The sequence below is a fragment of the Stomatobaculum sp. genome (assembly GCF_057248925.1).
On record NZ_DBHIHF010000014.1, the window covers coordinates 1 to 57034 of the forward strand.

Annotated in this window: 55 protein-coding genes and 4 pseudogenes (1 of these 59 cut by a window edge); 6 read left to right on the top strand and 53 right to left on the bottom strand. The window is 54.9% G+C overall.

The genetic code is table 11. From position 1 onward, the window contains the following. The 14 genes and pseudogenes from ACO4XG_RS06325 to ACO4XG_RS06390 form a co-directional block, all read right to left on the bottom strand. Positions 1-1045: pseudogene (locus ACO4XG_RS06325) on the bottom strand (InlB B-repeat-containing protein); the annotation flags it as partial. A gap of 237 nt (positions 1046-1282) precedes the next feature. Then, the gene (alaS, locus tag ACO4XG_RS06330; RefSeq protein ID WP_308508751.1) at positions 1283-3952 is read right to left on the bottom strand and encodes an alanine--tRNA ligase; all 2670 of its coding nucleotides are present in this window, start codon (positions 3950-3952) and stop codon (positions 1283-1285) included. Positions 3953-4043: 91 nt separating this feature from the next. Beyond that, positions 4044-4550 (bottom strand): lysozyme inhibitor LprI family protein, encoded by a 507-nt coding sequence (locus ACO4XG_RS06335; protein WP_308508752.1) that lies wholly within the window; start codon positions 4548-4550, stop codon positions 4044-4046. After that, positions 4537-5022: a ribonuclease HI gene (rnhA, locus tag ACO4XG_RS06340; RefSeq protein ID WP_308508753.1), complete on the bottom strand. Its 486-nt coding sequence runs from the start codon at positions 5020-5022 to the stop codon at positions 4537-4539. Before rnhA ends, ACO4XG_RS06335 begins: the two co-directional genes overlap by 14 nt. Before the next feature lie 20 nt (positions 5023-5042). Then, on the bottom strand, positions 5043-5756 hold the full coding sequence (locus ACO4XG_RS06345) for an ABC transporter ATP-binding protein (protein ID WP_308508754.1): 714 nt from the start codon (positions 5754-5756) through the stop codon (positions 5043-5045). A 9-nt stretch (positions 5757-5765) separates the two neighbouring features. Further along, on the bottom strand, positions 5766-6524 hold the full coding sequence (locus ACO4XG_RS06350) for an ABC transporter ATP-binding protein (RefSeq protein ID WP_308508755.1): 759 nt from the start codon (positions 6522-6524) through the stop codon (positions 5766-5768). Between the two features lie 12 nt (positions 6525-6536). Next, positions 6537-7595: a branched-chain amino acid ABC transporter permease gene (locus ACO4XG_RS06355; RefSeq protein ID WP_308508756.1), complete on the bottom strand. Its 1059-nt coding sequence runs from the start codon at positions 7593-7595 to the stop codon at positions 6537-6539. A gap of 1 nt (position 7596) precedes the next feature. Continuing rightward, positions 7597-8478 (bottom strand): branched-chain amino acid ABC transporter permease, encoded by an 882-nt coding sequence (locus tag ACO4XG_RS06360; protein WP_308508757.1) that lies wholly within the window; start codon positions 8476-8478, stop codon positions 7597-7599. 72 nt (positions 8479-8550) lie between these two features. After that, on the bottom strand, positions 8551-9771 hold the full coding sequence (locus ACO4XG_RS06365) for an ABC transporter substrate-binding protein (protein ID WP_308508758.1): 1221 nt from the start codon (positions 9769-9771) through the stop codon (positions 8551-8553). A 98-nt stretch (positions 9772-9869) separates the two neighbouring features. Continuing rightward, positions 9870-10073, bottom strand: a complete 204-nt coding sequence (locus ACO4XG_RS06370) for a hypothetical protein (RefSeq protein WP_330670139.1) — start codon at positions 10071-10073, stop codon at positions 9870-9872. 129 nt (positions 10074-10202) lie between these two features. Next, positions 10203-11201, bottom strand: a complete 999-nt coding sequence (locus tag ACO4XG_RS06375; protein WP_308508759.1) for an NAD(P)H-dependent glycerol-3-phosphate dehydrogenase — start codon at positions 11199-11201, stop codon at positions 10203-10205. Then, positions 11201-11854, bottom strand: a complete 654-nt coding sequence (gene plsY / locus ACO4XG_RS06380) for a glycerol-3-phosphate 1-O-acyltransferase PlsY (protein ID WP_308508760.1) — start codon at positions 11852-11854, stop codon at positions 11201-11203. The genes ACO4XG_RS06375 and plsY overlap by 1 nt, the downstream gene beginning before the upstream one ends. 3 nt (positions 11855-11857) lie before the next feature. Then, entirely contained in the window at positions 11858-13192 is a 1335-nt protein-coding gene (gene der, locus ACO4XG_RS06385; RefSeq protein WP_308508761.1) for a ribosome biogenesis GTPase Der, read from the bottom strand. Positions 13193-13223: 31 nt separating this feature from the next. Continuing rightward, positions 13224-14600 (bottom strand): DUF512 domain-containing protein, encoded by a 1377-nt coding sequence (locus tag ACO4XG_RS06390; RefSeq protein WP_308508762.1) that lies wholly within the window; start codon positions 14598-14600, stop codon positions 13224-13226. Positions 14601-14749: 149 nt separating this feature from the next. On the opposite strand from ACO4XG_RS06390, the gene ACO4XG_RS06395 reads away from it, so the two are divergent. Next, positions 14750-15961 (top strand): ribose-phosphate pyrophosphokinase, encoded by a 1212-nt coding sequence (locus ACO4XG_RS06395; RefSeq protein ID WP_308508763.1) that lies wholly within the window; start codon positions 14750-14752, stop codon positions 15959-15961. Positions 15962-16035: 74 nt separating this feature from the next. On the opposite strand, the gene ggt is transcribed toward ACO4XG_RS06395, so the two are convergent. Together ggt and ACO4XG_RS06405 are read right to left on the bottom strand one after the other, a co-directional pair. Then, positions 16036-17760, bottom strand: coding sequence for a gamma-glutamyltransferase (gene ggt, locus ACO4XG_RS06400; protein ID WP_308508764.1), 1725 nt, complete (start codon positions 17758-17760; stop codon positions 16036-16038). 2 nt (positions 17761-17762) lie between these two features. Beyond that, on the bottom strand, positions 17763-19151 hold the full coding sequence (locus ACO4XG_RS06405; RefSeq protein WP_308508765.1) for a sodium:solute symporter family protein: 1389 nt from the start codon (positions 19149-19151) through the stop codon (positions 17763-17765). Positions 19152-19640: 489 nt separating this feature from the next. Between ACO4XG_RS06405 and ACO4XG_RS06410 the strand changes: the two genes are divergently transcribed. Next, a complete protein-coding gene (locus ACO4XG_RS06410) occupies positions 19641-20339 on the top strand; it encodes a GntR family transcriptional regulator (RefSeq protein ID WP_308508766.1) in 699 nt (232 codons plus the stop codon). A 205-nt stretch (positions 20340-20544) separates the two neighbouring features. On the opposite strand, the pseudogene ACO4XG_RS06415 reads toward ACO4XG_RS06410, so the two are convergent. From ACO4XG_RS06415 to ACO4XG_RS06445, 7 genes and pseudogenes are all read right to left on the bottom strand, one after another. Continuing rightward, a pseudogene (locus ACO4XG_RS06415) lies at positions 20545-20769 on the bottom strand (IS256 family transposase); the annotation flags it as partial. Between the two features lie 517 nt (positions 20770-21286). Further along, positions 21287-21889 carry an MptD family putative ECF transporter S component gene (locus ACO4XG_RS06420; protein ID WP_308508767.1) on the bottom strand — a complete coding sequence of 201 codons (603 nt, stop codon included), beginning with the start codon at positions 21887-21889 and terminating at the stop codon, positions 21287-21289. A gap of 13 nt (positions 21890-21902) precedes the next feature. Further along, positions 21903-22616 (bottom strand): energy-coupling factor transporter transmembrane component T, encoded by a 714-nt coding sequence (locus ACO4XG_RS06425; RefSeq protein WP_308508768.1) that lies wholly within the window; start codon positions 22614-22616, stop codon positions 21903-21905. Then, positions 22594-24123, bottom strand: a complete 1530-nt coding sequence (locus ACO4XG_RS06430) for an ABC transporter ATP-binding protein (protein ID WP_308508769.1) — start codon at positions 24121-24123, stop codon at positions 22594-22596. The genes ACO4XG_RS06425 and ACO4XG_RS06430 overlap by 23 nt, the downstream gene beginning before the upstream one ends. After that, positions 24104-25840, bottom strand: a complete 1737-nt coding sequence (locus ACO4XG_RS06435) for an ABC transporter ATP-binding protein (RefSeq protein WP_308508770.1) — start codon at positions 25838-25840, stop codon at positions 24104-24106. Before ACO4XG_RS06435 ends, ACO4XG_RS06430 begins: the two co-directional genes overlap by 20 nt. Next, positions 25837-27573 carry an ABC transporter ATP-binding protein gene (locus ACO4XG_RS06440; protein ID WP_308508771.1) on the bottom strand — a complete coding sequence of 579 codons (1737 nt, stop codon included), beginning with the start codon at positions 27571-27573 and terminating at the stop codon, positions 25837-25839. Before ACO4XG_RS06440 ends, ACO4XG_RS06435 begins: the two co-directional genes overlap by 4 nt. 129 nt (positions 27574-27702) lie before the next feature. Then, on the bottom strand, positions 27703-28272 hold the full coding sequence (locus tag ACO4XG_RS06445; protein ID WP_308508772.1) for a TetR/AcrR family transcriptional regulator: 570 nt from the start codon (positions 28270-28272) through the stop codon (positions 27703-27705). A 188-nt stretch (positions 28273-28460) separates the two neighbouring features. Between ACO4XG_RS06445 and ACO4XG_RS06450 the strand changes: the two are divergent. Continuing rightward, positions 28461-28790 (top strand): annotated as a pseudogene (locus ACO4XG_RS06450) (transposase). Positions 28791-28881: 91 nt separating this feature from the next. After that, positions 28882-29490: an IS256 family transposase gene (locus ACO4XG_RS06455; protein WP_485129671.1), complete on the top strand. Its 609-nt coding sequence runs from the start codon at positions 28882-28884 to the stop codon at positions 29488-29490. A 5-nt stretch (positions 29491-29495) separates the two neighbouring features. On the opposite strand, the pseudogene ACO4XG_RS06460 reads toward ACO4XG_RS06455, so the two are convergent. The 26 genes and pseudogenes from ACO4XG_RS06460 to ACO4XG_RS06585 all read right to left on the bottom strand — a co-directional run. Beyond that, positions 29496-29561: pseudogene (locus ACO4XG_RS06460) on the bottom strand (RNase III inhibitor); the annotation flags it as partial. Between the two features lie 87 nt (positions 29562-29648). After that, complete coding sequence (locus ACO4XG_RS06465; protein WP_308508539.1) at positions 29649-30407, bottom strand: hypothetical protein; 759 nt, start codon at positions 30405-30407, stop codon at positions 29649-29651. Next, the gene (locus ACO4XG_RS06470) at positions 30391-31242 is read right to left on the bottom strand and encodes a MarR family transcriptional regulator (RefSeq protein WP_308508540.1); all 852 of its coding nucleotides are present in this window, start codon (positions 31240-31242) and stop codon (positions 30391-30393) included. Before ACO4XG_RS06470 ends, ACO4XG_RS06465 begins: the two co-directional genes overlap by 17 nt. Positions 31243-31909: 667 nt before the next feature. Continuing rightward, complete coding sequence (locus ACO4XG_RS06475; RefSeq protein WP_308508541.1) at positions 31910-32533, bottom strand: HD domain-containing protein; 624 nt, start codon at positions 32531-32533, stop codon at positions 31910-31912. Then, positions 32530-33432: a peptidoglycan editing factor PgeF gene (gene pgeF / locus ACO4XG_RS06480; protein ID WP_308508542.1), complete on the bottom strand. Its 903-nt coding sequence runs from the start codon at positions 33430-33432 to the stop codon at positions 32530-32532. The genes ACO4XG_RS06475 and pgeF overlap by 4 nt, the downstream gene beginning before the upstream one ends. A gap of 63 nt (positions 33433-33495) precedes the next feature. Further along, on the bottom strand, positions 33496-33861 hold the full coding sequence (locus ACO4XG_RS06485) for a YraN family protein (protein WP_308508543.1): 366 nt from the start codon (positions 33859-33861) through the stop codon (positions 33496-33498). Then, a complete protein-coding gene (locus ACO4XG_RS06490; protein WP_308508544.1) occupies positions 33858-34526 on the bottom strand; it encodes a ribonuclease HII in 669 nt (222 codons plus the stop codon). The genes ACO4XG_RS06485 and ACO4XG_RS06490 overlap by 4 nt, the downstream gene beginning before the upstream one ends. Beyond that, complete coding sequence (gene ylqF, locus ACO4XG_RS06495; RefSeq protein WP_308508545.1) at positions 34501-35382, bottom strand: ribosome biogenesis GTPase YlqF; 882 nt, start codon at positions 35380-35382, stop codon at positions 34501-34503. The genes ACO4XG_RS06490 and ylqF overlap by 26 nt, the downstream gene beginning before the upstream one ends. Before the next feature lie 14 nt (positions 35383-35396). Beyond that, complete coding sequence (lepB, locus tag ACO4XG_RS06500; RefSeq protein WP_308508546.1) at positions 35397-35948, bottom strand: signal peptidase I; 552 nt, start codon at positions 35946-35948, stop codon at positions 35397-35399. A gap of 212 nt (positions 35949-36160) precedes the next feature. Next, complete coding sequence (gene rplS / locus ACO4XG_RS06505) at positions 36161-36508, bottom strand: 50S ribosomal protein L19 (protein ID WP_009531932.1); 348 nt, start codon at positions 36506-36508, stop codon at positions 36161-36163. 119 nt (positions 36509-36627) lie between these two features. Continuing rightward, positions 36628-37374, bottom strand: a complete 747-nt coding sequence (gene trmD, locus ACO4XG_RS06510) for a tRNA (guanosine(37)-N1)-methyltransferase TrmD (RefSeq protein WP_308508547.1) — start codon at positions 37372-37374, stop codon at positions 36628-36630. Next, positions 37374-37931, bottom strand: coding sequence for a ribosome maturation factor RimM (gene rimM, locus ACO4XG_RS06515; RefSeq protein ID WP_308508548.1), 558 nt, complete (start codon positions 37929-37931; stop codon positions 37374-37376). Before rimM ends, trmD begins: the two co-directional genes overlap by 1 nt. A gap of 22 nt (positions 37932-37953) precedes the next feature. Beyond that, positions 37954-38181: a KH domain-containing protein gene (locus tag ACO4XG_RS06520; RefSeq protein WP_009531929.1), complete on the bottom strand. Its 228-nt coding sequence runs from the start codon at positions 38179-38181 to the stop codon at positions 37954-37956. 4 nt (positions 38182-38185) lie between these two features. Continuing rightward, a complete protein-coding gene (gene rpsP / locus ACO4XG_RS06525) occupies positions 38186-38431 on the bottom strand; it encodes a 30S ribosomal protein S16 (RefSeq protein WP_009531928.1) in 246 nt (81 codons plus the stop codon). Positions 38432-38495: 64 nt separating this feature from the next. Further along, complete coding sequence (gene ffh / locus ACO4XG_RS06530; protein WP_308508549.1) at positions 38496-39839, bottom strand: signal recognition particle protein; 1344 nt, start codon at positions 39837-39839, stop codon at positions 38496-38498. Positions 39840-39850: 11 nt separating this feature from the next. Next, complete coding sequence (gene ylxM, locus ACO4XG_RS06535) at positions 39851-40207, bottom strand: YlxM family DNA-binding protein (RefSeq protein WP_308508550.1); 357 nt, start codon at positions 40205-40207, stop codon at positions 39851-39853. 65 nt (positions 40208-40272) lie between these two features. Continuing rightward, on the bottom strand, positions 40273-41571 hold the full coding sequence (locus tag ACO4XG_RS06540; protein WP_308508551.1) for a chloride channel protein: 1299 nt from the start codon (positions 41569-41571) through the stop codon (positions 40273-40275). Next, on the bottom strand, positions 41564-42793 hold the full coding sequence (gene ilvA / locus ACO4XG_RS06545; RefSeq protein WP_308508552.1) for a threonine ammonia-lyase: 1230 nt from the start codon (positions 42791-42793) through the stop codon (positions 41564-41566). The genes ACO4XG_RS06540 and ilvA overlap by 8 nt, the downstream gene beginning before the upstream one ends. Next, the gene (ftsY, locus tag ACO4XG_RS06550) at positions 42765-43757 is read right to left on the bottom strand and encodes a signal recognition particle-docking protein FtsY (protein ID WP_308508553.1); all 993 of its coding nucleotides are present in this window, start codon (positions 43755-43757) and stop codon (positions 42765-42767) included. Before ftsY ends, ilvA begins: the two co-directional genes overlap by 29 nt. An 8-nt stretch (positions 43758-43765) precedes the next feature. Then, the gene (gene smc, locus ACO4XG_RS06555; RefSeq protein WP_308508554.1) at positions 43766-47323 is read right to left on the bottom strand and encodes a chromosome segregation protein SMC; all 3558 of its coding nucleotides are present in this window, start codon (positions 47321-47323) and stop codon (positions 43766-43768) included. Further along, on the bottom strand, positions 47314-48021 hold the full coding sequence (gene rnc / locus ACO4XG_RS06560; protein ID WP_308508555.1) for a ribonuclease III: 708 nt from the start codon (positions 48019-48021) through the stop codon (positions 47314-47316). The genes smc and rnc overlap by 10 nt, the downstream gene beginning before the upstream one ends. Before the next feature lie 12 nt (positions 48022-48033). Beyond that, complete coding sequence (locus ACO4XG_RS06565; RefSeq protein WP_009531920.1) at positions 48034-48273, bottom strand: acyl carrier protein; 240 nt, start codon at positions 48271-48273, stop codon at positions 48034-48036. Then, complete coding sequence (gene plsX / locus ACO4XG_RS06570) at positions 48257-49264, bottom strand: phosphate acyltransferase PlsX (protein WP_308508556.1); 1008 nt, start codon at positions 49262-49264, stop codon at positions 48257-48259. Before plsX ends, ACO4XG_RS06565 begins: the two co-directional genes overlap by 17 nt. Before the next feature lie 120 nt (positions 49265-49384). After that, a complete protein-coding gene (rpmF, locus tag ACO4XG_RS06575; RefSeq protein ID WP_009531918.1) occupies positions 49385-49567 on the bottom strand; it encodes a 50S ribosomal protein L32 in 183 nt (60 codons plus the stop codon). 116 nt (positions 49568-49683) lie between these two features. Further along, a complete protein-coding gene (gene pta / locus ACO4XG_RS06580) occupies positions 49684-50667 on the bottom strand; it encodes a phosphate acetyltransferase (RefSeq protein WP_308508557.1) in 984 nt (327 codons plus the stop codon). A gap of 59 nt (positions 50668-50726) precedes the next feature. After that, a complete protein-coding gene (locus ACO4XG_RS06585) occupies positions 50727-51923 on the bottom strand; it encodes an acetate/propionate family kinase (RefSeq protein WP_308508558.1) in 1197 nt (398 codons plus the stop codon). Between the two features lie 111 nt (positions 51924-52034). Between ACO4XG_RS06585 and ACO4XG_RS06590 the strand changes: the two genes are divergently transcribed. Then, the gene (locus ACO4XG_RS06590) at positions 52035-53360 is read left to right on the top strand and encodes a tRNA(Met) cytidine acetate ligase (RefSeq protein ID WP_308508559.1); all 1326 of its coding nucleotides are present in this window, start codon (positions 52035-52037) and stop codon (positions 53358-53360) included. Positions 53361-53465: 105 nt separating this feature from the next. Beyond that, positions 53466-53975: a CarD family transcriptional regulator gene (locus tag ACO4XG_RS06595; protein WP_308508560.1), complete on the top strand. Its 510-nt coding sequence runs from the start codon at positions 53466-53468 to the stop codon at positions 53973-53975. 37 nt (positions 53976-54012) lie between these two features. Here ACO4XG_RS06595 and tenA read toward each other — a convergent pair whose 3' ends face one another. From tenA to ACO4XG_RS06615, 4 genes are all read right to left on the bottom strand, one after another. Beyond that, on the bottom strand, positions 54013-54675 hold the full coding sequence (gene tenA, locus ACO4XG_RS06600) for a thiaminase II (RefSeq protein ID WP_308508561.1): 663 nt from the start codon (positions 54673-54675) through the stop codon (positions 54013-54015). Beyond that, positions 54672-55307: a spermine/spermidine synthase domain-containing protein gene (locus ACO4XG_RS06605; RefSeq protein WP_308508562.1), complete on the bottom strand. Its 636-nt coding sequence runs from the start codon at positions 55305-55307 to the stop codon at positions 54672-54674. The genes tenA and ACO4XG_RS06605 overlap by 4 nt, the downstream gene beginning before the upstream one ends. An 83-nt stretch (positions 55308-55390) precedes the next feature. Further along, positions 55391-56755 carry a PFL family protein gene (locus tag ACO4XG_RS06610; protein ID WP_308508563.1) on the bottom strand — a complete coding sequence of 455 codons (1365 nt, stop codon included), beginning with the start codon at positions 56753-56755 and terminating at the stop codon, positions 55391-55393. 11 nt (positions 56756-56766) lie between these two features. Next, a protein-coding gene (locus ACO4XG_RS06615) for an ACT domain-containing protein (protein WP_308508564.1) crosses the window boundary here: on the bottom strand, positions 56767-57034 show its 3' portion. Its footprint extends 5 nt past the window's final position; 268 of the gene's 273 nt are visible here — the last part of the coding sequence; its start codon lies off the right edge, out of view — the gene reads right to left on this strand; the stop codon is at positions 56767-56769.

The window sequence follows — 57034 nt, forward strand, 5'->3', positions numbered from 1 at the left end:
GCAGATGGAACTTGATATTGTTCTCGATAAAGGTCTGCGCGTCCGCCGCGGACAGCGCCGTCGGGAAAATAATCTGGTAGAACTTGTGCGCGGTGAGAATGTCCGTAAAGGTCTGAACACCCGTCGGTGTGCCGAGGAGTTCAATGCTGCCCACATCGACCTGGAAGTTCATCGAGGTGATGCCGGTTCCCGGTGTGTCGGTGACCGTCACATCCTTTAACTTGTACGCCAAGCGGTTGTCATCGTCATAGTCGAGACGCTTAAATGCGACCGAGAGCAGCAACGGGGTCGCGGAGGTCGGCGTGTAGTTCACGACCGCGAACGGCGAGAAGTGCTCTGCCGCAGCCTGTATGACCGGCAGATTCTCATTGAGGCCCTCGCGGAGCGTGTCGACCTTCTCGTTGGTCTCGTCGATATGGAGAACGGAGACTGCGTTCTGCTCGATTTCCGCCGTATCGGTACCTGTCTCTGCGCTCGCCGCCGAGACAATCGCGATGTTCCGAAACGAAACTGCGAGGGTGCCCTTTGCATTGTCCGGCTGAATCGGCTCACCTGCCGCATTCAGCACTGTGAGGTCGCAGAGGAACTGGGTCGTCGCGGACTTTCCTACCGCTTCGGCGTGCTCGCTGATCTTTTCGAGCACTTCCTTCTCTTCCTCTTCACTGAGTTTCCGCGCCTTCAGGCTCGCGCCCTCCGGAAGCACACCGGCCGGGGCGCTGACTTCAATCTCGACGCCGTCCAGCTGCGTGTGCAGCACCTTCGCCGCATTGGAAGGCGTGCCCCAGCGCGCGGAACCGGCAGTCAGATCCTCTGCCTTCTTTTCCTTTGCCGCCGCATCGGAGGGGCTTGCGCTGCCCTTCTGCTGAAGCTGCCGCTGTACATCCTTCGGAAGCGCGAGGTCATTGATGAGCTCGGCATCCTCCCGGTACTCTTCGGCAGACGGGGCTGCGAAAGCGGGCGCCGCCGTCGAAATGTTCAGGGCGACCATCGCCGCACTGAGCACTCCGGCCAGCAGACGCTTTGACCAGTTCCTTCGTTTTCTCATATGCTTTCCTCCTTGTTACACGAGCCAACCACAACTTCTTCTTAATAGTTTAGCGAGCTCTGTAAGGATTTTCAACAGTATATGAATATTTTTTTAATTTTATCGCTGTTCATTTAAGATATAGCTTGGGTTTAATGAACTTTTTATGAGCATAGTGTTGAGTAATTCCGAGTGCCAAAAAGGCACTGTGCTCTCGCACAGCGCCTCTTTTTGTATTTCCGACTGTCTTACCGTTTTTTACCGCAGTTCCTCGGCGAGTGCTTCCGCCGCCTTGGCGAGTGCTGCCTGCACGCCCGCAGGATTTTTGCCGCCCGCCTGTGCAATGTTCGGTCTGCCGCCGCCACCGCCGCCGATCAACGGCGCAATCGCCTTGATGAGCTTGCCGGCATTGGCGCCCTTCTCTTCCGCCGCCTTGCCGACCATGACAAGGAGGTTTACCTGCGCCTCATCCGCACTTGCGAGCACAGCCACGCCGCCCTCGGTCTTCTGAAGCAAACTGTCGCCGAGGTTCCGGAGCTCATTCATCTCAATCTTTGCGAGCGCGGTCGTGAGGAGCTTCACGCCCTTCACGTCCCGCACTTCTTCGCCCGCATTCGCCGCGGCATTCCGCGCGAGCTCGGCGCGAAGCTTCTCGTTCTGCTTCTCGCTCTCGCGGAGCTCCTGCTGCAGCTGCTGAACGCGCTGCGGCAGTTCCGCGCGATTCGTCTTCAACTGCGCCGCGAGCTCTTCGAGCTCCTGCACAGCTGCCTCATAGTAGGCGGTCAGCGCGTCGCCGGTCAGTGCCTCGATGCGGCGCACGCCCGCCGAAATGCCGGTCTCGGAGATAATCTTCATCGCGCCGATATTCTCGGTATTCTTCACATGGGTGCCGCCGCAGAGCTCGGTCGAGAAGTCGCCCATCCGCACCACGCGGACCTCGTCGCCGTACTTCTCGCCAAAGAGCGCCTTTGCGCCCTCCTTCTTTGCCTCTTCGATGCCCATGACCTTGGTCTCGACCGGATGTGCCGCCCGAATCTCGCGATTCACAAGCGTCTCGACCTGTTTCATCTCTTCCTGGGTGAGCGCCGCAAAGTGCGTGAAATCAAAGCGCAGTCTGTCCGCACTCACAAAGCTGCCCGCCTGGTTCACATGATTGCCGAGCACCTCGCGGAGTGCCTCGTGCAAGAGATGCGTGCCGGAGTGGTTCTTCGCCGTATTCTCGCGGTTTGCCGCATCGACCGCAAGCGTCACGGTCTCGCCGATCCGGAACATGCCGGAGAGCACTTTGCCGGTATGACCGACCTTGCCGCCCTTTAAGTGAATCGTGTCGCGCACCGCAAAGCGGTTGTTGCCGGCTTCAATCACGCCGACATCGCCCTGCTGTCCGCCCATCGTCGCATAGAACGGTGTCTTATCGGTCACAATCGTGCCCTCATCGCCCTCTGCGAGTGCCTCGGTAAGCGAAGTTGCGTCCTCCTCGCTCTCGTCGGGGAGAATGCGGACCATCGCCGTAATCTTGCCCTCGTCCGTCAGCCTGTCATAGCCGGTGAACTCGGTCGTGAGCGTCGGATCGATCTGCTGGTAAGCGGTCTGCGCCTCGCCCATATAGTTCGTGGTCTTTCTCGCCTTCCGCGCAGTCTCCCGCTGCACCTGCATCGCCTTCTGGAAACCCGCCTCATCGACCGTAAAGCCGCGCTCGGCGAGGATCTCCCGCGTCAGATCGAGCGGGAAACCGTAGGTGTCGTAGAGCTTAAAGGCGTCCACGCCGGAGAGCTCGGTCTTTTTCTCCGCGGAGAGCGTCTCCTCGAGTTCCGCGAGAATCGAAAGCCCCTGGTCAATCGTCCGGTTAAACTTCGCCTCTTCCTCGGTCAGAACCTTTAAAATCATCTCGCGCTTCTCTTCGAGCTCCGGATAGCCGTCCTTTGAGGAGGCAATCACAGTCTCGGCGAGTTTGCCGAGGAAGGCTCCCTCAATGCCGAGGAGTCTGCCGTGGCGCGCCGCGCGGCGTAAAAGTCTCCGGAGCACATACCCTCTGCCCTCATTGCTCGGCATGATGCCGTCCGAAATCATAAAGGTGCAGGAGCGCACATGGTCGGTAATCACGCGGAGCGAGACATCCTTCTTCTCGTCCTCTTTGTACTGCGTCCCGGCGAGCTTTGCCGCCTCGTCGAGCAGGGCGCGTATCGTATCGACCTCGAAAATCGACTCGACATCCTGCACGACAACCGCAAGGCGTTCAAGGCCCATGCCGGTATCGATGTTCTTCTGCTTGAGCTCGGTGTAGTGCCCGTGGCCGTCGTTGTTGAACTGGCTGAAGACATTGTTCCAGACTTCCATGAAGCGATCACCCTCGCCGCCCATTACATCCTCGGGACCGGTGCCGTAGGCTTCGCCGCGGTCATAGTAAATCTCGGAGCAGGGACCGCAGGGGCCGGAGCCGTGCTCCCAGAAGTTATCCGCCTTACCGAAGCGGTAGATGCGCTCCGGCGCGATGCCGATTTCATCCCGCCAGATTGCGAAGGCCTCGTCATCCTCCTCATAGACCGAAGGATAGAGGCGGTCCGGCTCGAGTCCCACCGTCTTCGTCAGGAACTCCCAGCTCCAGTGAATCGCCTCGCGCTTAAAGTAGTCGCCGAACGAGAAGTTTCCGAGCATCTCGAAGAAAGTACCGTGGCGCGCGGTCTTGCCGACATTGTCAATGTCGCCCGTGCGGATACACTTCTGACAGGTCGTCACGCGGCGGCACGGCGGAATCTCCTGGCCGGTAAAGTACGGCTTTAACGGCGCCATGCCGGAGTTAATGAGCAACAGGCTGTTGTCGTTGTGCGGCACCAGACTGAAGCTCTTCATGATCAAATGTCCTTTGCTCTGAAAGAACTCCAGATACATCTTGCGGAGTTCGTTGACTCCGTATTTCTTTGCAATCATTGCACTGCCCCTCTGTGTTTAAATTTTCGAATTTCCTAACTTTTTATTTTAGCCGTAAACCGCCGTTCTGTAAATCCGCTTTGTGCGGTCCTTACGGCAGTCTGTCCTTGTACTGCTCAAGGAGCTGATAGGCGCGGGCGCGCGTGTTTTCCGCCTGTTCCCGCACCGAGAGCACAGCGCCGCCCTCCGCCGGGACATCGCGCTTTCTGCGCCACTCCTGCTGATCCTTCGTAAAAGCCGCCGCCTCCTGCTCGCTCAGCACAGCCGGGAGCACCTGACAGAGCGCATTGAGCTGCGTCTCCCAGTAGCGGAACTCCGCCGTCGCAAAGCGTGTCTCGCTGTCAGCGCGGCTGTCCTTCTTCGCCTTTTCCCGGAGTATCGCTATGGTTCTGTCCGTGTCCTCAAACTTCTCCCGGAAATCCCGGTAACTTCGCCCGGTGCCGCCCGTTTCCGCGAGCGTTCCGGTGACGCTCGTCTCGGCAGCCCGCGCCGCCGCAATGTGCCGCTTTTCGCGGAGCATTGCCTCCACGAACAGCGTAAACGCAATCCCCGCAAAAAGGACAAAGCAAAGGAGACGCCATCTCTCATGCCGTCTCATTGACTTTGTCCTCCAATACAGCGCGGTGATCCGCCGCGTCGGTCGCGAGGGCATCGCATCTCTCATTCTCCGGATGCCCCGCATGTCCTTTGACCCAGCAAAATGTCACCCTGTGCGGTGCCATTGCCGCAAGGAGACGCTTCCAGAGGTCTATGTTCTTCACAGGCTCATTCTTTCCCCGGGTCCAGTTTTTCTTCTGCCAGCTGTCGATCCAGTGCTGATTGAACGCATCGACCAGATAGCGCGAGTCCGAATACACTGTGACCTCACAGGGACGCGTCAATGCCTCGAAGCCCGCGATACAGCCGAGGAGCTCCATGCGGTTGTTGGTGCTCTTTTTGAATCCCGCCGAGAGCTCCTTCTCGTGTTTCTGCCCGCTGCCGTCTATGACCTGCAGGATGGTGCCGTAGCCCGCAGGTCCCTCGGGATTACCGCGCGCCGCGCCGTCCGAAAATAGATTTACGCTCGTCACTGCCGTTTCCCCGCTGTTATTTATTCGCTGAGGTAAGCGCTCTTCACCTCTGCATTGTTTAAGAGTTCCTCTGCAGTCCCGGAAAGGCGGATGGTGCCCGTCTCGAGCACATAGGCGCGATTTGCGATCGAGAGCGCCTTTTTTGCGTTCTGCTCGACTAGGAGGACCGTGGTGCCGCTCTCGTGAATGGATTTGATGATGTCAAAAATCTCATTCACATAAATCGGCGAGAGTCCCATGGAGGGCTCGTCCAGCACCAGCATCTCGGGCTTACTCATGAGCGCGCGTCCCATCGCGAGCATCTGCTGCTCGCCGCCGGAGAGTGTTCCGGCGAGCTGGTTTTTCCGCTCCGCAAGGCGCGGAAAACGACGGTATATTTCTTTGAGGCTTTCCGCCTTCTCCTCTTTGCTGCGCCGCGTATACGCGCCGAGCTCCAGATTCTGTAAGACCGAGAGCTGGGAAAAGACTCTTCTGCCCTCCGGCACATGCGCGAGCCCTCGCCGCACGAGCTGATAGCCCGGCACATGGGTGATGTTCTGTCCGTTGTAGACAACCTCGCCGCCCGAAGACGGCAGGAGGCCGGTAATCGTGTGGAGCGTTGTGGTCTTGCCGGCGCCGTTTGCGCCGATCAGAGTCACAATCTCGCCGCGCTTCACCTCAAACGAGATGCCGCGGATTGCGTGTATCATGCCGTAATAGACATGTAAATCTGTCACTTTGAGCAATTCGTCCATATGCCCTCCTCACTCGCCGAGGTAAGCTTTCACGACCTCCGGGTCGTGCAGCACTTCCTGTGTTTCGCCTTGTTTCAGCACCTTGCCGAAGTTCAGAACCGTGAGGCGCTCGCAAATGCCGGAGACCAGCTTCATGTCGTGCTCAATCAGGAGTATCGTCATGTGGAAGCGCTTCTGCACCAGCTGAATGGTCTCCATGAGCTCTGCCGTCTCATTCGGATTCATGCCGGCCGCCGGCTCATCGAGCAATAAGAGCTTCGGCTCGGTCGCCAGTGCGCGCGCAATCTCCAGTTTCCGCTGAGAACCGTAGGGCAGGTTTTTGGCCCTCGTGTCCGCGAACTGTTCCAGATGAAATACTTCCAGCAACTCTGTCGCGCGACGGTTCATCTCTCGCTCCTGTGCGCGAAAGCGCGGCAGGCGAAGAATGCCCTCCAGGGTCGAGTACGGGTAGTGGTTGTGAAGACCCGCCTTCACATTGTCGAGCACCGAGAGGTTTGAGAAAAGACGAATGTTCTGGAAGGTTCTCGCGATACCCGCCTGGTTGATTTCAATAATCGACTTGCCCGTCAACTCCTTGCCGTCGAGGCGGATGCTGCCCTTGTCGGGGCGGTACACGCCGGTCAGGAGATTGAAGATGGTCGTCTTGCCTGCGCCGTTCGGGCCGATCAGACCCGAGAGTTCATTTTCCTCCAGGGTGAGCGAGAAATTGTCGACCGCCTTCAGGCCGCCGAAGGAGATGCCGATATTTTTTACTTCTAACATTGCCATGGTATCGCCTCCTTAAGCCTGCTTGCCGGGTTTCCGGAAACCGGAGAAAAGCCGCTCCCGGTACTGAATGAACGAGGGTGCCGAGGTAAAGAGCATCATAAGAATCAGGACGACCGCATAAATCAGCATACGGAAGTCGCTGAGGCCGCGGAGCAGCTCGGGCAGCGCCGTCAGAACCACTGCGGCAATCACCGAACCGCGCATATTGCCGATGCCGCCCATCACGACAAAGACCAGAATCGCAATGGACATGTTGTAGCCGAAGTTCTTCGGCAGCGCCTGCAAGGTGCTCAGATTGTGCGCATAGAGCACACCGCCCACGCCCGCGAGCGCCGCCGAAATCGTGAAGGCGAGGAGCTTATAGCGGGTCACATGGAGACCGACCGACTCCGCCGCAATCTCGTTGTCGCGAATCGCCATAATAGCGCGCCCCGTGCGGGAGCGAATCAGATTCTGCACAATGAAGAGCGAAAGCAGCAGGAGAAGGATGCCGGCGAAGAAGGTCGAGAGCCGCGGCGTGCCGGTGATTCCCTGCGCGCCCTTGATTAAAATTTTGCCGCCGGTTTCGAGTTTCAGCGCCGCCGTGTCTTTCAGCGAGACATGCACGCCCTTCGCATCCACGCCGAGATAGAGCGCATTGATGATATTCTTCACAATCTCACCGAACGCGAGCGTCACAATCGCGAGATAGTCGCCCTGCAGCCGGAGCACCGGGATGCCGATCAGGAAGCCGAAGAAGGCCGCCACCGCCGCGCCGATCAGTACGGCGAGCACAAAGTCGAGACCGCCCGGGAGCTTCCCCGCCATCAGATTCGTAAAGAGCGCGGAGCTGAAGGCACCGACACACATGAAACCGGCGTGTCCGAGGGACAGTTCGCCCGAAATGCCGACCACCAAATTCAGACTGACCGCGAGAATCGCATAGGTGCAGAGCGGCACCAGAAGACCCTTGAACAGGGAACTCACCGCGCCGCCGTTTACCAGCACCTGTACAATCGCAAAGGTGAAAATCACAAGGCCGTAAGTGAGACAATCGTTTAAAAATGCTTTCTTTTCCGATGTTCTGTTCATATTACACCTTCTCTCTCATCTGTTTCCCGAGTATGCCGGTGGGTCGCACCACCAGAACCAGAATGAGCACCGAGAAAACAATGGCATCCGAGAGTTTGGAGGAGAGATATGCCTTCGAGAGGTTCTCGAGCACACCGAGCAGGAGGCCGCCGATTAACGCACCGGGAATCGAACCGATACCGCCGAGAACCGCCGCAACAAAGGCTTTGATACCGGGCATGGCGCCGGTGGTCGGCGTGAGGGTCGGATACGCCGAGCAGAGCAGCACGCCCGCAATCGCGGCGAGCGCCGAACCGATTGCAAAGGTCAGCGCAACCGTCGCATTGACATTGATGCCCATCAGTGTCGCGGCCCCTCTGTCCTCCGCGACCGCGAGCATGGCCTGGCCCGCGCGGGTCCTGTTGATGAAACCGGTCAGCGCCACCATGATGATAAAGCAGACCGCAATCGCCGCAACCGTCTCGCCGGAGATGACCAGCTGTCCGTTCGCAAAGCTCATCGACTGAATCGGCACCACCGAGCGGAAGCTCTTCGGGTTTGCGCCGAAGATGAGCAACGCGAGGTTCTGCAACAAGTAGGAGACGCCGATTGCCGTAATCAATACGGCGAGACTGTTCGCGCCGCGGAGCGGCTTATAGGCAACGGCCTCAATGATGACGCCGAGTGCCGTGCAGAACAGGACGGAGAGCAGCACGGCCGCGGATGCCGGCAGGTTCAGGGCTGTCATTGCCGTGAACGCGACATAGCCGCCGACCATGATAATATCGCCGTGTGCAAAGTTCAGCATCTTAGCGATGCCGTAGACCATCGTATATCCCAGCGCGATAATCGCATAGATGGAACCTAAGCTGATTCCGCTGAGCAAATAGGACAAAAATTTCATGACTGCTCTCCTTTATGATAAAGAAAGGGCTGCAAATTACGCAGCCCTTTCGCTCTTCTCTTCCGTGTGCGCTCAGTTCTCAATCGACTGGTAAGCGCCGTCCTTGATCACGACTGCCTTCGGCTCCTTGGACGGCGAGCCGTCTGCATTCCAGGTGATGGTACCGGTGAGGCCTTCAAGCTTAATCTCCGTCATCGCCTTCTCCATTGCCGTGCCGAGTTCTTCTACCGACATCGACGGGTTCAGGTTTGCCTTCTCCGCCGCTGCCTTAATTGCATACATACCGTCGTAGGTATCCGCCGCGAACTGAATCGGAACCTCCTTGTAGCGCTCCTTGTACGCTGCGACAAACTTCTGGGTCTTCTCATCCTTCGCATCCGCGGAGAACGGCGTCAGAAGCATAAGGCCTTCTGCGAGCGACTTGTCAAAGCCCTCGAGGTTCAGGATACCGTCCATGCCGTCACAACCGAAGAAGATCGGGCTGTAACCCATGTCCTTGCTCTGCTTCAGAACAAGTGCCGCCTCGGTGTAGTAGAACGGCAGGAAGACAAGCTCTGCACCTGCGTTGCGGATGTTCTGGAGCTGAATGTTGAAGTCGGTCTTGTTGTCCGCCGTGAACTGCTCGTCCGCGACAATCTGAAGACCGTTCTTCTCGGCATTTGCGACAAAGCTGTCGTGAATACCGCTCGAGTAAACATCGGAGGAATCGTAGAGAATACCGATCTTCGTCGCAAGCTTGTGGCTGCCGATGTACTCAGCAGACTTCTCGCCCTGCTGCGGATCCGAGAAGCAGACCGCAAAGGTGTTGGAGTTTGCGATGCAGTCCGGCGCGGAACCCGAAGGGGTCAGCTGGAACATGTTGTCCTTCACGGACTCGTTCGAAACCTGAATGCAGGGGGCGCTCGTCACCGTGCCGAGCAGCATCTGCATGCCCCAGTCCTTCAGGTGGTTATATGCGTTGACCGACTTCTCTGCGTCGTGCTCGTCGTCGTCGAACTCAATCTCGACCTTGTAGCCGTTGATGCCGCCGGCAGCATTGATCTCATCGACCGCAATCTGCTGCGCGTTCTTGCAGGCAAGACCGTAAACTGCCGCGCCGCCGGTCACCGGACCGATACCGCCGATCTTCCAGACCGCGCCGTCCTTGCCGGCTTCGCTCTGTCCCTCTGCCTTGCTCTCACCGGCTGCCGTGGTCTCACCCGCCGCCTTGGTCTCGCTACTCTTCTGCTGACCGCAGGCCGCAAGTCCGAAGACCATGGAAGCTGCTAATAATACAGATACTGCTTTCTTCATAACCTTTTCCCTCCCAAACAACATACCAAACAGATATGTCGAAGATTATAAAGAGCATATCTAGAGATGTCAACCGGAAGGGTCCAAAATATAGCGATTCAGCAGATTTGATATACACCGTTCCGGATGATAACGACTTTCGGTTCCTTTGACGGTGCGCCGTCCGCACTCCAGGTAATCGTTCCGGTCACACCCTGTAACTGAATTTCAGTCATTGCCTGCTCCATTGCGCTGCCGATTTCCGAGACCGACATCGCAGGGGTGATATTTGCCTTCTCCGCTGCCGCTTTGATTGCATACATACCATAGCAGTCGCAACCAGCCGTTTCATAGAGGCTCCTCCTTTTCAACTCATTGATATGAATAATTCTGCACAGTATAGTCACATCGTATTGAGTTGTCAAGAAAAGTCTCTCAATTATCCTGAATATTTATAAATGATTCCACTCTGCAATCGGGTCCCGCTCCATCAGCATGCGCACGGCTTCCGCCGCCGGCAGCTCCGAAAAGAGCACGCGATTCACAACATCCACAATCGGCATTTCGACCTGCTCCCGCTCGGCGAGCGCAAGCGCCGCCTTTGCGGAGTACACGCCCTCCACGACCTGTCCCACTTCCCGCATGGCCTCTTCGACCGGCTTTCCCTGCCCGATCAGAATACCGGCTCTCCGGTTTCTCGAATGCATGCTCGCGCAGGTCACAATCAAATCGCCGATGCCGGTGAGACCCGCAAAGGTCTCCCAGTGCGCGCCGAGTTTCACGCCGAGACGCGCGGTCTCCGCGATGCCGCGCGTGATTAACGCCGCCTTCGTGTTGTCACCGTAGCCGAGGCCGTCGGCAATGCCCGCCGCGAGTGCAATCACATTTTTGACCGCGCCGCCGAGCTCAATGCCCTTGACATCGGTCGAAGTGTACACGCGGAACACGCGGTTCATAAAAAGCTCTTGTACCTGCTCCGCGACCGCGCTGTCAGCCGCTCCCGCGACGCAGGTCGTCGGGAGGCGTCTCGCGACCTCTTCCGCGTGGCTCGGCCCCGAGAGGCAGGCAACGACCGCATCCGGAATTTCTTCCTGTACCTCGTCGGTCTGAAAGAGAAGACTCTTCTCCTCAATGCCCTTTGCGACGCAGACGAGAAGCTGCCCTGACTTCACATAGGGGTGCAGCTCTCGCGCGACACCGCGCGTATAGACCGAAGCGGTCGCAAGGACAATCGCGTCCTGCTTTTCGCCCGCCTTTTTCATGTCAGAGGTAAACTGCATCCCTGCCGGCAGCTCGAGGCCGCCGAGCGCGGACGATTTCCGCGTGCGGCGCAGTTCCTCCGTGTGCTCCGCAAAGGGAGACCAGAGCAGTACCTCGTGGCCGTTGTCCGAAAGCAACATGGCAAGCGCCGTACCCCAGGCGCCGGAACCCAGAACCGAAATCTTAGCCATTATTTTTTCACCTCCATGCCGCGCGTAAACAGATGTAAGCGGCTCTCTTCGCCGCGAAGCAGCCGCCCGATGTTCGCGCGGTGGCGGAAAATAGAGAGCAGGGGATTAAACAGGGCAAGAAGCAGAAACTCTGTCTGATATGCCGCGCCGACCGGCAATGCATGCCGGAAAAAGAAAACCAGTGCGAGCACCAGTAACAAAAGCATCGACAAAATCGACGAGAGCGAGACATAGCGGAACAGACAGCAAGTCACGATGAAGAGGAGGCACCAGGCGAGCGCCAGTCTCCAGTCGAGCGCAATCAACACGCCGACCGTGCTCGCGACGCCCTTGCCGCCGCGAAAGCCGAGATAAAACGGATAGTCGTGTCCGAGCATCACGCCGGTCGCGGTCCAGAGCACCATGAGAAGCTGAAGTTCTGCCTGCCCCCGGAAAAAGTGGCGCGCGAGCACACAGGGAATAATCGCCTTGGCCGCATCGAGGAGCAGCACCAGAATCCCGGCTCCCGTGCCCATGACACGGAGCGAATTGGTCGCGCCGGTCGAATGGCTGCCGTAGTTCCGGACATCCAGTCCCTTCGCTTTGCCGAGAAAATAGCCGCTCTGAAAACTACCGCAAAGATAGCCGATCAAAAGCCAGAGAAGTCTCTCCATCGATTACTCCTTGTCCTTTCCCTGTCGCTCCCGGATGAAGAAGCGCAGCATGGTTCCGCGGAACCCGAAGGCCTCACGGATACGGTTCTCGAGATAGCGCTGGTAGGAGAAATGCATGAGTTCCTTGCTGTTGACGAAGAACACAAAGGTCGGCGGCTTCACCGCAACCTGGGACGCGTAGAAAATCTTCAGGCGGTGTCCCTTGTCGGACGGCGGCTGCTTTAAGACGGTCGCCTCGGTGATAATCTCGTTCAGCACGCCCGTCCGAATGCGAAGCGTCTGCGAAGAGCGTATCATGTCGATCATCTCGAAAAGCTTATTCATGCGCTGGCCGGTCTCCGCGGAGACAAAGAGGAACTCGGCATAACTCATAAACGAAAGCGTGCTCTTGATTTTGTCGGTGAACTCCTTCATGGTCTTATCCGTCTTTTCGACCAGATCCCACTTGTTCACGACCACCAGGATGCCCTTGCCCTTCTCATGCGCGACACCGGCAATCTTGGCATCCTGCTCGGTCACGCCCTCGCTCGCATCAATCACGAGCAGCACGACATCGGCCCGCTCCACTGCCGTCACCGTGCGGATAATCGAGTATCTCTCGATGTCCTCATGAATTTTGGACTTTCGCCGTATGCCGGCCGTGTCGATGAAGACATATTCCTGTCCGTCGTGCACCACGACCGTATCGATCGCGTCACGCGTGGTGCCCGCGATGTCGGAGACAATCACGCGGTTCTCGCCGAGCAGGCGATTGATAATCGAGCTCTTGCCCACATTCGGCTTGCCGATCAGCGCAACCTTCGGGCGCTCATCCTCTTCCGCTTCGCTCGCTTCGACCTGCGGGAAGTAGGCCTCGACTGCCTCTAAGAGATCGCCGATGCCGAGGCGGCTCGCCGCCGAAACCGGAATCGGGTCGCCGCAGGCGAGATTGTAGAACTCGTAGATATCATTCTGAAACTTGGTGAAGCTGTCCACCTTGTTGACCGCAAGCACGACCGGCTTTTTTGCGCGGCGCAGCATATCGGCGACGCGGTCGTCGGCGTCGGTGACACCGGTGCGGACATCGGTGAGGAAGATGAGCACATCCGCTGTCTCGATGGCAATCTCCGCCTGTTCCCGCATCGACACCAGCAATTTATCCCGGGATTCCGGCTCGATACCGCCGGTGTCGATCAGCGTGAAGTCGCGGTTTAACCAGGTGCAGTCCGCATAGATTCTGTCTCGGGTCACACCCGGAATGTCTTTGACAATCGAAATCGGCTCTCCCGCAATGGCGTTGAAGAGCGAGGATTTGCCGGTATTGGGCCGCCCGACAATGGCGACAATCGGTTTACTCATAGCTTTCTCCTTTTTTCAAAGCGCAGCGGCTTTATCCTTTGTGGAATTTCTCGGTCGCGAGCTCGTAGGCGCTGCCGCTGCCGGTATAGCGGTAAGTTTTGTCGTTCACGGCCTCCACGAGGTCATCTCCGCCCATGCCGATGATTACACAGGGCACGCCGAGTTCCCGCTCGAGGTCGGATCGCGTCATGTCGTCGAGCAGCACTTCCTCGCCGCTCCGGAACACACACTGCGGCAGCAACAGGCGGTCGCCGAGCGGCTTTCCCTTGAGACCGTCCAGAATATCACGCCCGGTCAGAAGCCCTGTCACCGTGATTTTTTCGCCGAAGAAACGGTTCTCCAGCGGGTAGAACAAAATCTTTTTGGCGGGGAGTTTCTCCCCGATTCGCGCCAGTTCCCGCGAGAGGCTCGGCGCGGCGAGGAGACCGCTGAAGGTACTCACGGTCTCCGTTTGGTCGGACGGCGCCACCGTCGACAGCGCCTCTCCGATTTCCTCGTGTAAGAGGGTCAGCATCCCGACGCCGTTCTCGAGCTGTGGGTAACCGTCGTAGCGCGAGGGCTCCGGCAGCGGCCGCCCCGCCGTCAGATAAAATTCATCCGACGCCTGGACAAAGTGAATCCCGCATTTTTCCATGGCGCGGCGCTGGATGTCTTCAATGATATCGATTGCATTCGCGCAGTCCTCGGGTCCGAGGAGCTCAAGCTTCTCTAACTTGTCGCGATAATTGGTGAGCCCGACCGGCACCACCGAGACCGACTGCATGAGCGGCGCATAGCGAAGCAAATCCGTCAGGGTGCGCTTTAACTCCTCGCCGTCGTTATAGCCCTTGCAGAGCACAATCTGCCCGTTCATCTGAATGCCCGCCTCGAAAAGCTTATCGAGATAGCGCAACTTTTCGCCCGCAAAGCGATTTTTCAGCATGCGCACGCGGAGCGAGGGATTTGTCGTATGTACGGAGATATTAATCGGTTCCAGGCGATATTGAATGATATGCTGAATATCCGCCTCTTTCATATTGGTGAGCGTCACATAGTTGCCCTGCAGGAAACTGAGGCGCGAATCATCGTCCTTAAAATATAAAGTGTCCCGCATCCCACCCGGCATCTGGTCGATAAAGCAGAAGATGCAACCGTTTGAGCAGGAGCGATATTCGCTCATCAGGCCGTTTTCAAAGACCAGCCCCGGGTCCTCGCCGCCGTTCTCGATTTCGTACTCCCACTCCTCGCCATCCGGCTTCAGAACGAGCAGGGTGATGACTTCCGCGCTCACCTGATAGCGGTAGTCAAAGACATCGGCGACCGCTTTTCCGTTTACTTCCAACAGGCGGTCCCCCGCCGCGATTTCCAATTCCGCCGCCGCACTTCCCGGCTCCACGGCAGCAATCAAATGTCCCTTGTTTTCCGCCACAATCAACTCCTTTACTTTCTCGCATTTTACATGAATTATGAACGCTTTGCAACGCAGCCTTGCGGCAGGGAAACGAAAATGCTATGATTTAAAAAATATGCCATGTCTCTGACAGACCCAGCTGTTTTTTAGAAGGAGAACGAAGAAAGATGTCCAATCAGTCCACCGAAAACAATCGTCTTCCCGTCGCGCCGCTCAAAATCGCAGCGCTCGAGAGCTGCCGTGATCTCGCGGAAAAAGTCAACGCCCACCTCGTGCGGATGCGCGCTTCGGGCGCGGAAGCGACCGATGAGCGCCGTCGCTCCCTGCACTACCGCGGCTATGACGCCGATTCCTATCTCCTCTCCATCAACTGCCCGCGTTTCGGCACCGGTGAGGGCAAGGGCGTCATCAATGAGTCCGTGCGCGGCGCCGATCTCTTTGTGATGGTCGATGTCACCAACTACTCTCTGACCTATAAGGTGGACGGCAACGAGAACCACATGTCGCCGGACGACCACTTCCAGGATTTAAAGCGCATCATCGCGGCGGGCGGCGCGGCAGCGCACCGCGTGAATGTGATTATGCCCTTCCTCTACGAGGGCAGACAGCACAGAAGAACCAAGCGGGAATCTTTAGACTGCGCCTATATGCTGACCGAACTCGCGAACATGGGCATCGAGAACTTCATCACCTTCGACGCACACGACCCGCGCGTCCAGAACGCGACGCCGCTCTCCGGCTTTGACAACTTCATGCCGACCTACCAGTTCATCAAGACCTGCTTCCTGAACATTCCGGATATGAAAGCGGACAAGGATCACCTGATGATTATCAGCCCGGACGAAGGCGCAATGGACCGCGCAATTTATATTTCGAACATTCTCGGGGTCGACATCGGCATGTTCTATAAGCGCCGCGACTACTCGAAGGTCGTCGACGGCCGCAACCCGATTGTGGCCCACGAGTTCCTCGGCGCAAGTGTGAAGGACAAGGATGTGCTGATTATCGACGATATGATTTCCTCCGGCGAGAGCATGATGGACACCGCGAAGAATCTGAAAGACCGCGGCTGTAAGCGCGTCATCGTCTGCGCGACCTTCGGTCTCTTCACCAACGGTGTGAAGAGCTTCCGCGAGAAGTACGACGCCGGCATCATCGACTATGTCTGCACGACAAACTTAAACTACCGGAGACCGGAGCTCCTCGAGGAGCCTTGGTACCTCGAGGCGGATATGAGTCCCTATCTCGCCTACATCATTGACAGTCTAAACGCCGACGCCTCCTCGGGCGACAAGCTCTCTTCGACGCGGAAGATTCAGGACTTCTTAAAGAACCTGCAGAACGAGGAATACCAGTACTTCGGTTCGGTCATTGAATAAAACAATAGCAAAGGAGCTTATCCGGATTGTTTTCCGGGTAAGCTCCTTTGTTATGATTATTTATCGCTCGGTTCTCAAATTTGCTCCTGACTCATACCTTCCAGCACAATATGACCTTCCTTAAGTAATGCGCCGCCGCAACCATCAACTCGCTTTGTTCCAGCAGCATAAAATTCTCCATCCAGGTTCATCACACTGTTTAGCATGGTACTCATTGCCTGATCTACCGGAACCGGCACAATCTTATGACCTTTGCTTTCCAGAATTCGTCGCGTATCTCCGGAAATCCCGTACTCCAACTCCAGTCCCTGCGACCTTGTCAAACAGTTGACATAGGGAGCATTTACCAACTGCTCCGGCGTCATGTGAAAATCGATCGCATTGACGATACCTTGCAGTGTGCCCGTAATGATTCTTGGACCGCCCGCCGCACCGATGGCAAGAAATGGCTTTCCATCCTTAAATACGATGCTCGGTGACATACTGGAAAGCGGTGTCTTGCCGCCTTGAATCGCATTGGCACTGCCGTAGGCCAGCCCCTGACTCGTCATGGCGCCTACCGCAGCTGAAAAATCGGACATCGCATTATTCAATACGAATCCCAGCCCTTCAACTACAATTCCACAGCCAAACCAGTCGCGAACTGTCTGCGTCTGTGAGACCGCATTGCCCTCTTTGTCCATGACGGAAAAATGCGAGGTGTTTCCCGGATACTGCTTTGCCTCAATCCCCGTGGCGGCAGCAAACTCTCCGGCATGTTCTCCGGCAAGCTCGAAGCGCTCATAAGCAAATTTTTTACTTGTCAATCGTTCAAAATCTACATCAACGAACTCCGGGTCTCCCAACGCTACACTGCGATCGGCAAATCCGAGCTTCATCGCTTCTGCCAGGGCATGAATAGCTTCAGCAGTGTTGTGTCCCATGGATTGAAGGTCATAGTTTTCCAGAATATTCAACATCTCCACCAGTGCGCCCCCGCCGCTGGGCGGTGCAAAAGCAGCGATCTCATATCCTCGGTATGTTGTTTTGATCGGATCACGAACTTTCGGTTCGTAAGATTCCATATCGGAAAGATCAAAACAGCCGCCTCGATCATTAATCAGATTGACAATCTTCTTTGCAATTCTTCCTTTATAAAAATAGTCCACACCATATTTTGCAATACTCTGTAGCAGCTCCGCTATTTCAGGGTTCTTCTGAATCTCTCCGAATTCATAGAAAGCGCCTCCTTCCTTTCGATATAGCTTTCTGAACGCTTCGGAGAGCCGCATTTTTCGCTCTACAGAATTATCAAACATAGTAAGTGCTCCTGTGTAACTTGTGCCGAATCCATCTTTTGCACATCGAATTGCCGGAGCACTAATCTCTTCCCATGACAGAGTTCCATACTTATTTAGGATCATATCCATCGTCTTCAGGAGACCCGGAAGCGCAACCGACTGTCCTCCAAGATCCTTCCATTCATCCTGCACTTCCCCGTCTTTCATGAAGAGATCTGCGGTCGCCCGAGCGGGAGCGATTCCCCTTCCGTCAATTCCCACACTCTCACCGCTTCTTGCATCATACAGCAAGGAAAAGCAGCCGCCACCGATGCCGGAGTGATGTGGTTCTACTACAGACAACGTCAGAGATATCGCAACAGCGGCATCAAAAGCATTTCCACCCTGATTCAATATCTCAAGTCCTGCTCTTGTCGCATAAACGCTGTTACTGCTAACTGCACCGTTAGAACCATGCGCCACCGGTCTTCTCCAATAGGACGGCCACATATAAATCTGTTTCTGCTTGTCCTGTCCCATATTTATTTTGCTCCTTTTATCAATTCCTTTTCCCGATAAGTCAGAAGCGAAACAATAATGCCAACACTATATGTAACAATGAAAACCGGATATACCGCCTCTACCCTATCGGTTAGACCCAATAACATCCATGCTACGCCTGTAATCATACCGGTCAACATACTCCAGAACGCTCCTTGTTTTGTGGTTTTCTTCCACATAAGCCCTGCCAAAATAGAAAAGCTGACCGGAGCTGCCGCCACGTGCTGCAAGGTCAAAAACATATTTGTCAAAGATTTACTCGGAATCACAACCGCAGGAACCAATGTCATATAGGCAAATACAAATGTAATTGCCTTGGAGAGCTTCAGAATCTTCGCGTCATCCACGTTTGGATTAATTTCCGTTCTGTAAACATTTGTAATGATCGTTCCTGTCGCCAACATCATCGTCGCCATCGTTGCCGCTATAATCATGGTCGCGAATGCAAAGATGATACCTGCAAATAGAGGATTGCTAAAAGTCTTGATTGCATATGCAAAAGCGGTAGAACCGTCACCGAGATCCGCACCGCTCGCCTTAGACAGCATTCCGCAAGTTGCGGTAAAGAAACAAATGGGTGCTGCAATCAAGTAACCGAGAATAGAACCGGCTCTTGCAGCCTCCGGGCTTTTTGCCGAAAGGAGCGGCTGTAAAACCGCCTGCATAACCGCAGTACTGATACAACCACCGACAATCCATGCAATGATACGCTGCGTCGGCATGTTTCCCATAGAATCATATTTTTCCGGAAGTGTCTTTAGAAGTCCGCCAAACCCTCCGAATTTCGGAAGTGTCTTGAATACGAAACCGATTAAAAGAACATAAATGCCGATACACACGATTCGACCGACTGCGGATGCGCCCTTCATACCTGAAAAACTTGTATAAATAACCGCTATGGTGACACCTATGAACATAGCGACCATAAGGTTCAGCCCGGGCAACACAATCTGGATAATACTGGATACTGTCTTCAACTGAATCGGAATGTAGAGGAATCCATAAATAATCCACGCATAGGAATACAGTCTTGTTGTTCTAATATCATATTTGGACTGAAGATAGGCCGGTACCGATTCCCCCGGCATTCTCTCTCGGATAATCTTTGCAAATACAGCAAGTGCAATGAAGTAGAAGGAACCGGCAATCGAATACCATGCTCCTGAGATGCCGAGCTTATATCCGTTCTGTGCCGCTCCTACAACCGCCATACCCCCGATCTGCCACGCCGCAAAGACACAACCGAGCGTCAACGCTCCCATGGTCTTATCACCTCCGGACCACTGGTTTGCAGACTTTATCTTCGTTCCCGCATACACGCCTACGCCGATGATTAAACAAAATGTAATAATCCAAACCGCTACTAACATACATATCCCTCCTGTTAAAAAGCTAATATGAAGCATTTCCGGAACTTTCAGTTCCAAGTACAGTCAGCTTCTTGAAGCTCCTTGCGGAGTTCCTTACACGAAGAACGTCTGTGCATACGATGTTGTCAACAGCTTCCCAGGCACGCAAGATTCAAATTACCTCTAAACCCTTTATCTACCTCCTTTCTGTCAACTAGCCCTACTTTCTTTCAATACCTTGCTCCTACACCTCCTCTCTACTGCTTCTTTTTCTCATACTTAACAGTAATATATTACACATTACATATCTTTATCAAAAGAGTACATTTTTTCTTTTTTGATGTCAATAGAAAGTACATATCAGTTGATTTCTCCGTTTTTCCCCTATATACTTAAATTCATTAGTCGTTTTGCACAAAACATAAATTAGCTGCGCAATTTGTCTAATGCTCTTCCGCTCTTTGAAAGCGGTTCGATTCCTATTTTCTACCCATTCGGAAGGCAAGCTTTATGAGTGAATGTCAGTCAGATCTTTTAGGCACAGGAAAAGTACATACAGCAAGTTATAAAAGCCAAGCATACGAACTGATCAAAGACGCAATCCTTTACAATCGTTTTCGCGTTGACGCTATTTATTCTCAAGAAGCCATTTGCAATGAGCTCGGAATCAGCCGTACGCCTGTGCGCGAAGCGTTGCTGGAGCTTCAGAAAGAAGGCTATGTCAGCTTTGCTCGCGGGAAAGGCGTGAAAGTGGTTCCCGTGACAAAGCAAGATGCCATGGATATTCTCGAATCCAGGATTTTTCTGGAATCACACAATGCAAGGCTTGCTGCTGAGCGTGGAACAGCATCGGAAAAGCAGGCAATTATGCACTGTTTGATCGAGCTAAAGGAGAATTTGTCCACTCTTGACAGCCGTCTTCTATACCGCATAGATCATCAGTTTCACCGTCTGGTCGCTGATGCTTCCCATAACAGATGGTTTGCTCTTCAAACAAGTCTGATTCTGGACCATTACCTGCGCTTTGAAGTCAAATCCGTATACAATAATTCCATTGACGGCAAGCTTGTATACAAAGAGCATCTTACCATAGGTGAGGAGATACTTCACAGTCAACCGGAAAAGGCAGCCCAAGCCATGCTACTTCATCTCTCAAACTCCTACACCCGCACGCTGGGCGAAATTTGGAGGCGCTCTCCGGAGCAATAACACTTACACTTTGGATTTTGACTCCTATATTCAAAATGATGCCTGTCAGTAAATATGATCTGATTTATGTTCATATATCTGACATCAAGCCTCAATTACCGTCTTGACCATATAAAAGCTATCCCTACTCCCATCTGCCCGTTTCAGACAAAGCTAAATCCCGGAAGCGCTTGATCTTAGGCTAAGCGGACAAAAAGCGTTGATGCTAGCTCCATATGATTGCATCACCCCACATCAGGATTGACTCTGCAATACTTCCATCCGTCAGCATTACCTTTAACAGTTCCTTTGCAGAAAGCGGCTCCGGTGAGTGCATGTAGCACCACCAGAAAGCCGCTTTTATTCGTCTCTCTATATTTAGACCTCTAGGATCTCTAAGCATGGCTCTGAGTCTTGCATTTACACCTCCTTCAATCTGATTGTTTGTTGAAGAGATCTTCTCCCTGCTCTTTGCAGAAACGCCTTCATTTTACGGTGCCCTATGACACCATGAGAATCATGATAAAGTGCTTGCATCCATTGACAACAATGAGAGTTTTGAGCGAGATAACCCTCTTTCGCATTTCTGAGGTAGTTGTAATAAGCGTTTGGATGAAGATGCAGCATTTTAAAAAGCCATCTCAATCCGAACTCCTGCTGTTCTCCTTTTCTAATTCGGCTTTTTCACGCCGAAGACGACGAAGTTCTTCCATCATCTCGAACTGAGACTTCTCCTCACCATTGTTTTGGCATTCTTCGCGATACGAGCCTACTCAGCTGAAAACAGTGGCTCTGAATATGCCGTACTCAGCTCCAAGGCTGGCAATCGTGCATCCATCTTGAATGTGCGCGCGAACAACTTTTCGTCTGGTCTCGTCTGATATTCGAGTCATGTATTTTCTCCTCTGCTGACATTATAATCTATCAGGCAGAGGTGTTACAAATTCCCTGTACCACTACCTCCCGTATTACAACAATCCAGCTTTCTCAAAATGCTTTTTCAAAATCCGGGTGGAAATAAACGCACCGAGGAAGCTGGTCACAATCGTCAATGCCACCATGCTGAAAAACATGGGCCATGTAAACATCTTTAAGTACACAGCAAGTGCTTCATCTGTCAAATGAAGGATATCCTGTCTGTCGATCAGATATTGAGCATTAGACAAATACATAGGGAGTGTATATCCGGCAGAATGAAGCGTACAGCCGAGAACATAGGCAAAGATCAATACCGCTTTACTTTTATAATGATTGGCGCTCGCAACAACCTCCGCTATGATCCAGCCGAGAATGGACGCTATAACACCGATCACATTTGCGGCCATAAGCCCCGGAAGCGCGCTGATCGTTCCCATAATCAGGAATGTCCCTTTTTTTCTGACCTTTGAAACAAGAAGCATATAGGCAATGGATGTAAAGAAAACGGTTATCGGGATATTGGCTACCGTTCCGACGAGGGTCATTCCGGCAGCTCCGCCGATTACAAAGAAAATCACAAGACTGATGGCTGCAAAGATGCCTATGGTGATAAAATCACGGACATCCAGCTTTTCTGTTTTGATGGTGTTCATTTTAAAATCGTCCTTATTTGAACTGTAAGTAAAATAGTGCGGCAACAATCAAGGTAGATAATGCTCCAACAAGGTAGTCAGGTGTTTTCAGCTTCAGCGGATACAGGATTGTCTGTTCGTTCATGTGTTCAAATCCACGTGATAGTGCGGACGCTGCAAGTTCATCGGATGTACGGAGGCTTTTCATCAGGATCGGAACGAAAAGGTATTCCACTATCCGCACGGGGTGGATGATATATTGCAGCGGCGACAGGGATACCTTGCGAATCCGCAGGCTGTCTTTCAAGCTGTGATAATCCTCCCGTATGGTGGGGAAGAAGCGCAGCGCCACCATGAGTGGGACTGCGGCAGCGTCTGGTATCTTCATGTGCTGCATGGCGGACAGCACATAAGAAATCGTCGTCATACGGACAAAGAAACTTCCCATCATTAGCAGGACGACCAACTTTTGAACGAAGTAGCTGAGCGACACGATCAAGAGCATTGCGCTTGTGTTATGAATCTTGTCCACGTTCGCCATAAGGAAAGCAACGACAATGTAGATGGTGAGATATACGGCAAAAGGCCTATACGCCTTTGCAGCAAGTAGATAAACTGCTGCTACCGCGCAGATGATATGCGCGGTCATGGCCTTGTTCATAAACATAGCCGTTGTTCCGAGAAGAATTACTACAAATCCAACAATCCGCGGGTCTAATGCGGGGCTAGTCTTGTCCAGAGGAAGCACCCCCTTTCCGAAGTAGCCGAAGCACCGTGTCTTTACTGTTTTCTGTCAAAGCGAAGTCCTGCTCTATTCTCCCCTCGTTCAGATAAAGAACGCGATGGCAGGCAGACAGGATAAACTCATAGTCGTGGGTAATGACAAAGACCACACATCCATCCTGTGCAAGAGCTTCCATTTCCGCAGAAACGCGAAGCATACTTCCACGATCCAAACCGCTGGTGGGCTCGTCGAAGAACAACACGCGGCTGTCTGCTTTCAGAGCTCCGGCTATCGTAAGCCGCTGCTTTTGCCCTCTGGAAAGAGCGGCGGGGTGACTTTCACGTTTTTCCCAAAGAAAGAGCTTTTCCAAAATCGCCTGATTATCTGCGTCATCCAAGGCTTTCTTTCCTACTCCGATTCGCAACTCGTTTAGTACGCTGTCGCCAAAGAGCTGATAATCGGAATCCTGCATTACAAAATAGATTTGACCGAGGCGCTTCTTCTGCGGAAACTGTGCTCCGTGAATTGAAATTGTCCCAGCACTTTCTTTCAGCAGTCCGCAACACAGCTTCGCAAGGGTCGTTTTGCCCGCCCCGTTCTCTCCGATAATCCCGATGATTTCTCCGCTGTATGCTTCAAAAGAAACATCGTGTAAAAGCGCAACCCCCACCTGTGAGCGCCTCTTGCGCCGCCCATAGGCAAAGGATACATGGGAGAGAGACAGGATCGGCACCGCAGCCTCCTGTAAAGCTGCCGGGTGCTGACAAGGCATGAGTGTGTCAAGGCTGAAATTCCTCAATTCGAGCTGTCTCAAGTCGCCGTCGCTTAACGAAAGCGTTTCCTGCCTGCTGAAATCGTTTTGTATGGCACCATCCTCCAGAAACACCATGCGATCCAGCAAATCGGCCAGATAGAAAACCCGGTGTTCCAGCACAATCAAGGTTTTCCCTTCGTCTTTCAGTTCCGAGAGAACGTCGTGCAGCTCCATAATTGCCCGAAAATCCAGATTCGCGGAGGGCTCGTCGAACACATAAATATCGGGTGTCATGGCATAGCAGGAGGCAATAGATACCTTTTGCATTTCTCCGCTGGATAACTGAAACAGGCTTTTGTCTGTCAGCTTGGAGATATTGAGCTTTTCAAGACTGTCCTTTGTGCGCTTCCATACTTCTTCACGTGGTAGCTTCATGTTAACGCATCCAAAGGCAATCTCGTTTGTCGTATCCGTCATAAAGAACTGACTGCGCGGGTCTTGAAAAACAGAGCCGACCATCCTTCCAAAGTCGCGTAAGGCGAAATCTGCGGTATTTTTGCCGTCCAAATAGACCTCGCCGCTGAAAGTACCTTCATAGAAGTGTGGCACAAGCCCATTAATGCAGCGAGAAAGCGTTGTTTTCCCGCTGCCGCTTGCGCCGCTGATAAGCACAAAAGAACCCTTTTCAATCGTGAGGTTAATTCCATGAATGGCAGGCCGGGAATGTCCCTGATATTGATACGATACATCTCGCAGCTCAACTGCATAATCCTTCATCTGCGCCGACCTCCTTACTGCCGCGGGCGTTCCACAGCTTGTGATAGTATCCGTCGGTATCCGACAGCAGGGCTTCGTGCTGCCCTGACTGAACGATCCGCCCGTCTTGAAATACCAAAATCTGATCCGCGCTGCGAATCGTACTCAAATGATGGGCGATTACCAAAACCGTCCTGTCCTTTGCCAGCTCCGAAATGGCTTCCTGAATCAGCGCCTCGTTGACCGGATCGACATTGCTTGTGATTTCGTCCAAAAGCAGGATCGGAGCGTCTTTCAAAAATGCCCGCGCTATAGAAAGGCGCTGCTTCTGGCCGCCTGACAGCCCTACGCCGTTTTCTCCGATCATGGTCTCATATCCGTCGGGAAGCGACATGATAAAGTCGTGGATGCGGGCTTTTTTTGCGGCGGCAACGATTTCATCCTGTGTGGCCGACGCCTCTCCCAGCCGGATGTTCCCCTCGATGGTATCCGCAAATAGCTGGACATTCTGCATGACAATACTGACAGAGCCGAGAAGCTCATCGTAGCTCATATCCCGCACGTCCACGTCGCCAATACGGATCTCCCCATCTGTCACATCCCAAAAGCGCAGCAGGAGATTTGTAATCGTCGTTTTGCCGGAGCCGGAGCCGCCGACAAGGGCGGTGAGAGTATGCGCCGGAGTGCGGAAAGAAATGTCTTTCATGATGAAGCCGCCTTTCTCATAGGAGAAAGACACATCCTCAAAGGCAATCGAATATTCAGTGGGGTGGATCGGATCTTTCGGCTCCGGGACGGTTTCAGCTTCGGTGATCTTTTTGATGCGGCGGAAGCTGTCTGCCACCGTCAGATAGTTTACCCAATGACTTTCCAACGCAAGGAAGGGCTTGTAAAACTCGCGGCTGATGATGGCAAAGAGCAAGAAGCCGTAAACGGAGATATTGCCCGCCAGCAGCAGGAGCAGCCCTGCGGTGAGCATGACCCAAAAGGAAACATCAATAATAAAGCCATAGACGGACAAAACCGCCGCCCGATTTCTGGATACGGCCTTGCTGCTCTGCCCAAAGTCGCGGGCCGTCTGTTCTACCTTTTTCTCAAAGCGGCGGCTTTCAGAAAAGGCTTTCAGAAGGGGAATCCCTTTTACATATTCCACAAAGACACTCACCATATCGGCAAGATCATTCCCTGCTTCTTCCTCTAACCGCTTCGCGCGCTTCAAACCTAATATGAGGAACAGGATCGCAATAGGTAGAGCTGAAACCATAAGCAGCGCCATCTTCGGGCTGTAAATGACCAGCGCCGTAAGCAGAACAGCAGACACGATAAAGTCGGAAAGCATCCGTGTCCACACATGACCAACAACCATTTCCATATTATCTACGTCTTTATGAATAATGGTGCTGATCTCGCCCAAACGCTCGTTGGTATAGAAGCCAAGCGAAAACTCTTTCAAACGATAGATGATATTTTTTCGTACCTGATAGACAATATCAAACCCTGCATAGTGCTTTCTTACGTCTGCAAGGATATTGCTACCACCTTTTATCAGCAGGCAGGTGGCCAACACAATCCAATACCATATCAACATGCCGGCGCCGGACATAACGGCCTCCAAAGACTTTAGAAAAATATACATCATAGCAATCCCCGAAAGGGCATACAGAGTAAAGCCCATAACAGAGAGCGATAAAGAGCGTTTCCCGCTGGGGGTTAGCGTGTTCCAGATTTCCTTAATCAAAGGGACACCTCCTTAATCTTCCAATTATCGACCTTGTTTTGATCCTCCACCATCTTTCGATACAGGGCGCAACGGTCAAGCAGCGCATTGTGCCTGCCTGTATCTACGATCCTCCCGCTGTCCATGACGACGATTTGATCCGCGTCACGGATGGTATTTAGGTGGTGAGCGATCATAATGACGGTTTTATCTCGGCTCAAATCGTCGATAGCTGCTTGAATATAGGCTTCATTCTCTGTATCTACCGCCGCCGTCGCCTCGTCCAAAATAATGATTGGGGCATCTTTCAGAATCATGCGGGCAATGGAAAGCCGCTGCTTCTCCCCGCCGGAGAACTTGACGCCGGCTTCTCCTGCCATGGTCTGATAGCCGTTCGGCAGGGACATGATGAAATCATGGATGCGGGCTTTCTTTGCGGCCGCTGTGATTTCTTCCATGCTGGCCTCTGGCTTTCCGATTCGTATATTTTCTTCCATGCTCAGATTAAAGAGAAAGACATCCTGCTGAACGATGGAAAAGAGGCGGTTTAATTGCTTTTCGGAAAAGCCTGCAGCGTCTTTCCCCGCTATGGTAATGCTTCCGTCAGCCGGTTCCCAAAAGCCCATAAGCAAGTTGGCAAGCGTGCTTTTTCCACAGCCGGAAGCTCCGACCAGTGCAGTCTTGCTGCCTTTCGAAAAGCGAAGATTGATGTTCTCCAGCACGTTGCCGTTGTCGTTGTAGGCAAAGTTCAAATCTGAAATGACAATCTCCCCATTCACCGGTGCGTCGCTATGCTCCGGCCTGTTTGACGCAGGTACACCTAGGATCGACCAAATGCCTTTCATGGCCTGCTTAAATACGATTCCGTAATGCTGGAAGGTGGCGACCTTGGCAATAGAGGATGTAAACAGCCCGCCTAAAACAATGGCAAGGATCAGACGAGGGAGCTCGATTTGTGAGGTAGAGAGAAGATAGGTGCCAAGGATCATCACGAGGACAACGCCGGATTCCATGAATAGGATAATCAATCCCATTGGAACAGAAATACCGGCCATGGATTTTTTCACCCAATAATCGTAGTCCTTTGCCGATTGGATCGTCTTTTCCGTCTTGGTTTCCTCTTTTCCAAAGGCTTTGATTACGGAAATATTGGAGACATACTCCATGACGTTTTCCTGCATCCTTGTCACAGAATCAGCATATATTTTGAAATTCTTTGTCCAAAGCGGAGCGGAGATTTTCTTTGTGATCCACATTAACGGCAACCCTACGACCATAACAAGCGCCAGACGCCAATCCACCCACAGCATGACAAGGAAAACGGCAGCGGGAAGAATGGTAGCGGACATGATTTCCGGCAGGCCGTGAGCGAGATACCCTTCCACCTGTTCTACGTCATGTTGCACGATATTTGTCAGGTCACCCGTCTTTCGCTCCTGAAAGAAACCGAGGGACAGTTTTTTCAGATGGCGGATAATTTGCAGCCGCAAATCCGTCAGACAGGTGTACGCTGCTTTATGGGCTGTCCATGTCGCAAAATAAGAGCAGACAGCCTTCCCTATGAAACAGAGTAGCATTGCGCCGCACTCCCAAAAGATTTGTTCCAGCATAAGTGACGCGGTGAAATAAAGACCGATCATGTGGATCAGTAGCATTTGCGGGATCAGGTCAAAAACAATTTTGCAGCACAGCATCATGTTGGACAGCCTGCTTTTGCTCGTTACCTGTCTCACAAGCTCCTGTTGGGTTTTCATGTTAAGCATCCTCCTTTAATACCGAATTATAATTCGTTATTTTGTCAAAATAATGAGTTATCTATCATTAACCCAGTCTTAAAAGAAAAGGGCTTATGATTATCCGAAACGGGTAAGCATAAGCCCCTATTATAAAGAGTTTACGCCCTCATAATAACACTTTGTTACCAGCGAAAGCATGGTGTGTGCAAACTCACGATCTTGATAATGCCGTACAACCTCTAAAATGCTCTCTGCAAAGTTGCTGGCAAGAATATGACACAGCATATCATTATAGGAAACGTGCGTTTTTTTACCAAGCTGCCGCTTGATGTGCTGCTCGATGGAGTGGATAAACTGCTCCTTTGACACTTCATACTTTGTTCCCTGGCTTTTGTCCATGATAATTACAAATATTTTATGGTTTTCAAGCAAATCAAGAATGTAGTCTTCGGCTATGTTCTTATACTTCTCTGACGGGAGCCCATCTGCCTGTTCTTCTTCCATTACGATCTTATCAAAGTTCAGGTGCAACGAAGATGCGATTTTGTCAAACAATTCCTCTTTATTTTTATGGTAATTATAGATTAGGCTGACCGGAATCCCCGCTCTTTTCGCAATCTCCTGCATTTTTGCGCTGCGATAGTCTTTTTCGTAAAACACATCCACCCCGGCTTGAAAAATGCGTTCAAAGATTTCATCCTTCAATACTTGCGGCATAGAAACCCCCTCTCTTTATATAACTGAATCTAGATTCGCTTTTAATGATGCACTATAATGAAGCTAAAGTCAAGAGGGTAACGCCCATATCATGGTGTAAATTCAAAAGTCGAAAAGAGCCAGCGGCTCGTCCTTCAGGTATAATGTAAATCACTACAATCGACATAGTCCCGAGGGAGGACGAACCAATGGCTCAGCTCAATATTACATTGAATCAAGATGAACTTCTACAGTTACTTTTGGTGGATCGCGAGGAAGCATTCCGAAAGCCACTTCAAAGAACGCTCAATGACATCTTAAAAGTAGAATCTCAGGAACAACTACAGGCGGCCCCTTATGAGCGCTCTGACAGCCGCCTGGACCGTCGCAACGGACTTCGTACCTGAGAGCTTAAGACACGAATTGGAAGAATTACACTTGCGGTTCCGAGACATCGTAACGTACCGTTCAAGACTCTGATTTTTGATACCTATTCTAGAAGCGAAGCAGCTTTGGTGGCTGCAATGGCAGAGTCATAGAGAGCTTATGCGGAACAAGTGTGTCTAAATCTTCTGTCTCAGAGATTGTAAAAATCTAGACAAAGAAGTCGAATCTTTTAGAAATCGTTCGCTGGAGAAATGCTATCCATTTTTGACTGTTGACGCAACATATTTCAAGGTTCGCGAGAATAATCGCGTCATCTCAAAAGCCCTGATGATTGCTTACGGCACAAACGAACAGGGACACCGCGAGATTCTAGGTTTCGCCGCCTATAGAAACGAGTTAAAAGACACCTGGCAGGACTTCCTGAAAAGTCTGAAAAAGCGTGGACTCAAAGGTGTAATCATAATTACCTCTGATACACACGAAGGCATTATTCATGCAATCAGCAAGGTCTTTCCCACTGTGCCTTGGCAGAGGTGCCAGTTTCACTTTTCTAGGAATGTCGTAGACAAAACGCCGAAAAAGTATCAGACGGGGATATGTGCTGAATTGCAGGAAATGTTTGCCTGCAATACGCTAAAAGAATCCGGGAACAAAAAGAATCATATCATTCAGGAGTATCAGGATGTAGCTGAAACAGCTATGTCCTGCCTTGATGAGGGGTTTAAAAGTGCCATGACCGCCATGATACTCCCACTAGGAATGCAACGATTCTTCCGTACTTCGAATGCTGTTGAACGACTCAATAAAGAGTTGAAGCGCCGTTCAAACAGTTTCAATCCGGCGGCACGATGAATGCAGCCGTCCACATCCCCGCCGCCTAAAAGAGAAGTGTTGGCAACATTAACGATTGCGTCAACGCTCATTTTTGTAATATCGGTTTTGATAACCTGCAATGGTATGAAGCACACCCCATTCGTCCGGTCAATGCCTCTGTCTGTTCAAATATCTATTTAGAATGTCTCATACATTATCTTCAATTCTTCCAGAATCTTCTCCTTTGTTCTGCCAACCAGCCCCAGTTGCTCAATATCCACGTTTTCATTTTTCATACGCCGGACAAACTCTTGAATATCGGCATAAACTCCTTGGGGAGACGCTATCTTGGCGGTGGGATTAATCAACTCCGTCAGACGGAAAACATCATTCTTATGTTTCTTAATATTCTTGCCATCAACGTGATCTCCTGCGGCCTTACGATCTGTCAAATCCATCCATGCTTTTGCCTTAAATGGAATCAAATATGCCGCATCCAAGACAGTTACTCCATCAACAACGACTTTCCCCTGCTTCAAAAATTCGTAGTAATCATTGTCTAAAAGAATAGCAGACAGACTTGAAATATCATCGTCCATCGGTAACGGTGTTAGCACTGCATCTTCCGGAAGCTGAATGGCATCCGGCTTTCGTGTAAAAAGTTCAATCATCGCAGGATACTGATTTGAGATTGGATGACTAAAACGATAAAACTGCGGCACACCCGAACTTTTATTGCAATGTTCATATCCGGCCTGCTGTACATATTCCCAAAATTTCTTTCCGAAATTCGCATCAACTGCTTCTATAATCAGAACAAGGTCAATGTCCTTTGTTGCTCGGAAATTCAGTCCTTCTTCCGTCATCAGAATGTCACATGCCGTTCCTCCAATGATGGCATATTGCTCTTCACTGCCCTTAAACCATTCCTTAAAACTATCAATCCCTGTAACCATCTATCTTTCTCCACAGTTCATTCAGCATTTCTTCTATTGCTTCTTCAACACGCTCATCTTTATCTTCTCGCAATGCCAATGCCAACGAAAGTTCGTCTACAGTATCTCGTGTGGATAATTTTCGCGGATTGTATCTCCACATTTCTACGGCCACTTGCACCTGCGAATTCTGCAAGCTATTGGTCATAACATCTTTCCATTGAGAGATTCTTTCTGCCGCATAACATCTGACATTCGGTGCGTTCAGCATGGAATACTCTGCCAATGCCGAATATCCGCTTTCCGGCAAATCTGTTCCCACATATTCTTTCGGAATATAAACCGTTCGTTTTATTGGGTTCAGTAACTTATCGCCTGCTTTTTGGAACAGTGTTTTCGGAGAATCCTCAGATTGCAGGATTCTCTGCACACCGACTTTCCTGATGTGCAGCAATCCCATTTCTTCAAGCTGTCTCGATGCTCTTGATATCGAAGTAGGTGTCAGTTCCAAGTCCTTCGCAGCTTGACTTGTAGATAGGTCCTGTGTGCCTCCATAAATAAAATGCAGTAGAAGCATCTGCGCCGATGGAAGTATTTCTTCCCGTGGTATTTTTTCCGCGCTGCACCGTTCCTGCAAATACACTGCCATAAAGGGCAAATAAATTTGCTTTCCGTCTACAATAAATGGAATCTTCTCACGAATCAAATATTCTTTTCGGCGAAAGCTAAGTTCTTTTAGCACCAGCACAACGGGCATGTTCTCATTTTTCTGTATCCGAGCAATATGCTTTTTCAGCACTTCAATCTGCTCCAACTCTGTCTTAGGATAAAGAAAAATCATCTTCTGTTCATCCATAGACATCATCTGTAAGCAATACCTTGTGGCTATAAAATTGGGCAAATGCCTAAACTCTACATCCTCATTGGTAACCTTGATTCCAAGAACTTTATAGAGATATTCCATTTCATCACCTACATTCTTAACTCTTTTTTGTATTGTAACTCTTTATAAGTTAATATTCAACATTTGAGTTAAGAGCAGTCGGAAATCTAGGCTAAGCGAACAAAAAGCGTTGGTGCTGGCTCCATACGATTGCATCACCCCACATCGGGACTGGACTCTCCACCTTTTTTCTGTGGCGAGAGTCTTTTGTATATCTCTGCAATACTTCCATCCGTCGGCATTACCTTTAACAGTTTCTTTGCAGAAAGCGGCTCTGGTGTTTCAAGGAAGATGTAAGCAGAGAAAAGCCTTGTGTATCAAGGGTTTGAAGCACATTCTACCAACTCTTTTTGTCCACCCTTCATCTTGTTTCAAAGAAGATGAAAACCCCGCAACGCTTGATTCTACTAGCGTTGCGGGGTTTTCTATCAACTCTTTTTGTCTTATAACTCTGATTTTACAAGTGCTCCCGGGATTTTTTATTATTTCTGGCGCATCTGAGGGTAAGACTCACTACTCCAAATTTGACCGCTCCCGCTTTCTGTCTCTGTATTCTTTTCGTCGGACATTTCGCCTTTCGCTACGCGTTTCCGGACGCGCTGCCGCCCTCTTCCGCCTCGCTTCGAATGTGCCCTGCGGCGATATGGCGCTGCAGGATTTCATCCGTAAGCCGAAAGAGCTCAATCGAACCAAGTTCGGTGCGGCGCTGCCTGCCGTAGACCTGAGAGGCCGTGACCGCGTGCTCTTTCCAGTCGCCGCCGTCATTGCTGTCGTTTAAAAGGAGAGGCTGGAGGTTATCCATGGCGCGCGCAAAGCGGGCATCGGCGCTCTCTCCGGCGTCAAACTCCGCAAAGAGAGCCCGGAACTCGGCCGCCTGATCCGCAGGCAAGAGTCCGAAAATACGCTCTGCGGCCGCCGCCTCTCTTGCGGCCTGGCTCTCTTTTGCCGCCTCGTCGTAGGCGTAGGTATCACCGGCATCGATCTCGACCACATCGTGCAGGAGACACATCAGCATGACCCGCGCAATGTCGACCGGTTCGTTCGCGTACTCGCGGAGCAGATAGGCCATCAGCGCCATGTGCCAGGCATGCTCGGCGTCGTTCTCGCGCCGCCCGTGCCCCGTCAAATGGGTCTGCCGAAGTATGTTTTTCTCCTTGTCGAGCTCCAGCGCAAAGGCAAGCTGACGCCCGAGGCGCTCGTTCATCGCGCTTCTCCCGGCCGCGGCGATGCGGCATCCGCTATGCCGATGAAGGCAGCGTTTAAGCCGCGCTTCGGCCCCTGGGCGCGGTGCGAAAAGAGACGCTTTGCATTCCGGTAGGTGCAGACGCCGCTGTCAAAAATTTCCTGTACGCCCGCGTGCTCGAGGAGCAGGCGGTTTGCGAACGCGAGATCCAGCTGCCAATGCCGCGCGCCGTCCTCTCCGGTGTGCGGTGCCGTGAAAATCTTCTCGATGTCCCGCTCGGGGAAGGTAGCCGCAAACTGAATCCGCACGGCCTCGCTCGTCTCATAGCAGGCCGCCGAGATACCCGGACCTATGCCCGCAATCACATCCGAAGGTCTGGTTCCGTAGGCCTCCTGCATTTTCTCGAGGCCGCAGAACGCAATGCGATCCACTGTGCCGCGCCAGCCCGCGTGCAGCAGGGCAACCGCCTGGTGCGCGGGGTCGTAGAGATAGAGCGGCAGACAGTCCGCGTGGTAGGTCACCAGCGTGATGCCCGGCACATTGGTCATAATCCCATCGACATTGTCATAGGGACGCGGAAAACGTACGCCCGCGCCGCGCTCTGCTGTCGTAATCTCTCTGATATTGGTCGTGTGCGTCTGCTTTGCAACGGTCAGAGAGTCGTAACTCACGCCGATCGCCGCGGCCATGCGGCGGTAATTTTCCCGCACATGCTCTGTGTCGTCGCCGCGGTCAAACGAAAAGTTCATGGTTCCGAGATAGCCTTCGCTCACGCCGCCCTGCCGGGTTGAAAAGCCGTGACGTAGTTTCGGATAGGCCCGAAAGGCCGGAAAATAGAGATAGCTGAGCTCGCCCACTTCGGCTACCTCCATCTGATGCCCTGTCTCAAACTGCCAGGGGGGAAGCTGATAGTCTGCCATGCGATACACTCCTTTCCTTATGCCTCCAATGTACACCCATGCACGCCGGGCGTCCACTGCGAACTATCGTCTTGTCTCCCGAAATGCATCCCGAAGCCAGGTCAGCTCCTCGCCGAGTATCCCGATGGCGTCAAAGCGCACCGGCGTGTTCTCGGGTAAATGCCGCTGATAGAGATACTGCCGCGCCGCGAGAAAGAGCCGCCGCCGCTTCCCGCTGTCGATGGCGGAAAACGGGACGCCGTCTTTTTTGCTGCTGCGATACTTGACCTCGAAGAAAATGAGATACCTGCCGTCGCTGCCGATTAGATCAATCTCGCCGCCCCGGCAGTAAAAGTTCCGGGCGAGAATCTCAATCCCCGCGGCAATGAGGTACTCTGCCGCCTTCTCCTCATACCGCGCGCCGACGGCGCGCGTACTTTGCCGCCTCATGCCTCCTCGCCGCCGAGTTCAAAATGCGTGAGAAAAGTCTTCCGGTGCACCGGCGTCGCGCCGTGTACGCGCAGCGCTTCGATGTGTGCCGCTGTCCCGTAGCCCTTATTCTTCGCAAAGCCGTAGGCCGGATAAAGGGCATCCAGACTGACTAAGAAGCGGTCCCTTGTGACCTTGGCGAGCACCGAGGCCGCCGCAATGCTGAGACTCTTTGCGTCGCCTTTCACAATGGGCAGCTGCGGAATCGCAATGCCGGGAATGGTCACGGCATCGTTCAGACAAAAATCCGGCGGCGGCGACAATTTGCCTATGGCCTCCCGCATTGCCTCATAGGTCGCCTGCAATATGTTGATCTCATCAATTCGCGCCGGAGAGGCGCTCCCGATGCCATAGCTCACGGCTTTCGCGCAAATCTCATCAAAGAGCGCCTCGCGCCGCGCTTCCGAGAGTTTCTTCGAGTCGTTCAGAAATAAAATTTCCGCGCCCGGCGGCAAAATCACGGCTGCCGCGACGACAGGCCCCGCGAGCGGTCCTCTGCCGGCCTCATCGATGCCGCAGATTGCCGCATAGCCTTTTGCGAGATACGCCTCCTCGTAGCGCCGGAGTCCGGCAAGCCGCGCCTTCTCCGCCTCAAGTTTTTCACCCTTCAGCGTTCTGAGTGCCATCTGTCTTCTCCTCTGCCGGTGCCTCGAGAGAAATGCGCCCGAGCGCTCCGCTCCGGAATTCGTTGATTACGATTGCCGCCGCTTTTTCCGTATCCGCCGCGCCGCCGGCCCCTAAACAACCGCGGCGTTCCGCAATCCGGCAGAGCATCTCCGCCGGACTCTCCGCGCCGGTAAGCCCATAGCGCTCCGCTGCGCCCGCGAGTTTGCCGTTGGCCTGCAGGAAGCCGAGTAACACCACGGCGAGCTCTGTCGTATCCACAATCATCTCGTTGATCGAGCCGAGGAAGGCTATCTTCTCGCCGATGGCCGGATCCTCAAACTTCGGCCAGAGAATGCCCGGCGTGTCGAGAAGCTCCACCGACTGATGAAAACGGATCCACTGGTTGCCGCGCGTCACGCCGGGCTTATTGCCGGTCTTTGCGGAACTTCTGCCGGACAGCATATTGATTAGCGTCGACTTGCCCACATTCGGGATGCCGGCAACCATCGCCCGGACCGGGCGGTTTAAAATGCCGCGCTTCCGGTCCCGCTCCCGCTTTGCCTCCGCCGCTGCGTCTATGGTGCGCATCAAAAGCTTCCGGTTGCCGCTGCCGCGCGCATCCATCGCGACGCAATGCGCGCCCTCTGCCTGAAAGGCGCGCTGCCAGGCCGCTGTTGTCGCGGCATCGGCGAGATCCGCCTTGTTCAGCACAATCACGCGCTCCTTGCCCTGTCCGAGCCGTCGGATCTCCGGATTGCCGCTCGAATACGGTGCTCTCGCGTCCAGGAGCTCAATCACCATATCGACAATGCGCACATCGGTTTCCATCTCGCGGCGCGCCTTGGTCATGTGCCCCGGATACCACTGTATATTCATCTCGTTTCCTCTTCTCAGCGAATGTACCCTAAACTTCGCAGGGGCTGCATTCGGAACCATATTCTGCCGCGTATCATTTTCCGCGTGACATTGCCTATGCTCTCGGAGCGGGAATCCTCGCCCGACTCCAGATTATCACTCAGCACAAAGTATTCATCCCGCCCGAGCGAAATACTCTCGGCGACTCTTCCGGGACTCGTGACTTCTCCGAACTGCAGGTAAGCCGGGGTCTCCAAACGCTTCTCGTTCACATAGAGCTTGCCGTCCCGAATGACAACACTCTCGCCCGGCAACGCGACAATGCGCTTGATGTTGGTCTGTCCGCTGTCGCTCTTAAAGAGGACAATGTCAAAGCGCTTCGGCCCGAACAGTTTGAACCCGAAGCGATCTAAGAGCAGGCGGTCGCCGTCCTCCAAAGTCGGGCGCATACTCTGGCCGTTGTTCACAACCTGGGTCCCGAAGGAATAGACAATAAACCACGCAAAGGCTATGACGGTGACAATCTCCACCAGGAGGCGGCATATACGCCGCAATAAGCTATCTTCCACTTCGTACGAAGGACGCATGAAATCTCCGTTCTATTCAAAAACAGGGTGTGCCTGTTGTTCTTTTCAATGATCCGTTCATTTCGTGTATTGCATACTTTAGTATACCATGAGAAACATACCGCTATACTTACGATTCCATGAAGCTAAAACCGATTTTTCGCAACAAAAAGGAAGAACCATCATTTTCTCGTGAAAGATGACAGTTCCCCCCTTGGTGTTCTATATGAATTTTAGATGACCTCTTTGACCTTTGCCGCCTTGCCGGAGAGCTTTCTCAGGTAGTTGAGCTTTGCTCTTCTGACCTTACCGCGACGGATCACATCCACCTGATCAACGAACGGCGAGCTGAACGGCCAGGTCTTCTCAACACCGATGCCGTTCGAAATCTTGCGGACCGTGAAGGTCTTTCTGAGTCCGCCGTTCTGGATCTTCATGACGACACCCTCGAACATCTGGACTCTCTCGCGGTTGCCCTCTTTGATCTTGTTGTGGACACGGACGGTGTCGCCAACCTCGAACTGACCCGGCACGCGAATCTGCTCTGCTTCAATCTTCTCTAAAATCGGATTCTGTCTCATTTTCTTTTCCTCCTGCAACATTCGACGTTCTTGCGCGCAACCTCCTGCCGCAGCGGAACATCTCTTCATAAACAGCTTTACCAGTCTAGCATAAACCGCTTGATTTCACAAGCGATTTTTTAGGTTTCGTCCGCACTCCGCTCTGCCTGCGCCTGCAAAAATTTACGGTCCGCTTTGTCAAGCTCTACCTTGGCAAACAGATCCGGGCGGCGCTCTCTGGTTCGAAGCAGGGCCTGCTCCCGTCTCCACTGCGCGACCTTTTTGTGATCGCCCGAGAGAAGGACGGGCGGCACGCGGAGCCCCTCATAGACCTCCGGGCGCGTGTACTGCGGGTATTCCAGGAGATTGCCCTCAAAGGACTCAATCTCTCCGCTCTCTTGATTCGAGAGCACGCCCGGCACCATGCGGCTGATGGCATCGACCATAACCATGGCCGGGAGTTCCCCGCCGGTCAGCACATAGTCGCCGATTGAATAGGGCTCGGCGCCGAGAAGCTCGAGGGCGCGCTCATCGACCCCCTCGTAGTGTCCGCAGAGAATCAGAAGGGAGTCCTCTGCCGCGAACATCCTGGCATCCGCCTGCGTGAACTGCCTGCCCTGCGGCGTCACATAGATGACCCGCGGTGCCTTCGGCAAATCCGCCGTCGCACTGCGGTAACAGCGGAGAATCGGGTCCGCCTGCATGAGCATCCCCGCACCGCCGCCGTAGGGCGCATCGTCCACATGGCCGTGCCGCTCGGTCGTATAGTCGCGAATGTTCCGGATGTCAAACGAGATAAAGCCTCGCTCCTCCGCCCTGCCGAGTATGCTGGTCGAGAGCCCCTGCCGTATCATGTCCGGAAACAGTGTCAGTATGGTAAAGCGCATCAGAGCAGCCCCTCCATAAGATGCACCTTCAAAAAGCCCTCTTCCGGATTCACCTCGAGAATACAGTCCTTGATATAGGGGAGCAGTAACTCCTCGCCGTTTTTCCGCTGCACTGTCACAATTTCGTTGGCGCCGGTCGGCCATATCGACTTAACTGTGCCGAGTGTCTCGCCGGCGTCGGTGATTACCGGGAGTCCGATCAGATCCGCGACATAGAACTCGCCCTTGCGGAGGCGTATGCCCTCTTCCCGCGGCACCCAGAGCTCCATGCCGATGTATTTCCGGATTTCCTCCGGCGTATCGATTCCCTTAAATTTACAGATGGCCATGCGCTTAAAAAAATGGACCGAGCTGAGTTCCAAGAGAACTCCGTCCCGGTCCGTTCTTTCCCCGGTGCGCTTCGCACCTTTCAGGTGCAGCGCGCTCTCCGGGCTTTGCGCATGCACTTGTTTCAGCCTGCGAAAGCGTTCGGGCTCGTCGGAGGTCACAAAGACCTTCGCCTCACCGCGTATGCCGTGCACAGAGCTGATGACACCGATTCTAAACTTGTCTGTCACGCGCGTTCCTCACTTCTTTGTTTCAGTCAATGTCCAACAGGATGTGCTTTGACCGGCGAGCGGAAGCCGCTCTCAGGACAGCGCGAATCGATTTTGCAATCTTGCCGCCCTTGCCGATGACACGCCCCATGTCCGCCTCGGCGACCGAGAGTTTCAGTACAATCGCGTCCTCTCTCTCCTCCTCCGTGACACGGACTTCCTCCGGCCTGTCAACCAGCGCCTTTGCAATGACTTCCACCAACTCTTTCATCGCCTTATTCCGTGATGCCCGCGAGCTTCAGAAGCTTCGCGACGCGCGGTGTCGGCTGCACACCGTTCTTCAGCCACTTCTTTGCCTCTTCCTCTTCGAACTTGATCACGCTCGGCTCCTTGGTCGGATCGTAGAGGCCGATCTCTGCGATGAAGCGACCGTCACGCGGGCTTCTCTCGTCCGCGATGATAATGCGGTAAAACGGTGCCTTCTTCTGTCCCATTCTGCGAAGTCTCATCTTAACTGCCATTGTAGTTTCCTCCTAAAAATCGTTGATTTGTATTTGCAATGCAAAATTTGCAGTGATACCGAACTTAAAAACCGAGCTTTCCGAACAGTCCGCCGAGCCCGCCGCGTTTCTTATTCTTCATCATACCCGGAAGCTGTTTCATCATCTTCCGCATCTGCTCGAACTGCTTGACCATGCGGTTCACCTCGTTGATATCCACACCCGCGCCCCGCGCAATGCGGTTCTTCCGCGACGGATTCAGAATCGACGGGTTGGCTCTCTCTTCCTTGGACATCGAGAGTATCATCGCCTCGACGCGCCCCATGTGACTCTCGTCGATCTCCGGCATGTTCGCACCGGCCGTCGGCATCATCGCCATGATACCCGCGATACCGCCGAGCTTCTTGACCTGCTTCATCTGGTCTAGAAAATCGTTGAAGTCAAACTCCGCCTTCTTGAGCTTTTCGCTCATGCGGCGCGCCTCGGCCTCGTCGACCTCCGCCTGCGCCTTCTCAATCAGCGAGAGAATATCGCCCATACCGAGAATGCGGGATGCCATGCGGTCCGGATAGAACTGCTCGAGGTCGGAGAGCTTCTCGCCCATACCGACAAAGAGAATCGGCTTGCCGGTGACCGCCTTGATCGAGAGCGCCGCACCGCCGCGCGTGTCGCCGTCGAGCTTGGTCACAATCACGCCGTCCACGCCGACCTTGTCCTCGAAGGTCTTCGCGACATTGACTGCTTCCTGACCGGTCATCGCATCGACCGTGAGCAGCGTCCAGTCCGCGCGAAGCGCTTCCTTGATGCGCCCGAGCTCCTCCATCATCTGCTCATCAATCTGCAGACGACCCGCGGTATCGACAATCAGGATATCGTTGTGCTCCTGCCGTGCCTTCTCAAAGGCCGCGCGGGCAATGTTCACGGGATCCGCGCCGCTTCCCATCGAGAAGACCGGGACCCCGACCTTTTCGCCGTTTACGCGCAGCTGTTCGATGGCCGCCGGACGGTACACGTCGCAGGCCGCGAGCAGCGGTCTGTGTCCCTTCGCCTTTAACTTTCCGGCGAGCTTGGCGGCTGTCGTCGTCTTACCGGCACCCTGAAGACCCGCCATCAGAATTACGGTGATGTCCCTGTCCTGTGCCATCTTGATTTCCGTCGTCTCGGAACCCATGAGCTTGATCAGCTCTTCGTTGACAATCTTGACGACCTGCTGCCCCGGTGTCAGGGACTCAAGCACTTCGGCGCCGACCGCGCGCTCTTCGATGCTCTTCACAAACTGCTTGACGACCTTGAAGTTCACATCCGCCTCGAGAAGCGCCATGCGCACTTCCTTGAGTGCCGCCTTCGTATCCGCCTCGCTGAGCTTTCCCTTGCCACGGAGGTCGCGGAACACGCGCTGTAACTTTTCGGTTAAACTCTCAAATGCCATAGGCTTCCTCCTTAGCGCGCTGTGAGCTGCAAGAGCTCGTCCGTGAGTTTCTGGATTGCCGGGAGCGCCGTCTCTCTGTTGCCGCCTGCACACTCGGCGAGAATCGCGGAAAGGATGCGTTGCTCTTCGCGGAATTTTTCCGCAAGATGCAGTTTCTCCTCATACGCGTAGAGCTGCTCTTCGGTGCGGCGCACGAGATCCGAGACGCCCTGGCGGCTGATGCCCGCCTCCTTCGCGACTTCGCTGAGAGAACAGTCGAGAAAGACGACCGCCTCAAACATATGTCGCTGGTGCTCGGTCAGGAGCTCTGCGTAAAAGTCAAAGAGAAGGTCGCGATCCGCAAATTTTTCTGCTCTTTCTTTTCCCATGCGTCCCAGTATAAGAAAAGCCGGGAGTGCTGTCAAGTACTTTTCCTTGACACTCCCGGCTCTTTTTATTCTTCCGTTTCCGCGGTGCCCTCCGGAATATTCCAGAGTTTTCTCGGCCCCTTGCGGTTGATGAACATCGCCTGCGTCTTCGAGTAGGGAAACTTCTGGCTCGTGTAGAGGCCGTAGTAGCCCGACAGCGTGAAGCAGACGGCAATCGCAAAGGCATAGTACGGCATGCCCGCAAAACCGAACAGCTCGAAGGTCATGAGCAGCGAGGTGAAGGGGCTGTTCGTCATGCCCGCAAAAAAGGCCGCGACGCCTATACCCGTGTAGAGCGGCACCGGCAGGCCGAACCAACTGGCAAAGGCCGCGCCGAAGCAGGCACCTATGGTGAGAGTCGGCACAATCTCGCCGCCCTTAAAGCTGCCGAAGAGGCAGGCGCAGGTAAATATCATCTTAAAGAGGAAGCTGTACCAGGCCGCCTCGCCCCGATAGGCCTTCTCAATCAGCGCAAAGCCGCCGCCGTTAAAGTCGAGCGCGTGCGTAAAGAACTGTTGGTTCAGCGCCGTCAGGCAGAGCAGCGCAACCGCGCCGACCACGCCGCGCATCCACGGGTTCGGAAAGCGCTCCGCCGTATAACGGTGCCCGCGGTACAGGAGGATACTGAAGGCCATCGCGAGAACGGCGCAAAGCACTGCGAAGAAAATGACCATGACCGCACCGCGCAGGTTAAACACCGGCACTTCGGTGACCGGAAAGGCCTCGCCGTAGACACCGAAGCGCACTGAGACATGGGCCGCGATAAACGCCGCGAAGAGGCAGGGAATCAGCGCCGCGTAGTACATGATGCCGATGGAAATCATCTCCATCGGGAAGATGGCCGCCGCGAGCGGCGTCCCGAAAATCGCGGCGAAGCAGGCGGACATGCCGCACATGATTGCGATGCGCTTATCCTTCTCATCCATGCGGAACGCCTTCGAGAGCGCCTCGCCGAGGCTGCCGCCGATCATGAGCGCCGCGCCCTCTCGTCCGACCGAAGCGCCGACCAGATGCGAGAGCACCGTCGAGAGAAAAATGAGCGGCGCAGTCTGCACCGTGATGTGCTTGCCCTCGGTGATCGAGTCGATGACGGTGTTGGTGCCGCCGTTTTTCTCCTCGTGTAAGAGCTTCTCGAGCCCCACAATCAGCATCGCCGAGAACGGCGCGAGCAGCAGAAATTGCGGATGTGCGTTCCAGTTTGCAGTTCCGAAGTCAACGCCCTTCCGGAACAGCATGCCAATAAAACCGACCAGCAGGCCGGTGACAATCGCGTAAAGCGTCCATTTTACGAAATAGAGCAGATTGCTCTTTGCCGACTCATTCACCGTAGGTCCCCTTCGAGCGCACAAGTTTCGGGCGGTAACCCTCTTTCTTCAGGCGCTCACAAATTTTTTCTTTGTGTTCGGTGCCAAAGGCCTCCATCGTGATGCGGAGTTCCACCGCCGCATTGCGGTTGATGCTCACAAACTGGTTGTGCTCGAGCTTAATCACATTGCCGCTCTCCTCGGCGATGACCTCGGCGACGCGCGCGAGCTGACCGGGCTTATCCGGGAGTAACACCGAGACAGTGAAGATGCGGTCTCTCTGAATAAGGCCGTGCTGAATCAGCGACGCCATGGTGATCACATCCATGTTGCCGCCCGAGAGTATGCTCACAATCTTCTTGTTCTCGACATCGAGGTGCTTCAGCGCCGCGACGGTCAGAAGCCCCGAGTTCTCGACAATCATCTTGTGGTTCTCGACCATGTCGAGGAAGGAGACAATCAGCTCATTGTCCTGAATCGTGATAATACCGTCCAGGTTCTTTTGAATGTAGGGGAAAATCTTCTCACCGGGGCGCTTCACCGCGGTGCCGTCCGCAATCGTGTTTGCGCTCGGCAGTGTCACGACCTCGCCCGCCTTGAGCGAAGCCTTCATGCACGCCGCGTTCTCCGGTTCCACGCCGATCACATGGATGTTCGGATTCAACAGTTTCGCGAGGGTCGAGACGCCGCTCGCAAGACCGCCGCCGCCGATCGGCACGAGAATGTAGTCGACTGTCGGCAGCTCTTTTACGATTTCCATTGCGATGCTGCCCTGCCCGGTTGCGACCGTCAGGTCGTCAAACGGATGCACAAAGGTGGCGCCGGTCTCGGCCGCAATCTCATAGGCGCGCTTTAACGCGTCGTCAAAGACATCACCGGAGAGCACAATCTCCGCGCCGAGCGCCTTGGTGCGGTTAATCTTCATGAGCGGTGTCACCGTCGGCATGCAGACCGTCGCCTTCACGCCCGCGAGCTTTGCCGCAAAGGCGACGCCCTGCGCGTGGTTTCCCGCTGAAGCAGTAATCAAGCCTTTTCCCCGCGCGCTCTCATCCATCGTCGAAATCTTATAGTAAGCGCCGCGCACCTTGTAGGCGCCGGTCTGCTGCAGATTCTCCGGCTTAAAGTAGACCTTGTTGCCGCTCTGTCTGGAAAAGAAGTCAGAGTAAATCAATTTGGTCTCCTTGGTCACCTCGCGGACTCTGTCACTTGCCTCTTCAAAAGCCTCCAATGTCATCGGTTCCATCCTGCTTATGCCTCCTCTCTACTCTCTCTCTGTCCGGCTCTCTGGCGAACAGCGCCTCGACATACTGCCCTGCGTCAAACTTCCTGAGATCGTCAATCTTCTCGCCGACGCCGATGTACTTGACCGGCAGTTTTAACTCCGCCTGAATCGCAATCGCGACGCCGCCCTTCGCGGATCCGTCGAGCTTGGTCAGCACGACACCCGATATATCGCAGATGTCGCCGAATTCCTTCGCCTGCTCGAGGGCATTCTGGCCCGTTGTGCCGTCGAGCACCAGCAGAGTCTCTCTCCGGTACTCCGGCAGTTCGCGCTGCACCACGCGATCAATCTTCCGTAGCTCCTCCATCAGATTCTTCTTGTTGTGGAGTCGGCCCGCCGTGTCGCAAATCAGAAGATCCGTGCGACGCGCGCGCGACGCCTGGCAGGCGTCAAAGACAACCGCGGCCGGGTCTGCGCCCGCCGTCGCCTTGACCATCTCGACGCCGGCGCGCTGTGACCACGCCTCCAGCTGCTCGATGGCTGCCGCGCGAAAGGTATCCGCGCCGGCGAGCAACACGCGTCTGCCGTCTGCCTTCGCCTGCGACGCCATCTTTCCGGCGGTCGTCGTCTTGCCGACCCCGTTCACGCCGATTAGGAGTAGCACAGAGGGGGTCTTCTCAAAGTCATAGGCATTTTCGCCGAGGTCCATTCTCGACTTGATGCTCTCGATCAGGAGATCCCGGCAGGCGCTCCGCGCCCGCACATGTCTTTCCTCTGTCATGGCGCGCAGCTCTTCGAGAATCTCCTCCGTCGCGCGGACGCCCACATCGCCGGTAATCAGAATCTCTTCGAGCTCATCGTAAAAGTCATCGTCCACTTCACCGGGGCCGTTGAACAAATCGTCCAGGCCGTAGACCACTGCCTTGCGAGTCTTCTCGAGTCCCGCCACAAGACGGCTGAAAAATCCCTTCTTCTCTTCTGCCATTGTTCCTCCTACTTGTCCAGCTGGTCTTCAATGAGACTCACCGAAACCAGCGCAGAGACGCCCTTCTCCTGCATCGTGATCCCGTAGAGGCGATCGGCCGCCACCATGGTGCCGCGCCGGTGCGTGATCACGATAAACTGTGTGTTCTTTGCGAGCTTTTTTAAATACTGCGCGTAGCGATCCACATTCGAGTCGTCGAGGGCCGCCTCAATCTCATCGAGGAGCGCAAACGGCGAGGGCTTTAAGTTCTGAATCGCAAAGAGCAGCGCAATCGCCGTGAGCGCCTTCTCGCCGCCCGACAGTTGCATCATGTTCTGCAACTTCTTGCCCGGCGGCTCCGCGATAATCGCGATGCCGGCCTCGAGTAAATCGACGCCCTCTTCGAGCCTGAGTTCTCCCTTGCCGCCGCCGAAGAGCTCGCGAAACACCTGATTAAAGGCGCGCTGAATGCTGCGAAAACCCTCGGCAAAGCGCTTCCGCATACCGATATCCAGCTCTTCAATGACTTTCCGGAGCGCGTCCTCGGCGCGCTGCAAATCCTCGCACTGCGCGCTGAGGAAGTTGTGGCGCTCCGAGACCTCCTTGTAGTCCTCGATTGCGTTCACATTGACATTGCCGAGCGCGCGCATCGCATCTTTCTTCTCGCGTATCGTGCGGCGCGTCTCCTGCATGTCGCCGAAAGACGGATCTCTGTACTGTCTCGCGCCCTCTTCGGTCAAGTTGTACTCGCTGAGAATATAGGCGCACTGCGCATCCCGCTGCTCGGTCTCTTTGTCCCGCTGTGCATTCACGCGGAACAAGTCTTTTTCGAGCTCGGTGCGCCGCGCCGTGATTTCATCCCGCTTCGCAAAGCGTTTTTTCTGCTCGCCGCTGTGATTGCTCTTTTCGGTCTCAAGCGCTTCCAGTTCGCCCTCCAAAGTCTTAAGCGCGGCTTCGAGACCGGTCAGTGCCTTCTCTTCTTCGGCGGCGCTTCGCTGTTTCTCGACCGCCGCCTGTCTCGCGGCCTCGCTCTCCCGCTCGAGCGCTTCGACTTCGGCAGCGTAGCGCGCAACCTCGTCGTCGACACGGCGCAGATTCTCGCGGAGATGCCGCTGCTGCTCGCCGGCGAGACTCGCCGCGACCGCGGTCTCCGACTGCTGCGTGAGCACGGCACTGTAGGCCTTCCGCTTTTCGTCGAGGAGATCCTGCAACTTCCGAATCTCTGCCTCCGCATCGCGCTGCTTCTCCTCAAGACCCTGCAAATCGCCCTGCAGGCCGCCCCGGTTCATGGCAAGTGCCTCGAGACTGCTTGTGATTTCGCGCCGCTCGGTGCCAAGCTCGCGGAGCTGCACTTCGAGTTCCTCTTTCTTTTCGCGGAGTGTCTGTCTCGAGAGCTCTGCCCGGTTTAAGCTGAGTGATACCTCATGCTCCCGCTCGCTGAGCGCCTGCAACGCTTCCGTCGCGATGCGAAGTGTCTCGCGGAGCTCTTTTAACTCCTTCTCCTCGGCCTCGTTCCGGCTTACCAACTTCTCCTGCGCCTGCCGCAACTCTTCGATTTCACGGCGGCGGCTCAGAAGATTCGAGTTGTTCCGGAAGGTACCGCCCGTCATGGAACCGCCCGGATTCAGCTGATCGCCCTCCAGCGTCACCAGGCGGTAACTCTGGCGATACTTTTTCGAGATTGCAATCGCGTGATCAATCGTGTCGACCACAATGTCCCTGCCGATTAAGTTCTCGATCACAACCCGGTAGCGCTCATCGGTCCGCACAAGATTTGCCGCAATGCCGAGCACGCCGGGCTCTTTGAGGACCGCACCCGGGTCAAAGGGCCGCGGGTGCTGGGCGCTCTGCGGCAGGAAGGTCGCGCGGCCGTAGCGATTTTTCTTCAGAAATTCAATGAGCTGCTTTGCCGTCTCCTCGGTGTCAACGACAATGTTCTGCATTCTTCCGCCGAGTGCAATCTCAATCGCCTGCTCATAGCGCTTGTCGACCGAAATGAGATCCGCGACCACGCCGAAAATACCGCGCACACGGTCCCGGACAGCCATGACGCGCTGTACGCTCTGTCCGAAGCCCTCATAGCGCTCCATAATGTTCTGCAAAGTCTCGAGACGCGCGGCATTCGACTGGTATGCCTTCTGCGTCTCACGGAGCAGGGCGAGCAGCGCGCTCTCCGCTTTCTTACTCTCCGCAATCTTCTCGTTTCGTAGCGCCCTCTCCGATGCCGCCGCCGCTCTCTCATCCTCCAGCGCCTTTGTCTCGGTCTCGGCGCGCTGCAGCGCGCTCTCGATGCCGTCAAAATCAGTCTTCAACTGGAGCAGGCGCTGTGCGCTCTTCGAGGCACGGATATTCGCTTCCTGCATCATCGCCTCATAGCGCGCGCCGCGGGAACTCATGTCCGCGCGCTCGTTAATCAGCGAAATGACCGCATCTTTTTTAGACTGTAACTCCTCTTCGAGCGCCTTGACGGCAGCATCCGCCGCCGCTCTTTCTTGCTCTGCCGAAGCTGCGCGGGCAGTCGCCGCCTCGGCCGCCGCCGCCGCTTCCGCCTGTTGTGTACTGAGCGCGGCCCTCTCCTCTTCCCGGCGACGGCGTTCTTCCTCGCTCCGCGCCCGCCGCACGGCAATCTCTTCGACCTTCGCCTGCTCGGCCTTTGCCTGCTCGTGTAACACGGCAATGCGGCCCTCCGCGGCACCGCGCCCGGTTCTCAGTTCCTCGATTTCTCTCCGTTTTCCGGCAATCGCGCTGTCCAGTTCTTCGAGCAGTCGGTCGAGAGACTCATACTGCCGCTTCAAGGCCTCTTCTTCGCCGACCGCCCGATCCACTTCGTCCCGCAGAATAGCCGCCCGCTTCTCGATTTCGGCGAGCACCTTCCGCGACGCGTCGCTCTGGAGGAGGAATAAGTTCAGGTCGAGCGCTTTCACCTCATCCCGGAGTTTTAAATACTTCTCTGCGGTCTCCGACTGCTTGCGGAGCGGTTCCACCTGTTTCGAGAGTTCCTGCAGGATATCGGAGACACGCACCAGATTGTCGTGCTCCGTCTGGAGTTTCTTCTCTGCAGCCGCCTTCCGCTTCCTAAATTTCGTGATGCCCGCCGCCTCGTCAAAGAGCTCGCGCCGCTCTTCGGGTCTGCCGGACAGAATCTTCTCGACCTGGCCCTGGCCTATGATCGAATACCCTTCCTGCCCGATACCGGTGTCCATAAAGAGCTCGTTGACATCTTTCAACCGGCAGGGGCTGCCGTTTAAACGGTATTCGCTCTCGCCCGAGCGGTACAGCCGCCTGGACACCGTGACCTCGTCGTAGTCAAGAGACAGTGCGCGGTCGGCATTGTCCAGCGTAATCGCGACATAGGCAAAGCCCTGCGGTTTCCGGTTCGCCGTGCCCGCAAAGATGACATCTTGCATATTCCCGCCGCGAAGACTCTTTGCGCTCTGTTCGCCGAGCACCCAGCGCACCGCGTCGCCGACATTCGACTTGCCGGAGCCGTTCGGCCCCACAATTCCGGTCACGCCGTGCTGGAACGAGAAGCAGATTTTGTTTGCGAATGACTTAAAGCCCTGTACTTCTATGCTCTTTAAGTACATGTGCCGCCCTCCGCAATGCCGAGCGCAAGGAGCGCCGCATAGGCTGCCCGCTGCTCCGCTTCCTTCTTACTGCTGCCTTCCCCCTCGGCAAGCGGCACGCCGTCCCGGAGCGCTGCGACCGTAAAGCGCTTCAGATGCTCCGGCCCCTCTTCGCCGCGCAGTTCGTACGAGAGCACGGCGTCCTTGTCCTTCTGAATCTCCTCCTGGAGTATAGTCTTTGCGTCGTAAAAATAGCGCTTGCCCTCAATGTCATTCAGGATAAAGCGGTCAATGTAAGCGTGCGCCGGTGTGAGACCGCCGTCCAGATAGATGGCACCGATCACCGCCTCCATCGCATCGCTCACGATGCTCGGGCGCAGCCTGCCGCCGGTCATCTCCTCGCCTCTTCCGAGCAGCAGATAGGGCGGAAGCGGAATCTGCTCCGCGCAATAGGCGAGTGCCGGCTCGCAGACAAAGCTCGCGCGCAGTTTCGTGAGCTCGCCCTCGCTGAGTTTCGGTTTTTCCCGGTAAAAGAAATCGGAGCTCACGAGCTCCAGCACGGCGTCTCCCAGAAATTCCAGTCTCTCGTTGGAACCCAGATGACCGCTGTGCGCCTCATTCGCAAATGAGGTGTGTGTGAGTGCCAGGACCAACAGTGACTGGTCCCGGAACGTATAGCCAATCTTTCCCTCCAACTCCTCAATGGTCTCGGAATTCAAAGCCTTCTCCTCTCATCGCCCGGCAGGGAGCGCGCGAATGGCGCGCTCCGCAGACTCGACAGACTGAATCTTGTCGAGCGCTTCGGGCGGAAAATGCAGGTCAAAGAATGTTTCGAGTGCGAGCACAATGCGGTAGCGCTCCAGGGAGTCCGCGAAATAGACTTCCGTAAAGCTCGCGCCGTCATCGAGCTCTGTGAGCGGGAGTTCCAGTATCTCCGCGACAATGCGCCGAATCTCATCCCTCTCTGACATTCACTGCCTCCGCAATACTCTGTAATACATTCTGGCGTTCAAACGTCTCGCACTGCAGCACAGCGTTGCAGACCTCCGCCGCCTTTGCGTTGCCGTGCACCTTAACCACGAGGCCGCGGAGTCCCAGCATCGGTGCGCCGCCATAGCGAGAGGCGTCAAAGCTCTGCAGCGCCTCTTTCAGCGCCGGCTTGAGTAGCGCCGCACCGATTTTACTCCGCAGATTCGACATGGCAGCCCGCTTGATGATGTGCTGGAAGGTAGATGCGGTTCCCTCGATGGCCTTTAGCACCATGTTTCCGGTAAAGGCCTCCGCGACGCAGACATCCGCCTGCCCGTGCAGCACTTCGCGCGCCTCGATGCTGCCGATAAAGTTAATTCCGGGCGCCGCTTTGAGGAGCGGATACGTCTCCTTGACGAGCGCATTGCCCTTCTCTTCCTCGACTCCCACATTCAGGATTGCGACGCGGGGCTTTTCAATGCCGAGCGCCTTCTCCATGTAAAGTGAGCCCATCTCGGCAAACTGCACGAGATGCGCCGCCTTCGCGTCCACATTCGCCCCGGAATCGAGGAGCAGCGTCACGCCGCCGTCCTCGGTCGGAATGAGGGGCGCAAACGGCGCGCGCTCCACGCCCGGCAATCTGCCGACCAGCACCTGTCCGCCGACTAGGATTGCACCGGAATTGCCGGCCGAGACAAACGCATCCGCTCTCTCCTCGCGAATCAGCTTCATGCCGACCACGAGAGAGGAATCCTTCTTTTTTCGCACCGAAACAACCGGGACATCGCCCGTCTCAATCACTTCCGATGCCGGTACAATCTCGAGGCGCTCTGCCGGGTAGCTCTGTCCCGCGAGCTGTTGTTCCAAGACCTCCTGCTTTCCGCAAAGCAGAATTTTCACCTCGGCACTCTTATTCAGCGCCTTCAGGCACCCTTTTACAATTTCGCCGGGCGCATTGTCGCCGCCCATTGCGTCCACTGCAACTCTCACCATATGATTTCACCTCTGTGTACCTAATGATAAAGCAAAGCACCCTGCCCCGCAAGTTGTAAAGAAAACCGCCCCGGACTTTCGTCCGGAGCGGTTCATGCATTATTTCGCAGGAAGAAAGGCTCAGTCAGCGACTTTCACGATCTCCTTCTTATTGTACGTCCCGCAGTTCTTGCAGACGCGATGCGGCATCATGAGCTCGCCGCACTTCGGGCACTTGACAAGGTTCATCACGCCCATCTTCCAGTTGGCTCTTCTCTGATCTCTGTGGCCCTTGGAAGATTTATTCTTCGGACAAATCGACATCCTGAAACACCTCCTCACCTCGTAGCGTTAACGGTTGAAAACCGCAATCATCCATTTCTGGCATAACAGGTTTAGTGTAATATACAACATCTATCCTGTCAAGCTGTTTATGACACTTATGCGAGCGCTGCCGTCACAATCGCCATCGAATAGACCTCGAGCGCGTTGCAGCCTCTCGAGAGGTCGTTGATCGGCGCGTTCAGACCGAGCAGGATCGGGCCGTAAGCGTCAAAACCGCCGAGTCTCTGTGCAATCTTGTAGCCGATGTTACCTGCGTTGATGTCCGGGAAAATGAAGGTGTTCGCATAGCCTGCAACCTTGCTGTCCTTTATCTTGGTGCGCGCGACGGTCGGGGAAACCGCTGCGTCGAACTGCATCTCGCCGTCGATTGCCTCGTCCGGGAACACAGCCTTTGCCTTTGCGCAGGCATTTCTCATCTTGTCGACATCCTCACCGGAGCCGGAGCCCACGGTCGAATAGCTGAGGAAAGCGACCTTCGGGTCAATGCCGAAAATCTTTGCGCAGTTCACGGTCTCGCCGCAGATTTCGACGAGCTCGTCCTCGGTCGGCTTGATGTTGATAGCGCAGTCTGCCATCGCGAGCAGCTCGTTGTCACCGGTTGCGCTCGGACGAACCAGGATAAAGCAGGAGGAGACAATCTTGTTGCCCGGCTTGGTCTTGATGATCTGGAGTGCCGGACGCACCGTGTCTGCGGTCGAGTACGTTGCGCCGCCGAGCAGGCAGTCGCCAATGCCCATCTTGATCAGCATGGTGCCGAAATAGTTTGCGCCGGAGAGAATCTTCTTGGCCTGCTCCGGGGTCACGCCCTTCGACTTTCTGATCTCGCAGAACTTCTCAACCATCTCGTCGAAGCGGTCAAAGTTCTCCGGGTCGACAATCTGTGCGCCGCGGATGTTGTAGCCCGCGTCCTCTGCCGCTGCCTCAATGGCATCCGGGTTACCGACCAGAATCGGCTTTAAGAAATTACTTGCCAGGAGGCGGGATGCCGCCTCGAGAATACGCGGATCCGTGCCCTCTGTAAACACGATGGTCTTCGGGTTCGCCTTGAGCTTGTTAATCATAGTGCCGAATGTATACATAAGGTCTTCCTTTCTCCCGTTCCGGGATGAACCTTGCCGGGGCGCACTGCCCGTCTGTTTTATTTGGTCAGCTTCAGCGTATCTCTTGCGATTGCGAGCTCCTCGTTGGTCGGCAGGAGGTACACCTGCACCTTCGAGTCGTCGGTCGAAATCAGGCGCTCTTCGCCGCGGACATTGTTTCTCTCATCGTCAATCTTGACACCGAGATAGCCGAGGTAAGCGCAGATATTCTTTCTCATGAACTTGTCGTTCTCGCCAACACCTGCCGTGAAGGCAATCGCATCGACGCCGTTCATCGCCGCGACATAAGCGCCGATGTACTTCGCGACGCGAAGGGTGTACGCCTCGAGCGCGACCTTCGCAAGGTGGTTGCCGCCGTTTGCCGCATCGTCAATATCGCGGAAGTCGGAGGAAATGCCGTTGCTTAAGCCGAGGACGCCGGACTTCTTGTTCAGGACATCGGTCATCTCTTCGACCGTGAGCTTCTCGTGCTCGCAGATAAACTGAATGATTGCGGGGTCAATGTCGCCCGAGCGGGTGCCCATGATGAGACCCTCGAGCGGGGTGAGACCCATCGAAGTGTCGACGCACTTGCCGCCGATCGAAGCCGAGACCGAAGCGCCGTTGCCGAGGTGGCACACGACGACCTTTGCGTTCTTCGGATCGAGACCGCCCTTCCGGATTACCTCACCCGCGACAAAGTTGTGGCTGGTGCCGTGGAAGCCGTAGCGGCGCACCTTGTACTTCTCGTAGTACTCGTAGGGCAGTGCGTAGAGATAAGCCTTCTCCGGCATGCTCATGCCGAAAGCCGTATCGAACACAGCGACATTCGGCTTGCCGGGCATAGCCGCCTCGCAGGCCTCGATGCCCATGAGGTTTGCCGGATTGTGAAGGGGAGCCAGGTCAAAGCAGTCCGCGATTGCCTTCTTCACGTCCTCATTGACCAGCACAGACTCGTTGTAATATGTTCCGCCGTGAACCACGCGATGGCCGATTGCCGAAATCTCATCCGTGCTCTTGATGACACCGTGGGAAGGATCTACCAGCGCCTGCATGACGAGCTCAATTGCCTCCTTGTGGCTCGGCATAGCTGCCTCGACCTTATACTTTTCGCCGCCCGCCGGTGTGTGGGTCAGCAGAGAGCCGTCAATGCCGATTCTCTCGCAGAGTCCCTTCGCAAGCACGCTCTCGTTCTCCATATCAATGAGCTGATACTTTAACGAAGAGCTGCCGCAGTTCATGACAAGAATTTTCATTGTGTGTTTCCCCCTTCAACTTTATATTAGTCACAATCTCTGTTATTATAGACCAATGAATAAACGAGTGACAAGACGGAAGGCTGTTTTTTTCAAAATACAGGAGAGACTATGATTAATCTTGCGCAGGTTGTCGGGATTATTGCTGAATATCATCCGTTTCACAACGGGCATCTCTACCAGATGCGAAATGCGCGCGCGCTGACCGGCGCCTCCTACTGCGTGGTTTTCCTGAGCAGTTACTTTGTGCAGCGCGGTATGCCCGCGATTTATTCGCCCTTAAAGCGCGCCGAAGCCGCACTCCGCGCGGGTGCCGACGCGGTCTTTGAAATTCCGACACCGTTCAGCTCCTCCTCGGCCCGCGACTACGCGGCCTACGGCGTGAGCCTGCTCGCGGGACTCGGCATCCCGAATCTCTGCTGCGGCACGGAAGATGTCTCGACCGAAGAGCTCTCGATGCTCCTCGATGTCATTGACGAGAACTCCGAGGCCTTTCAGCACAGTCTCCGCGAGGGCTTAAAGACCGGGCTCTCCTACGCCGAGGCGAGAGTCAATGCGATTGCCGCCGATCTCTGCCAGGCAGGTGCGGACAACGCCCTTTTGCTCCGCACGAGAGAGCTGCTCTCGAAGCCGAATAACATCCTCGCCTTTGAATACGCGCGCGCAGCGCGTTCCGAGCGCATTCCGATTCGCCTGACGACCGTCTCCCGAAAGGGGAGCGACTACCATGACCCGATTCTGCAGGGCGATTTCAGTTCCGCGACCGCAATCCGCACCCACATCCTAAACGGCGGCTCCTGGGACGATTTGTCCCGGATGGTGCCGCACAGCGTACGGGAAGTGCTCGCCGAAACGCCCTATCTGAACCCCGACTGCCTCGTGGGCCCGCTCGAGCGGCGCGTTCTGGATCTGCTCTACGAGGGCACGGCGCTCTCCACCTTCTCCGATGTCTCGGACGATCTCGCTGACCGCATTGCCAATACCGGCTTCCGCGAGGACGGCTTTGAGGCCCTTGTGAACAGCTTGAAGACCAGACAGTATGCGCACACCCGCGTGGCGCGCGCGCTGACCCACATCTTCCTCGGCATACGAAAGTCGGATGTGCTCCGCTGGAAGAATGCCGCACGCGAAGAGGCGCTCGCCAAAGACAGCGCGGAAGGAACGGAAAACGCGGTTCCGCCGATCGGCGCCGCTCCCTATGCGCGCCTGCTCGGTTTCCGGCGGGATTCTGAGGAACTGCTCTCAATGTTAAAACAGGCCGCAAGCATCCCGATTGTGAGCCGTCCCGCTGCGGCGGGCTCTCTGCTCCGCTCGCCCGCCGCCCGCGACCTCTTTCAGGCCGAGGTGCATGCCGCCGACCTCTGGAATTCGCTCTATTTCTGGGACAGTGGCATGGCACTGCCGTCCTATCTCCGCCAACAAATCGTCATTGTGTGATAAAGCATAAGCCGTCTTTCGGGCTTATTTGTGGAAAAGAGAGATTTTGTCAAAATTGTCGGAAAACTCCTTTGGCTGTGTTACACTGGTAAAAGGAGGTGGACTATGTATCAACTAAACGATATTGTTGTCTATGAAAGTTCCGGCGTTTGCCGCATTTGCGACATCCAGGAGCTCTCCTTCTCCGAGGATACAGCACCGAATACTTATTACATTCTGGCGCCTCTCTTCTCGCCCGGCGACGTCATTTACACCCCGGTCAACAGCACAAAAACCGTCTTCCGCCCCGTCATCTCGAGAAAAGAAGCGTTGGAGACCATACGCGCGGTGCAGGGAGAAGAGATTGCGAGCTATGAGGGCCTTCGCTCCTCGGAACTGGAATACCGTTACAGGCGCGCCCTGCAGGGCTTTGGCTGGAGCGACTTGCTTCGTCTGTTGCGCGCCATCAACCGGAAAATGCAGCGCGCGCGGCGCGCCGGCAAAAAGGGCAGTGAAGTTGACCGCCGCTTCCAGCGGCGCCTCGATTTTTTGGTGACCGGTGAACTCGCGGTCGCACTGAACCTGCCGTGGGAGAAAGCCAAGGCTCTGCTTGAGCAGGAACTCACGCCCGCCTGAATGACAGTGTTAAAAAAAGACTAGCGGAATAAAACCGCTAGTCTTTTTTCTGTTGCCACGCCATCTCCCAAAACTTGAGTTCATAGCGGGAGCAGTGCAGGAAAATATCCCGGAGGCGCTGCCGCTTTGCGGGCACGGCTGCTTCCGTCACCGCGTTCAGTGCGGCTACGAGCTTCGCATTCTCCGCCGCATAGCTCTCCGAGGCGTATTCCCGCACCCACGCGCCGTAAAAGGGATCGCTGCCCGCTCTCGGATTCTCTGCGAGCATACGCTTTGCAATCAGCTCATAGCTGTAGGCGCAAGACAAAATCGCCGCCAGAATTTCCGCCTCTCCGCCCTCGTAGCCGACGCGGAGCATATACGAGGTATAGGACAGGTTGTCGAGCGCGCGCGGCGTGGTTTTCAGCTCCTCCTCACTCACCGAAAGTTTCTCGAAATACCCGCCGTGCACCGCTCTCTCCCGGTTGATTGCCGCGAGATACTCCGAAAAGAGCAGCGCTGTCGAAAGGCTCTCCGCCTTGGCCGCGCCGAGCGCAAACACTTTCGCGTATTCTTCGAGATAGAGATCGTCCTGAATCAGGTAAAAGCGAAAACGCGCCTTGTCGAGCGTCCCGTCCTGAATGCCGCGAACGAACGGGTGTCGAAAATAAGCTTCCCAGATTTCGGCTGACACAGCGAGCAAATCCTCTGCGGTATTCACTTTGTCTTCTCCTTTTCTTCCAGATAGTTCAGTAACAGCGGGCGGTTCAGGCGGTTCACTCCGACCGGCGGAATCTCGGCGCCTGTCGGCTCTTTTACGCGCTGCAGCAGCGTACCCGCCGGGAGCACGGGGCTGCCCGCTTGCCGGGCGGCAAACAGAACGCCGCTCTCTTCGTCTCCCCCCTCCGGGAGTGTAAGTCTTTGCACGATAAGCCCCTCGCTCTCCATCGTCAGCGCAAGACAGCGATAGGCTGCCGGAAACGCGTTCGGCGACACGGTCTCGACCGCGAGTGTGCCGCCTTCGTTCAGGTGATTCGCGCACATGCGGTAAAACAGATTCGTATAGGCGCGGTTTTCGGCCTCCGTCTTCGGCGCAGCCAGTGCGACCAGAATAAAATCATAGTGCTTTTCTCGCGTTGCGAGAAAGCGGAACGGATCCTCGGTATAGCGGTGCAGACGCGCGCTCACCGTCCATACGAACTGCTTCTCCGGGGTTACGAAGTCCACATCCTTTGCGGCGCGGTTTCTGAGCAACTCCTCCGCAGCTGCGGCGTCTCCCAGCACGAGCACATGCTCATACGAGGCTGCCGCCGTCGCAATCGGACGATAGTGCGCCGCCCGGCGGGTCCTCACAAAGCCGCAGGCCGCCAGCATCAGACAGAGTAGGACAGCGGCGGCATACAGAGCTGTCCTGCGCGCTCTCCTCCTCCTTTCCATCAGTTTTTGAAGGAGTGGATGGGCGCCGGAATTCGGCCCTCGCGCTTCACAAAGTCCGCGCAGCTGTAGGGGTTCACCGCAATCACGGGCGCACGGCCGAGGAGACCGCCGAATTCCACCTCGTCGCCGACCTTCTTGCCCGCTGCGGGAATCAGGCGCACCGCCGTTGTCTTCTGGTTAATCATGCCGATTGCCGCTTCATCCGCAATGATGCCGGAAATCGTCTCGGCCGAGGTGTCCCCCGGAACCGCAATCATGTCGAGCCCCACGGAGCAGACACAGGTCATGGCCTCGAGCTTTTCGAGCGTCAGAGCGCCGCGCTCCGCCGCCCGTATCATGCCCTGATCCTCGCTGACCGGGATAAATGCGCCCGAGAGGCCGCCCACATAGGACGAAGCCATGACGCCGCCCTTTTTCACCTGATCGTTTAAGAGAGCGAGCGCTGCTGTCGTGCCGGGCGCGCCGACCGACTCGAGCCCCATGCCCTCGAGAATATCCGCGACCGAGTCGCCTGCCGCCGGGGTCGGCGCGAGCGAGAGGTCAATGATGCCGAACGGCGTGTCGAGTCGACGGCTCGCCTCCTTTGCGACAAGCTGCCCGACGCGCGTAATCTTGAATGCGGTTTTCTTGATGGTCTCGCAGAGCACCTCAAAGCTCTGTCCCTTGGTCTCTTGCACCGCTGCGCGCACCACGCCCGGCCCCGAGACGCCGACATGAATCACGGCATCGCCCTCGGTCACACCGTGGAAGGCTCCCGCCATAAACGGGTTGTCATCCGGCGCATTGCAGAAAATCACAAGCTTCGCACAGCCGAGAGAACCGTTATCCGCGGTTCTCTCCGCGGTCTCCTTGACCACCTGTCCCATGCGGCGCACGGCATCCATGTTAAGTCCCGTCCGCGTGGAGCCGACATTCACCGAACTGCAGACGCGCTCCGTCCGCGCGAGTGCCTCCGGAATCGAGTCAATCAGCAGGCGCTCGGCATCCGTCATTCCCTTTGCGACCAGCGCCGAGTAGCCGCCGATAAAGTTGACGCCGATTTCCTTTGCCGCGCGGTCTAAAGTCTCCGCAATCTCGACAAAGTCCTCGGTTGTCCGGCAGGCCGCGCCGCCGACCAAGGCGATCGGCGTCACCGAAACGCGCTTGTTAACAATCGGAATACCGAATTCCCGCGAAATTGCCTCACCGGTCTCGACCAGCTTGCCCGCGCGCCGGAGAATGCAGTCGTAAATGTTCCGCTTCAGCACTTCTTTGTCGCTGTCAATGCAGGGCAACAGAGATATGCCCATGGTGATAGTACGCACATCGAGCAGATCCCGCTCTATCATGGTATTGGTCTCAAGGACCTCCCATCCGTTCAGCATAACGACCTCCCTCAGACGCGGTGCATGGCCGCGAAGATCTCCTCGCGCTGCACATGAATCCGAAGTCCCATCTCTTCGCCGATTCGGTTCATCTCAGACGTCAAGTCCTCCAGGCTCTCATCGGCTGTCGAAATATCAACGATCATCATCATATGAAACAGATCCCGCACGATGGTCTGGTTGATGTCCAACACATTGATATGTTCCGCCGCGAGATGCGTGCAGATTTTTGCGATGATTCCGACCGTATCCTTGCCGAGAACGGTGATGATAACCTTG

Excerpts from the sequence above, each read along its gene's own strand:
- alaS (WP_308508751.1), bottom strand. The coding sequence starts at position 3,952 with ATGATTGCAAAGAAATACGGAGTCAACGAACTCCGCAAGATGTATCTG.
- ACO4XG_RS06335 (WP_308508752.1), bottom strand. The coding sequence starts at position 4,550 with ATGAGACGGCATGAGAGATGGCGTCTCCTTTGCTTTGTCCTTTTTGCG.
- ACO4XG_RS06345 (WP_308508754.1), bottom strand. The coding sequence starts at position 5,756 with ATGGACGAATTGCTCAAAGTGACAGATTTACATGTCTATTACGGCATG.
- ACO4XG_RS06350 (WP_308508755.1), bottom strand. The coding sequence starts at position 6,524 with ATGGCAATGTTAGAAGTAAAAAATATCGGCATCTCCTTCGGCGGCCTG.
- ACO4XG_RS06355 (WP_308508756.1), bottom strand. The coding sequence starts at position 7,595 with ATGAACAGAACATCGGAAAAGAAAGCATTTTTAAACGATTGTCTCACT.
- ACO4XG_RS06360 (WP_308508757.1), bottom strand. The coding sequence starts at position 8,478 with ATGAAATTTTTGTCCTATTTGCTCAGCGGAATCAGCTTAGGTTCCATC.
- ACO4XG_RS06365 (WP_308508758.1), bottom strand. The coding sequence starts at position 9,771 with ATGAAGAAAGCAGTATCTGTATTATTAGCAGCTTCCATGGTCTTCGGA.
- ACO4XG_RS06370 (WP_330670139.1), bottom strand. The coding sequence starts at position 10,073 with ATGTATGCAATCAAAGCGGCAGCGGAGAAGGCAAATATCACCCCTGCG.
- ACO4XG_RS06375 (WP_308508759.1), bottom strand. The coding sequence starts at position 11,201 with ATGGCTAAGATTTCGGTTCTGGGTTCCGGCGCCTGGGGTACGGCGCTT.
- plsY (WP_308508760.1), bottom strand. The coding sequence starts at position 11,854 with ATGGAGAGACTTCTCTGGCTTTTGATCGGCTATCTTTGCGGTAGTTTT.
- der (WP_308508761.1), bottom strand. The coding sequence starts at position 13,192 with ATGAGTAAACCGATTGTCGCCATTGTCGGGCGGCCCAATACCGGCAAA.
- ACO4XG_RS06395 (WP_308508763.1), top strand. The coding sequence starts at position 14,750 with ATGTCCAATCAGTCCACCGAAAACAATCGTCTTCCCGTCGCGCCGCTC.
- ggt (WP_308508764.1), bottom strand. The coding sequence starts at position 17,760 with ATGGGACAGGACAAGCAGAAACAGATTTATATGTGGCCGTCCTATTGG.
- ACO4XG_RS06405 (WP_308508765.1), bottom strand. The coding sequence starts at position 19,151 with ATGTTAGTAGCGGTTTGGATTATTACATTTTGTTTAATCATCGGCGTA.
- ACO4XG_RS06410 (WP_308508766.1), top strand. The coding sequence starts at position 19,641 with ATGAGTGAATGTCAGTCAGATCTTTTAGGCACAGGAAAAGTACATACA.
- ACO4XG_RS06420 (WP_308508767.1), bottom strand. The coding sequence starts at position 21,889 with ATGAACACCATCAAAACAGAAAAGCTGGATGTCCGTGATTTTATCACC.
- ACO4XG_RS06430 (WP_308508769.1), bottom strand. The coding sequence starts at position 24,123 with ATGAAGGATTATGCAGTTGAGCTGCGAGATGTATCGTATCAATATCAG.
- ACO4XG_RS06440 (WP_308508771.1), bottom strand. The coding sequence starts at position 27,573 with ATGAAAACCCAACAGGAGCTTGTGAGACAGGTAACGAGCAAAAGCAGG.
- ACO4XG_RS06445 (WP_308508772.1), bottom strand. The coding sequence starts at position 28,272 with ATGCCGCAAGTATTGAAGGATGAAATCTTTGAACGCATTTTTCAAGCC.
- ACO4XG_RS06465 (WP_308508539.1), bottom strand. The coding sequence starts at position 30,407 with ATGGTTACAGGGATTGATAGTTTTAAGGAATGGTTTAAGGGCAGTGAA.
- ACO4XG_RS06470 (WP_308508540.1), bottom strand. The coding sequence starts at position 31,242 with ATGGATGAACAGAAGATGATTTTTCTTTATCCTAAGACAGAGTTGGAG.
- ACO4XG_RS06475 (WP_308508541.1), bottom strand. The coding sequence starts at position 32,533 with ATGAACGAGCGCCTCGGGCGTCAGCTTGCCTTTGCGCTGGAGCTCGAC.
- pgeF (WP_308508542.1), bottom strand. The coding sequence starts at position 33,432 with ATGGCAGACTATCAGCTTCCCCCCTGGCAGTTTGAGACAGGGCATCAG.
- ACO4XG_RS06485 (WP_308508543.1), bottom strand. The coding sequence starts at position 33,861 with ATGAGGCGGCAAAGTACGCGCGCCGTCGGCGCGCGGTATGAGGAGAAG.
- ACO4XG_RS06490 (WP_308508544.1), bottom strand. The coding sequence starts at position 34,526 with ATGGCACTCAGAACGCTGAAGGGTGAAAAACTTGAGGCGGAGAAGGCG.
- ylqF (WP_308508545.1), bottom strand. The coding sequence starts at position 35,382 with ATGAATATACAGTGGTATCCGGGGCACATGACCAAGGCGCGCCGCGAG.
- lepB (WP_308508546.1), bottom strand. The coding sequence starts at position 35,948 with ATGCGTCCTTCGTACGAAGTGGAAGATAGCTTATTGCGGCGTATATGC.
- rplS (WP_009531932.1), bottom strand. The coding sequence starts at position 36,508 with ATGAGACAGAATCCGATTTTAGAGAAGATTGAAGCAGAGCAGATTCGC.
- trmD (WP_308508547.1), bottom strand. The coding sequence starts at position 37,374 with ATGCGCTTTACCATACTGACACTGTTTCCGGACATGATACGGCAGGGG.
- ACO4XG_RS06520 (WP_009531929.1), bottom strand. The coding sequence starts at position 38,181 with ATGAAAGAGTTGGTGGAAGTCATTGCAAAGGCGCTGGTTGACAGGCCG.
- rpsP (WP_009531928.1), bottom strand. The coding sequence starts at position 38,431 with ATGGCAGTTAAGATGAGACTTCGCAGAATGGGACAGAAGAAGGCACCG.
- ffh (WP_308508549.1), bottom strand. The coding sequence starts at position 39,839 with ATGGCATTTGAGAGTTTAACCGAAAAGTTACAGCGCGTGTTCCGCGAC.
- ylxM (WP_308508550.1), bottom strand. The coding sequence starts at position 40,207 with ATGGGAAAAGAAAGAGCAGAAAAATTTGCGGATCGCGACCTTCTCTTT.
- ilvA (WP_308508552.1), bottom strand. The coding sequence starts at position 42,793 with ATGGAACCGATGACATTGGAGGCTTTTGAAGAGGCAAGTGACAGAGTC.
- ftsY (WP_308508553.1), bottom strand. The coding sequence starts at position 43,757 with ATGGCAGAAGAGAAGAAGGGATTTTTCAGCCGTCTTGTGGCGGGACTC.
- smc (WP_308508554.1), bottom strand. The coding sequence starts at position 47,323 with ATGTACTTAAAGAGCATAGAAGTACAGGGCTTTAAGTCATTCGCAAAC.
- ACO4XG_RS06565 (WP_009531920.1), bottom strand. The coding sequence starts at position 48,273 with ATGTCAGAGAGGGATGAGATTCGGCGCATTGTCGCGGAGATACTGGAA.
- plsX (WP_308508556.1), bottom strand. The coding sequence starts at position 49,264 with ATGGTGAGAGTTGCAGTGGACGCAATGGGCGGCGACAATGCGCCCGGC.
- rpmF (WP_009531918.1), bottom strand. The coding sequence starts at position 49,567 with ATGTCGATTTGTCCGAAGAATAAATCTTCCAAGGGCCACAGAGATCAG.
- pta (WP_308508557.1), bottom strand. The coding sequence starts at position 50,667 with ATGTATACATTCGGCACTATGATTAACAAGCTCAAGGCGAACCCGAAG.
- ACO4XG_RS06585 (WP_308508558.1), bottom strand. The coding sequence starts at position 51,923 with ATGAAAATTCTTGTCATGAACTGCGGCAGCTCTTCGTTAAAGTATCAG.
- ACO4XG_RS06590 (WP_308508559.1), top strand. The coding sequence starts at position 52,035 with ATGATTAATCTTGCGCAGGTTGTCGGGATTATTGCTGAATATCATCCG.
- ACO4XG_RS06595 (WP_308508560.1), top strand. The coding sequence starts at position 53,466 with ATGTATCAACTAAACGATATTGTTGTCTATGAAAGTTCCGGCGTTTGC.
- ACO4XG_RS06610 (WP_308508563.1), bottom strand. The coding sequence starts at position 56,755 with ATGCTGAACGGATGGGAGGTCCTTGAGACCAATACCATGATAGAGCGG.